Genomic DNA, 55,789 nt, shown 5'->3' on the forward strand with positions numbered 1-55,789 from the left:
CGATCGTCTCGTCCGAAGCCCATGCCGTTGCCCCCGCCCTCGGCCAGGCGGCTGATAGTCTGGCGATCGCGATCGCCCAAATTGCCGCGATGAGCGAGCGGCGGACGGATCGTCTCGTCAATCCCCTGGTCAGCGGCCTGCCGCCGTTCCTTGCGGGCGACGCCGGCAGCCATTCCGGCTTCATGATCGCGCAATACACGGCTGCCGCGCTGAGCAACGACAACCGGCGTCTCGCCGCGCCCGCATCGCTTGACGGCGGACTGACCTCCGGCCTGCAGGAGGATTTTCTGGCCCATCCGACAGCGGCGGCCAACAAGCTGCTCGCGATCCTCGATAACGCGGAATACATCCTGGCGATCGAACTGATGGCGGCGGCCCAGGCGCATGATTTTCTTACCTCGCACGGGACGCGGGCGCCGGGAACCGAGCGTATCTACGCGGCCGCCCGTTCTTGCGTGCCCATCTATGGCGATGACCGTCCGCTGAATGCGGATATGGAAGCCTTGCGGGCCATGATCGCCAAGATCGCGCCACCTGCGGAAGATGAAACTGGAGCATGAAATGACTGCGGAATTCGACATTGCCGTCATTGGCCTCGGCGCAATGGGAAGTGCAGCCTTGTCTTTCGCCGCAGCGCGCGGTGCAAAGGCGATCGGGATCGAGGCACATTTTCCCGCCCATGCGCTCAGCTCCTCGCATGGCGACAGCCGCCTGATCCGCCTCGGCTACTTCGAAGATCCGTCCTATGTTCCGCTGCTGAAGCGTGCCTATCAAAACTGGCGCGCGCTGGAGGCGCGGCTGCGGGCCGAAATCCTGACCGTCACGGGTGTCCTGCAGATTGGCACGCCCGACAGCAAGATCGTCAGCGGCACGCGCGCCTCCTGTGACATGCATGGGTTGCCGTACGAAGTACTCGACCGTGACGCCATGAACCGTCGTTTTCCGGCTTTCGGGCTGGAAGAAGGAGAGATCGGCCTGCTCGACCCACAAGGCGGCTATGTCAGGCCTGAAGCGGCGATCATGGGCTATCTGAAGCTTGCCGCAGAAGATGGTGCCGTTTTGCATTTCGGCGAGCGCGTTGTCGTGATCGAGCCCGACGATACGGGCGTGACGGTCGTTTCCTCGACGGGACGATATCGCGCCCGCAAGGTGATCGTTGCAACAGGTGCATGGATTGCCGAACTCGTGCCGCAGCTGAAGGCGCACGCACAGCCGATCCGCCAGGTGGTGGCCTGGTATCAGCCGAGGGACGGCTTTGTTGCAGAGCCGCAGCGCATGCCATGCTTTCTGCGCGATGAGGGCGCGGAAGGCTCCTATTTCGGCTTCCCGGCGATCGGTATCGATGGCGTGAAAATCGGCCGCCATGCGCATTTCCGCGAGCTGATCGATCCCGCCCTGCCCAACCCGCCGGTCAATGACACCGATACCGATCTGCTCGACAGCTTCGCCCGCAAGCGCTTGCCGAATGCCGCGTCATATCGCGTGCGGGCGACGACCTGCCGCTATACGATGCTGCCGAGCGAAGATTTTCTCATCGATAAAGTGCCTGGACAGCCGAATGTGGTGGTCTCGTCAGCCTGTTCCGGCCACGGCTTCAAGTTTACGAGCGTGGTCGGCGAGATTCTCGCCGATCTGGCGCTCCAAGGCGGCAGCGCGCTGGCGACTGCTCTGTTCTCCTTCGAAAAGCACTTTGGCGGCCAACCCGCTTAGCCGCCAATTTCGCAGATGACCTAGCCGATCGTCATGCGTCGCAGGACATCCGATTTGAAATAGAAGTGTTGAACAAACGCTCCGAATATGTGCAGTACGACAGCGATCCAAAGCAGCGTCTTGATCGGCCCACCATGGACGAAGGCGGCTGTATCGATACCGAAATAGTAGGCTGCCATTCCCGATAGGGGCATTGCGAAGATCAGTGCATAAAGCAGGAAATGCGTGATGTTTGCGATGTAATGCAGAAATGCGGGCTGATTGTCGGGCAATGCTGGGACATCGGACACCAATCTCAGGCAAAGGCGCACGATAGCCAGCAGCAGGATCGCGATACCGGCATAGGCATGGATGTTGGCACTGGCGACATCGGCCGGTGTTGGCACCTGGCCATGCCGCACAAGACGCCGCCACGCGTTCATGCCATCGGGAAACAGGAGATTGAAAAAGATGAGAATGGCCATGAGCCAATGAAGAATGCGTTGCGGAGTAGAGTAGGTCGATCTGGCAGGCATCGGGTCTCCTTAAATTGGAATTGTTCTAAAGGTAGAACATGATTCTAACGAGAACCTGAATGCGAGCCTTCCAGCGTACTTCGTTCGGCATCCTCATATCCTGGCGCATACCTGGCGGTATCCTGAGGGCGCCAGCCTTCGCGTCCGGCTAGGGAGGTGCCCGGAAGGCTGTTAAGCTCTTCCGGGGCTCCGGGCTTCCTCACATCAGCTGAGCACCGCGCGCGGTTCGAGAAATGATTCCAGGCCGAAGGCGCCGAATTCTCGGCCTATGCCCGATTGCTTGAAGCCGCCGAAGGGTGCAGTCGGTTCATGCGGCGCGCCATTGATGACGACGCGGCCCGCTTCGATGCGATCCGCCATCCGCTTTGCCCTGTCGACATCGGCGGAGAAGATGTAGGCCTGCAAGCCATAGACGGTGTCATTGGCGATCTCGAGTGCATGCGTGTCATCGCGATAAGGGATGACACAGAGTACCGGTCCGAAAATCTCTTCGCGAGCGATCCTCATGTCGTTATTGACGCGGGAGAAGATGGTTGGACGAACGAACCAGCCGCGATCGACCCCTTCCGGCCGCCCTTCACCACCCGCGAGCAGCCACGCGCCTTCTTCCTGGCCGAGACGGATATAGGACTGCACGCGATCCCATTGTTTCCGGCTGACCATGGGGCCGATCCTGACGGCGGGATCGCTTGCATCGCCCACCTTGAGTGTCGCAACCGCTTGAGCAAGACGATCGTGGATTTCCGCCAGCCGGCCTTCGGGCGCGAGAATGCGTGTGCCGGCGATGCACGCCTGGCCGCTATTGGCAAATCCGGCTGCCAAGACCTGCGGGATGACAAGATCGAGATCGGCATCGTCGAGAATGATGTTTGGGCTCTTGCCGCCAAGCTCAAGCGTCACGCGCTTAAAGGTCGCCGACGCCGCCTGAAGGATCGCCCGTCCCGTCACCGTCGAGCCGGTGAAGCTGATCTTTGCGATATCGTGGTGGCTGCTGAGAGCGGCGCCTACCACATGGCCGTAGCCGTTGACGATGTTGAAAATCCCATTCGGCAGGCCGGCTGCATGCAGGCACTCGGTGAGGAGCTGCGTCTGGATCGCACTCATCTCGGAGGGCTTGATGACCATGGTCGCGCCTGCCGCGATGGCTGTGGCCAGCTTGTTGCAGATGAAGCCATAATTGCTGTTCCAGGGCGTGATCGCGGCTGCAACGCCGGCCGGGCGCATCTCTATTTCCGCATGGCCGATACGGCGGCGAAATTCATAGGTTTCGAGTGTCTTGGCCATGTTGAGGAATGCCGTGGCGGCATGTGGCACCGAAAAACCGATGAAGGATGCCGGCGCGCCATATTCCTCGCGCATGGCGTCGGTGAGGTCTGAGGCTCTGGCCGCAACCGCGTCGTGCAGGCTGTGCAGCATGGCGACGCGCTCGGCCTTCGAGCTTTGCGACTGGCTCGCAAATGCTGCCTTGGCGGCGCTGACAGCGTTGTCAACATCCTGCTCGTCGCCAAGGCATACGGTGCCGATCCGCTCTTCCGTGGCCGGGTTGAAAAGAGGTGCTTCCTCTTTGCCATGGGGCCGAACGAAGCTGCCATTAATGTAAATCGTGTCTATCGTGCGCATGAGCGTCTCCTTCATCTTCACGACAGAGGTAAGACGCGCTATCTGTTCGCTGTAGTGGGACAAAGTAGTACAGGCTGATAAGGGAAATCGCGCAATGAAGGCCAGTCTGACGGAGCTTGAAGCGATCGCTGCGGTTGCCCGCCATGGCGGTTTTCGCGCGGCCGCCCGCGAACTCGGCATGTCCTCCTCGGCGCTCAGCCATGCGGTTGCCGCGCTGGAAGAACGCCTGTCCGTGCGGATCTTCAACAGGACGACGCGCAGCGTCACGCTATCGGATGCCGGCGAGCGCTTCGTGGCGGAAGTGGCGCCGGCGCTCGTGGCAATCGACAGGGCGATCGAAAATGCAGGCCTGTCTTCCGGTACGATATCAGGCACGCTTCGTCTCAATATGGCGCCCGGCGCAGCGCGCATACTACTGACGCCGCTTATTCTCGAATATGGCCGGCGCTATCCCGATGTCGAAATCGAGATCGTCACCGATAACGCCTTGGTCGATGTCATCGGCAAGGGCTTTGACGCCGGCATCCGGATTGCCGAGGCAGTTCCGACCGATATGGTCGCAATCCCGATTATTCCGACGCTGCGCTCGCTGGTCGTCGGCTCACCTGCCTATTTCAGCAACAGGCCATACCCGCTTGTTCCGGGCGATCTCCTGCGACATCGCTGCATCCGTGCTCGCATGGCGAGCGGCAAGCTTTATCGCTGGGAGTTCGAGCGGCACGGCCAGTCCATCCTTGTCGATGCACCGGGAAGCCTCACCCTCGATGCTTCCGACCTGATGTTAAACGCTGCGCTCGAGGGGGCGGGGCTGGCCTATATCAGCGAAGCCTCCGTTGCTGGGCACATAGCGGCGGGCAATCTGATCGCGGTGCTGGAGGATTGGAGCCCACCCTATCCGGGGCTCAGCCTGTATTTCGCCCAGCGCCGCCAGATGCCGGCCCGATTGCGGGCCTTGATTGATCTGATCCGCGAGCACAATGCGTCCCGCTGAACGTCGGTGAAAGATTAAGTTTCAGACATGAATCTCCATAGCGCTTGAGTGGCGCCATATCGAGATGTAGCCATATCGCCTGAGATATCGTCGAGATGATTGCTTGGAAGGTGAGCGTGTCATGGACCAGAAGATCGAAGCCGTTCTCGAAGCCTATCATGAGCTAATTCGCGAAGAGCACAGCAAGCCGAGGGAAATGCCGCCGGGCGGGCGTGACGGTGGTCAGGATCGTCGGTTGAGGGCGGTCGGACCGGAGACGGGTCGCTTCATCAACATTCTGGCGAAGAGCCTGAAGGCGCCCACCATTCTGGAGCTTGGCACATCCTTCGGCTATTCAGGTATCTGGCTTGCCGAGGCCGCGCGCGCCAGCGGCGGCAAGCTTATTTCCATGGAGTTGCACGCCTACAAGACCGAGTTTGCCAGAGAGATGGCTGAAAAGGCGGGGTTATCGGCGCATATCGATTTCCAGATCGGCGATGCGGTGGAGATGATCAAGGCGCTGTCGTCCGGCGTCGATTTCGTGCTCGTTGACCTGTGGAAGGATCTCTACATCCCATGTCTTGAGGCCTTCTATCCGAAGCTCAATGCCGGCGCCATCATTGTGGCCGACAATATGTTCATGCCCGGGAATGAGGATGTGAAACGCTATGGCGAAGCCGTTCGCGCCAAACCTGGCATTACCTCTGTTCTGTTGCCCGTCGGTTCCGGGATCGAAGTTAGCCGCTACGATCCTGTATAAGGACTGGAGGCAGGCGGCGGTTCATTCCTGAGCCGCCGCCTGCTTGAGTTTACTTGCCGGCGTCCTTGGCTGCCTTTTCGATGACGGCGGCGACCTTTTCCGGCTGCGAGGCGAAGACGGCATGGCTCGCCTTGATTTCGGTCACGTTGCTGCCGGCGCGCTTTGCCATGTCGCGCTCAAGCTCGGGGTTGATGGAGCGGTCGTTGGTTGCGACGACCGCCCAGCTCTTCTTCGCCCTCCAGGCGGGATCGCCGACTTTGGCGGTGAAGGCGGCCTTCGACGCGAAAACCTGTGACTTCGCCAGAAAATTGGCTTCATCCTTCGGCAGGTCGGCGGCAAAGTCAGCAGCGAAAGTCGCCGGATCGAGATAAAGATACTGGCCGTCCTTGGTTTCGCGGATGTTCATGCTACCTGCCGGCTTCGAGCTCGCAAGGCTGATCAGGCTCTCGCCCTTGTCGGGCTGGAACGCCGCGACATAGACGAGACCGGCAACATCAGGGCGATTGCCCGCTTCGGTGATGACCATGCCGCCATAGCTGTGGCCGACGAGCAGGCTCGGCCCGCTCTGAAGGTCGAGCACGCGATTGGTGGCGGCGACATCGTCAGCGAGCGAGGTGATCGGTTCCTGCACGACGGTGACGTTGAAGCCGTCCTTTTCAAGGATTGCGGCGGTCTTGCGCCATCCCGAACCGTCGGCAAGGGCGCCGTGGACGATGACGATATTCTTGATCTCGGCTGCCTGCGCAGCAAAGGCAAAGGTGCTTGCGGCAAGGCCGAGAGCGATGATGGAGAGAAAACGGGTCTTCATGGGTATAACTCCTGTCAGTTGAGCTTCATGCTTGGGGGGTGAAGGGGAATTTCAGCCGAAAGTGAAGGCGTAGGCCTGCACCCCGGGATCGAGGAAACGGATCTCGAAGTTGCGGGCGGTGACGTCGCCGGACTGGCGGACGAGCTGATAGAGCCTGGTGGCCGTCACGGTGCCGTTGCCGTCGGCGTCGATATCGGAGCCATGGTCCATACCCGGCGCCTTTCCGTCCACGGTCACCTGGAAACGGATCGGCTTTCCATCTGCAGAAGGGCCAAGGACGAGGTGCAGGTCGCGGGCGCTGAAGCGGTAACTGATGCCGCCGTCTGCCTTGTTGAGCGTCGCCTGCTCGGACCCGACTGTCCAGGTGCCCGTCAGACCCCATTGATTGAGGCCGGGATTGGCAATGGAATAGTCGGCTGCGGTATCGGCCTTTAGCCCTTCGGGGGACACGAATCCTGTGGTCTGGCTGTAGCCGACATAGGTTTCGCCGGAGCGGATGTGGCCGAGGTCGGGGCTTGCTTCCGCACCCTGCGCGTCCGGAACGACCGGGCCGCTTTGAGCCATGTCGCTGCCGGCTTCGCGCAGGAGGTCCTGGATCGCCTGTTCGGTCTGGCGATAATTGCCTTCGCCGAAATGCTGGTAGCGGATTTGCCCCTTGGCATCGATCAAGTAATGTGCCGGCCAGTAATTGTTCTCAAAGGCGCGCCAGATGCGGTAGTCGTTGTCGATTGCAACGGGGTAGCTGATCTTGAAGTCGGCGACCGCCTTCTTGACGTTGTCGACATTCTTCTCGAAGGCGAATTCCGGAGCATGGACGCCGATGACGACGAGGCCCTGATCCTTATACTTTTCCGCCCAGGCACGGACATAGGGGATGGTGCGGATGCAGTTGATGCAGGAATAGGTCCAGAAATCGACGAGGACGACCTTGCCGCGAAGCTCGGCCGTCGTCAGCGGCTGCGAGTTCAGCCAGGTGACCGCGCCATCGAGCGACGGAGCGGGGCCTTCGACGGGCAGATCGCTGTGGAACGGTCGCACCGCGTCTGTCGCAACCTTGATGGCGCTGTTGCTGGCAACCTCGGTTTCCGGGGCTGAGGTCTTGGGGTGCAGCTTCTCCAGCAAGGTCTGCTCGAAGGAACCGGTGCTGGCGTAGGAGAGGCGGGCGAGCAGACCGGTATCAAGGCCAAGGGCGATCGCAGCAACGCCGGCGAGAACGGCAGCACCGGCAAACTGGCGGATGCGCTCGCTGATACCGAGGGACTGCTTCATGCGGGCAAAGATCTTGCCGCCGGCAAAGAGAGCAACGGCAAGCGAGGTCGCGGCACCGGCACCATAGGCAAGCAGCAGGAAGGTCGTCTGCAGATTGGCGCCCTTCAAAGCAGCACCCGTCAGGACCAGTCCGAGGATCGGGCCGGCGCAAGGTGCCCAAAGCAGGCCGGTTGCGATGCCAAGCACGAATGAGCTTCTGACGCTCGCTGTTGCCCGATTGGCCCCGGCGGCGTTCAGCAGGTTGTTGCCGAGATCGACTGCCGGTCGGGAGAGGGCGCTGGCGATGCGCGGTGAAATCAAGCTCAGGCCAAAGAGGCCGAGCAGAACGATCGCCGCGAGGCGGCCATATTCATTGGCGCGGATCGCCCAGGCACCGCCGACAGCAGCCAGCGTCGCGACGACAGCAAAGGTGAGCGCCATGCCCGCAAGCATGGGAAGCGTGCTGCGGACGAAGGGTTGTCCTGCACGGGCAAAGACGAAGGGGAGGATGGGCAGGATGCACGGACTGAGAATCGTCAGCGCTCCTCCGAGATAAGCTATGATAAGAAGCGTCATCGTTCTTGTTCCTTTAGAAGCGATTGAGCGGCTGCGAACGGCCAGGTGCCGTGTGCAGCAGTGACGCTATCTGCCGGTGGCGACGTATCTCGAATGTGTCTGATTGGACGGCATAATGTACCGAAACGTCGACGTCTCGGGCTGCGATACATTGCGATACAAATTGATTGTCGCGAGCCGATTTGGACAGGGGTCTCGGCGCCTATCGAATGTTTGCGGGTCAGGCGTAGTGGATTGTATCACACTGTATCTGTGCCGCCTGAAGCTACAAAGGCATTCAAAATGCCACTGGCTGCGACACATCGGCGATACATGTGGCTGGCTTTCTTATGCTCACGATCCAATCGACAGGAGATAGAGATGTCCGAGGAAATCAACCACACCCGCCGCCGCTTTTTCGGCATGGCCGCCATCGCCGTCGCCGCCGCCGAATTCGGCCTGCCTGCCATTGCCGGCGCACAAGAAACAAAGGCTTCCGCATCGACCCTGCCGGCGATCAAGGCCGGCACTCACACGTCCTTCGGCGCGCTGAAGCAGATCAATGCCGGCGTGCTCAATGTCGGTTATGCGGAAGCCGGCCCGGCCGATGGCCCGGTCGTCCTGCTGCTGCACGGCTGGCCCTATGACATCTACAGCTTCGTCGATGTCGCGCCGCTCTTGGCCGGTGCCGGCTACCGGGTCATCATCCCCTATCTTCGCGGCTACGGGACCACCCGCTTCCTTTCGCAGGACACGCCGCGCAATGGCCAGCAGACCGCACTTGCCGCTGATATGATCGACCTTCTCGATGCGTTGAAGATCGATAAGGTCGTCGTTGCCGGCTACGACTGGGGTGGCCGCACCGCTGACATCATGGCCGCACTCTGGCCGGAGCGCTGCAAGGCGCTGGTCTCCGTAAGCGGCTATCTCATCGGCAGCCAGGAGGTGAACCGCAAGCCGCTGCCGCCGAAGGCCGAGCTTGCCTGGTGGTACCAGTTCTATTTCGCCACTGAGCGCGGGCGACTTGGTTACCAGGAAAATCGGCACGATTTCGCAAAGCTGATCTGGCACACCGCCTCGCCGCAATGGGCTTTTGACGATGCCACTTTCGATCGCTCGGCCGCAGCATTCGACAACCCCGACCATGTCGATATCGTCATCCATAACTACCGCTGGCGCCTCGGTCTGGTCGAAGGCGAAGCGAAGTTCGATGCCTATGAAAAGAAGCTCGCCGCCGGCCCGGTGATTTCAATCCCGACCATCACCATGGAAGGTGACGCCAACGGCGCGCCGCATCCGGAGCCTGCGGCCTATCGCGGCAAGTTCTCGGGCAAGTACGAGCATCGCACCATCACTGGCGGCATTGGCCACAATCTGCCGCAGGAAGCGCCGCAGGCTTTCGCCCAGGCTGTAATAGATGTTGATCGTTTCTAGTTCAGCGGTAGCGTGCGGGAGGGTGCCGGCGTAAGCTGGCGCCTCCTGTCGTTGGTGCTATGAGGGAATGTTCGTAGCTCGATGCTTACGATGATGAGTGGGAAATCGAAATGGATCATATCGACCATATCCTGATCGTGGATGACGATCGGGAAATCCGCGAACTGGTGTCGAGCTATCTGAAAAAGAACGGTCTGCGGGCGACAACGGCCGCCGATGGCCGGCAGATGCGCAGTTTTCTTGAGGCCAATTCGGTCGATCTGATCGTGCTCGACGTGATGATGCCTGGTGATGACGGCCTGGTGCTGTGTCGCGAGCTTCGCGCCGGAAAGCACAAGGCGACGCCCATTCTTATGCTGACGGCGCGCAGCGACGAGATGGACCGGATCCTCGGCCTGGAAATGGGCGCAGACGATTATCTGGCAAAGCCGTTTGCCGCCCGCGAGCTGCTTGCCCGCATCAAGGCGGTTCTTCGGCGCACCCGCATGCTGCCGCCCAACCTGCAGATCAGCGAAGCCGGTCAATTGTTGGTCTTCGGAGACTGGCGGCTGGATACGGTCGGCCGTCATCTGCTCGATAAGGACGGCACGGAGATCACGCTTAGCGGTGCGGAATACCGCCTGCTGCGCGTCTTTATCGATCATCCGCAGCGGGTGCTCAATCGCGACCAGCTTCTGAACCTCACCCAGGGCCGCGACGCCGATCTCTTCGATCGGTCCATAGACCTCCTCGTCAGCCGTCTTCGCCAGCGGTTGGGGGATGACGCCCGGGAGCCGATGTATATCAAGACGGTGCGCAGCGAAGGCTATGTCTTCTCCGTGCCGGTGGAAATTGCGGAGCTTCGCCCATGACGGTGATCGACCTTCCGGGTCACCGGCCATGGTGGCCGAGTACCCTGCGTGCTCGCATTTCGCTGATCCTGCTGGCTGGCCTCGCAATTGCTTACGGCCTGTCTTTCAGCGTGCTTTATATCGAGCGCTATATGTCGGCAAAGGCGGTCATGCTCGGCACGCTGGAGAACGACGTTGCGACCTCGATCGCGGTTCTTGATCGCCTGCCGGCCGATGAGAGGGCGAATTTCGTCGATTGGCTCAGCCGCGGCAATTACAATTTCGAGCTGGGGACGGGCCTGCCTGGTGTGCCCGATACCTCTGCGCATGGCGCGGAGATCGCCGCCAAGATAGAAGAGGCGGTTGGCCATCGCTTTCCCATTCGCATGGAATCGATACCAGGGCCGATCTCGCGGTTGCAGGCACATCTCAATTTGAGCGATGGCAGTCCGCTGACGATCGATGTTACGCCCAAGGGCGTCATGCCGATCGCGGCCTGGCTGCCCTATGTCTTCGTTGTACAGATGCTGCTGATCGTGCTTTGTACCTGGTTTGCCGTCCGCCAAGCGACACGTCCGCTCGCCGAGCTTGCTGCTGCGGCCGATGCGCTCGATCCGAACAACAAGAGCCCGGCCTTGAGCGATCGGGGGCCGAGCGAAGTCGCGCATGCCGCCAGGGCCTTCAACGCCATGCGGGATCGAATAGCGCATTATCTCGAAGAGCGCGTGCAGATCCTTGCGGCGATATCGCACGATCTGCAGACGCCGATCACCCGCATGCGCCTGCGCGCCGATATCGCCGACGATTCGCCCGAGAAGACCAAGCTGCTGCAGGATCTCGGCGAGATCGAGCGTCTGGTGCAGGACGGGATCGCCTATGCACGCAGCGCCCATGGTAATGGCGAGAAGAGCGCACGCATCGATCTTGCCTCCTTCATCGAAAGCATCAGCTACGATTATCAGGACACCGGAAAATCCGTCGAGATTTTTGGCCTGATCCAGGGCACGGCGACGACGAAGCCGCATGCGCTACGCCGCATCCTCACCAACTTCATCGATAATGCCCTGAAATTTGCCGGTGCGGCGGAAATCGCCGTGGAGCGGCGGGATACGGGCCAGATTGCGATCACTGTTCTGGATCGCGGTCCCGGTATTCCGCAGGACCAGATAGAAGCGGCGATGCAGCCATTCTTCCGGCTGGAGCAGTCACGCAACCGTAATACCGGCGGCACCGGGCTCGGGTTGGCGATTGCCCAGCAGCTAGCCCAGACGCTCGGCGGCTCCGTCAGACTCTATAACCGCGAAGGCGGCGGCCTGGCCGCCGAAGTCGTCATTTCCTGATCGCGCGGAAAGGATTTAGATAAACTGGTCGTCTGTTCGTCCGGATAGCGGTTAAATCCAACCAAAGAGCCACGCTAGTAGTAGGAGCATAATAGCTAGCGCCAACCAAGACAGGAGTCGTTCTCTGGATCGTCGTTTGGCATCCTCTTTGGAAACAACTTTATATGCCTCCATCCGAATCTTCTCTGCGTCCCCGTCCAGATCGCGTGTCTCGAAATGTTGTCTGGTTTCGTTATACCCCAAGCGTGTCTCTGACTTCGCTGTTCCCGTTATCTGGTCCATTTATTATTTTCAGGATCTTTGTAAGCAATTGTATCCGGCCTGTTGGCGCCTACGTTTTGTAACACTTCCGGCGATTTCGGAAACATGCCGGATACGTCGATCCATCAAAAACAACTCCGTCAACTGACGTTGCCCTCACAGCATAGCAGACAGGCAGCGCAACAAAGGAGTGTTCCATGACCAAGATCGACAAGGTTCTCTACACCGGCAAGACCCACACCATCGGTGGCCGCGACGGCTTCGCGCGCAGCGATGACAACCAGCTGGATGTCAAGCTTTCGCCTCCCGGCAGCGCCCATGCCGGCACCAATCCCGAGCAGCTCTTTGCCGCCGGCTGGTCGGCGTGCTTCATCGGAGCCATGGGCCTGGCCGCTGGCAAGCGCAAGATCAAGCTTCCTGCCGATCTCGCCGTCGATGCCGAAGTGGATCTGGGTACCACGGATGGTGCTTACTTCCTGCAGGCGCGCCTGACCATCAGCATGCCCGGCATCGAGCCAGAGCTTGCCCGTACGCTGGTCGAGGAAGCTCACCAGACCTGCCCCTATTCGAAGGCGACTCGCGGCAACATCAATGTCGAGCTGAAGCTCGCCTGAGAATCGCTCAAGCGTCGATATTGCGCGTCGTTCCGGAAGGTGCGGCGCGCCGAATCGTTAATTTTTCTGCATTGACTATCAAGCAGGCCGGCGCCTGCTTTTCCCTCTGGAGGATCTCATGCGACCAATCATTCTTCTCCTTGCAGGAGCTGCGATTTTTGCCGCTCCCTGCGTCTACGACCCCAGCTCCAACGAGCCTTCGGCGCTTGCGAGCCTCGCCGTTTTGTGGGGCGGTTCGGGCCCCAATCGAGCCCCGAATTAACCATTTGTTAACCATATCAACGGTACACAGGATCAACGATTTATTCACATAGATGACCAAAGTGCTAACAGACGCTCGTTCGATCCGTATCAAGGGCCGCTCTTTTCTTGCGGTCATGCTTTCGCCGGATCTTCCGCTGGATCAGTGGTTGACCAGGCTTGACGACCTCGCAGCCCGTTCGGCCGGCTTCTTTCTGGGGCGGCCGGTCGTGCTCGACATCACCGACCTGCCGATCGACAAGGCGCAGCTCAAGGAGCTGATTGCCGAGCTTTCGGCCCGCAATGTCAGCATCATGGGCATCGAGGGCGGTCGCCCGTCGATATCGGGGCCTGGTATGCCGCCGATCCTGAAGGGTGGGCGTCCGGCTGCCGATTTCGAAGTCTCCGAGGCCGAACCGGTCGTGGAGCGCCGCAATAGCGAGCCCAAGGCGCCGCCGCCGGAAGTTCGTGCGGTTACGCAGTCGCTGATCATCCGCGAGCCGGTACGATCCGGCCAATCGGTGATCTTTCCCGAAGGCGATGTCACTGTCATCGGTTCGGTGGCATCGGGCGCGGAAGTCATTGCGGGTGGATCGGTCCATATTTACGGCGCCCTGCGCGGCCGCGCCATGGCGGGCTCGATCGGCAATGCCTCGGCGCGAATCTTCTGCCGCAAGCTCGAGGCCGAGCTGCTGGCGATCGATGGCATCTACAAGATGGCGGAAGACGTATCACCCGGCCTCAAGGGGCAAGCCGTCCAGCTCTGGCTGGATGGTGAAACGATCATGGCCGAAAAACTAATCTGAGCCGAAGCCGGCCAAAACAGGAGAGCAAGATGGGCAAGGTAATCGTCGTCACATCAGGCAAGGGCGGAGTTGGAAAGACGACTTCGACGGCCGCATTGGGGGCGGCTCTGGCACAGAGAAACGAAAAGGTCGTCGTCGTCGATTTCGACGTCGGCCTGCGCAACCTCGACCTGGTCATGGGCGCGGAACGCCGCGTTGTATACGACCTTGTCAACGTCATCCACGGCGATGCCAAGCTGCCGCAGGCGCTGATCCGCGACAAGCGGTTGGAGACGCTCTTCCTCCTGCCGGCTTCGCAGACCCGCGACAAAGATAATCTGACGCCCGAGGGTGTCGAGCGCGTCATCAACGAGCTCAAGAATTATTTCGATTGGGTCATCTGCGATAGCCCGGCCGGTATCGAGCGCGGCGCCACGCTTGCCATGCGCCATGCCGACGTCGCCGTCGTCGTCACCAACCCGGAAGTCTCCTCGGTGCGCGATTCCGACCGGATCATCGGCCTGCTGGACTCCAAGACGCTGAAGGCGGAGCGCGGCGAGCGCATGGAAAAGCACCTGCTGCTGACCCGCTTCGATGCTGGCCGCGCCGAACGCGGCGACATGCTGAAGGTCGACGACGTGCTGGAGATCCTCTCCATCCCGTTGCTCGGCATCATCCCGGAAAGCACTGATGTCCTGCGCGCGTCCAACCTCGGCTCGCCGGTGACGCTTGCCGATGCGCGCTGCGCGCCGTCGCTTGCCTATTTCGACGCCGCACGCCGTCTTGCCGGCGAGCAGGTGCCGATCACTATCCCCGGCGAGAAGCGGGGTATCTTCGGCAAGATCTTCGCAAGGAGGGCCGCATGAGCATTTTCGGACTGTTCCGCAAGCAGAGATCTGCACCTATGGCGCGTGAGCGCCTGCAGATTCTCCTTGCCCACGAGCGTGCCTCGGTGGGCTCGGATCTCGTATCCGTGCTGAGGGAGGAAATCCTCGCCGTCATCGCCAAGCATGTGCAGGTCGATCGCGACAAGGTGCAAGTGAAGATGGATCGCGACAAGGATGTCTCAATGCTGGAGATCGATGTCGAGATCCCGCGCGACGCGGCCTTGCAGGCCGCCTGACGAAAGATCAGCGCTTGTAAAATGTGCGAATTCTGTCACATGGAATTCTCGTGTGACAGAATTGCTAAAATTTTCGCACCCGCCTCTTGCAAAGGGTGCGATTCGCGATTATTTGCAGCCCATCACCTGTATCGATGGCCTGCCGCGCTGACATTTCTGTGTCGAGCCGGTGTTCGCTGTCCGGGTCAATAAGCAAGGGCGCTCCCCAGAAATGGGTAGAGCGCCCTTTGCTTTTGTCGCATTCCTGATGCTTTTCTTGTTCCATGCGATATGCCAGTTTGCAGCGATGAGGCGGGAGGCGGCTGGCTTGAGCGGGTTGAATTATCGATGGAATACGATCTTCAGATGGCTGCTCACCGGCCTCTTGGTTGCGGCCTGCGCCGTCTCTGCTCGCGCGGCCGATAAGACGATCTTTCTGACTTTCGATGACGGCCCTTTGCCTGGAACGAAGAACATTCTTTCCGTGCTAAGTCAGGAAAATGTCCCCGCCGCCATGTTCATGGTCGGCCAGCATGTCGAAACCATTCCAGCCGGGCGCGACCTCCTGGCAGAGGCCAAGGCGATGCCGCTGGTGACCGTCGGCAATCACAGCTACAGCCACGCCAATAATCGCTATAGACGATACTATTCCAACACCCAGGCCGTGGTTGCCGACATGCTGCACGCCAATGAGGTGCTGGGTCTGACGCCGATCGTCAATGCGCGACTGCCGGGCAGGGATGTCTTCCGGCTTCCGACCGTATCGCGGGAGGATCTATCCATCAACGTCGCCCAATGGGAGCGCGAGTGGCTGGACTACGAACTTGTCGCCGAAGCGGGGTTCTATCTCTTCGGCTGGGATTTCGAATGGGTGCATAGCGACGACGGCAAGCCGGTCCAATCGGTGGACCATCTCGTCAACGAGATCGACCACCTTTTCCAATATGGCCGTTTCACGCAGCGTGGAAAGATGATCCTGCTCATGCATGACGAGATGTTTCAGGACCAGTTCAATGGTCGCGAAAACCTGCAGTCGCTGATCCGCAAGCTTAGGGATCGCGGCTACGCTTTCGGCGACATCAGGAATTATGCGCCCTCGAGACCTTGAACACTTCTGTGTCTTCAGGTTCGGGTCTGTGATCTCTCGGACATAGCGCGAAATCACCGCGCATGTTTGCGCGGCAGGGCGAAGGCTCGGGACAGAAGCGATCGTCGTTTTCGAATATGCTCGCCTTATGTATTCGCGCGGGCGTCATAGTTTTCCTGCGCCTCTTCGATGTGCCGCAGATGGTTGATCGCCCATTCGTAGACCGCGCCGAACGGCACTTGAAGCGTCCGGCCAAGATCGGTGATCGAATATTCCACCGCGACCGGTGAGGTTGCCAGCACTCTGCGCGAAATCAGCCCGTTTCTTTCAAGCCGTCGCAGTGCCTGGGTCAGCGCCTTGTGAGTAATTCCTTCCAACCTGCGCATGAACTCATTGAAGCGGGTGGGCTTTTCCTCAAGCACGGTCAGTATCATGACGGACCATTTGTTCGCGACCTGATCGAAGAACGAGCGCGCCGCACAGTCCGCGAAGAAGACGTTGTCCACCTTTCCGGGCATCTGGATATCCTCCGGTATATCTACGCACTTTAAGGTGCGTAATTGATCGTAGATTGACAATGTATATCTACGAGTCACCGAGCAATCAACGCCGGGCCGCCGAGCGGGAAGCTGGCGGACATGCCAGAGATTTCAAAGGAGACTATCAGTGGCAGAGAGCAATTTCGACCTATCGCGGCGCGGTCTGATGACCATCCTTGGAATGACGGTTGCGGCTGCTGCTGCAGGCCCCGGTTCTGCCCTTGCCGCGCCGCCGCGCACCGCCAAGCTTTTCTATACGGTCTCCGGAAAGGGCCGGAACGTAATGCTGCTGCATGGCTGGACGTGTGATTCCCATGACTGGAGTTGGCAATTGCCCGCCCTTGAAAGCCGCTATCGGGTCGTTGCCGTCGATCTGCGCGGCCATGGCTGGTCCGAGATCATGCCATCAGGCAGCTACATGCCTGGCGACTATGTTCGTGACATCGAAGCTCTGATCGAAAGGAAATTCGAGGGTGAGAGATTTATATTGATAGGACATTCCATGGGTGGGCAGGTCGCCGCGCGCCTTGCGGCAAAGCGGCCGGATCTTGTCGATGCGGTTGTATCAGTCGATGGTTCTCTCGGCTTTGCGGACAGCCTTGGGCCGATCTTCAAGAAAACCGTCGACGGCCTCCAGACGCAGAGTCCCGGCGTGGTCGGTCCGGCCCTGTTCGAAAGCGTCTACGACCCTTCAACCGATCCGGCAATCAAGCGCTGGCATGCAAGACGACTTCAGGGAATGCCGGAGCATCCCGTTCGAGAATCCTTCGGACCGCTATTCTTCGGATCTGATCAGGTCGGCCTTGGCAGCAATAGCGAAACCTTCTGCAAGACGATCACAGTCCCTTTCTATCATCTCTGCCGTGACGAGAGCCAGGCGGCGCGGATGCGCAGATGGTTCTCGAACGAGAAGTCCAAGGTCGACGTCTGGAAGAACGCCGGGCACTGGATCATGCAGGACCGCAAGGACGATGTGAACTCGGCGATCGTGTCTTGGGTGGAGTTGCTATGAGCGACGGGGGGCTGAGTGCTCCCTTAATGAACTTCCAAGCTGATACAAGGAGTTGACGAGGATATCGAGGCAGTCAGGAAACCGTTCGTTGAAGCGGCGGTCTGAACGGCACCATACGACGGAGCGCGTTTCCCTTACAACGGATGTTAGCCTTGCCTCGCCGCAGCTCCTGCTGCGACCGTCCGGATGAAATCGTCGAGCTCCTGTTCCAGGCTTTCGATCGGCAAGCCGACGAAACGCCCTTCGAGGCTGATGCTGACGACGCCATGCACGGCGCCGAAGAGCGTTCTCGCCCGGATTGCACGTGCCGTTTCCGACATGTTCGGCTGCAACTCCGCGAGCGGCTCGGCAATGACGCCCATCAGGAACATATGCTCTTCCAGATGCCATTCGGGGCTCGGGCGGTCATCCGGCGGGCGGTGATCGAAAAGCGCCTTCCACAGATTGCGATGGGTGACCGCAAAGCGCAGATAGCCGCGCGCGAGATTGCGCAGCCGGTCCGTCGGTGTGTGATCCTTGACTTCGGCCAGTGCCAGCGATGCTTCCAGCGCCTTCAGGGTTGCCGAATTGACGTGAATGACCAGATCGTCAAGGTCAGCAAAGACAGTGTAAAGACCTCCGAGAGCACAGCCGACATCCTGTGTGACGTCGCGCGCCCTCAGGTTGGAAATCCCATTGGCTGCAATGCGATTGCGTGCTGCCTCGATCAACCTGAGCTTCAGGTCCTCGCGCTTTTCCAGAGTTTTTCTCGCCATTGATAATTCCAATCTGATTTTTTTGAACATCGTTCAAAATTTTTCTTGAACGATGTTCATGATTCTGGCATACATCGTTTCGTGAACATCGTTCATAAACGGGAGACGACAAATGTTCAATTCAATTCTGACGCTCATTCGCGGTCGGGCCTACGATGCCGAACAGGCATTCATCGATCGCAACGCGGTGCCGCTGCTGGCCCAGCAGATCCGCGAGGCGGCCAGCGCGATTCAGTCGGCGCGGCGGGCCGTGGCGATTGCCATCGCGCAGAATGAGCAAGAAAAGAACCGGCACGCAGCGATCATCGGCCGCATTGCGGACTTGGAAACACGCGCCGTCGCCGCCCTGCAGAAGGGAAGCGAAGAACTCGCGCGGGAAGCGGCCGAGGCGATCGCCCAGCTCGAAGCCGAGCGCGACGCATCCGAGAAGGCACAGGCGCAATTCACTCAGACGATCGGCAAACTCAAGGCAACCGTTCGCACATCGGAAGCGCGGCTGCAGGAATTGCAGCGGGGCGAACGCCTGGCGCGCGCCACCGAGCAGACACAGAAGCTCAATGCCGCCTGCGACGACAATTCCGGCCTGGCCACACTCGATGACGCCGAGGAGACGCTTGCCCGTCTTCAGGCCTATCAGAGCCGCTGCGAGATCGCAGCCTCGGCCATGAAGGAGATGGATGCCGCGAGCCGGCAGGCACATATCATCGAAAAACTCGCCAATGCCGGCTGCGGCGCACCGCTCGATCCTTCGGCCGACGACGTGCTTACCCGCCTGCGTGAGCGCATGAATTCAGCAGCCTGAAACCGAACACAACGAACACATTTGAGAGGATACGATCATGAATGACAGCTTTCAGAAACATTCCCAGGCTTGGGTCAGCTTTTCCTACATCTCTTTTGCCGCTGCCGCATTTATGCTCCTCATCGGCCTTTACATGATGCCGATCGATCTCTGGGGTAAAGGCTATCTCGCTATGGGCATCCTGATGCTGGTGCAGACGGCGGTCAACGTCACCAAGACAATCCGAGACAATAGCGAGGCTGACAAACTGATCCGGAAGGTGGAGGATGCCCGTACGGAAAAGCTTCTGGTTAAGTTCAATCGTGACGGTCAGGACTAGTTTTTATTAACGGTGCCATAGGGTTGTATCCGCGCTCAATCTTTGCGTAACAACTCTATGGCGTCCTGTTGGCCGAATGAGGGATACGCCATGCAAACGCACCTGATGAGATCGAGGAAGTTCGCGCCGCTGTTCTGGACGCAATTTCTGACCGCCTTCAATGATAATTTCTTAAAGCAGACCCTGGTTTTCGTCATTCTCGCGCAGATGGCGACCGAGGGTGCGGCGCTGGTCACACTTGCCGGCGGCATCTTCATCGTGCCGTTCCTGCTCCTGTCGGCGATCGCCGGCGAGCTTGCCGACAAATACGACAAGGCCAAGATGGCAGAGCTTCTGAAGCGCTGCGAGCTCGGTGTCGCGGCGATCTCCGTTGTCGGCATCGCCTTCTCCTCCATCTGGATCCTGATGCTTGCCCTCTTCGGCTTCGGCGTCATTTCCTCGCTCTTTGGGCCGATCAAATACGGCATCCTGCCGGATCATCTGCAAAGCCGGGATCTTCCAAAGGCGAATGCCTGGATCGAGGGCGGTACTTTCATTGCCATCTTGACCGGCACGATGGTTGCGGCGGTCGCCTTCCGCGAGGGCGAAAATGTCTGGATCTTCGGGCCGATGATGATGGGGCTTTCCATCCTCTGCTGGTTCGCCGCCCGTCTGATTCCTGCGACCGGTTCCAAGGCACCTGATCTCATCGTCGACACCAATGTCGTGCGCTCGAGCTACCGGCTGGTCAACGAGCTTCGCGCTGACAGCCGCATTTGGCGCGCTTCGCTCATGAACTGCTGGTTCTGGTTCGTCGGCGCCTTCATCATGTCGATGCTGCCGGTCATGGTCACCGATATTCTCGGCGGCTCGGAAATCGTCGTTCCCGCCTATCTGGCGATCTTCGCCATATCGGTTGCCATCGGCTCAGCCATTGCCGGATGGATGGCGGCCGGCCGCATCGTGCTCTTGCCGGCGCCGATCGGCATGCTCATCGTCGCGCTCTTTGGCCTCGATCTCGGCTGGAACCTCTGGGGTCTGCAGTCGACCTCTCATGCCGAAACCATTCTCGCCTTCTTCGAGGGACCAAAGACCATCCGCGTTGCCATCGACCTCGCCGGCATGGCGATTGGCGGTGCCTTCCTGGCGGTTCCAACCTTCTCGGCCATGCAGAGCTGGGCGCATGAGGATCGCCGCGCCCGCGTCATCGGCGCCTCGAATGTGCTTTCCGCTCTCTTCATTGCCGTGGGTTTGGCGCTTGTGGCGGTGCTTCAGGCCGTAGGCCTGTCGATCCCGATGATCATTCTTAGCATCTCCGTGCTCAACGCGGCGATCGCCTGGCTCATGCTGAAAATGCTGCCAACCAATGCCTTCCGTGATCTCATCTCCATCATCTTCCGCGCCTTCATGCGGCTAGAGGTCGAGGGCCTTGAGAACATCCGCAAGGCCGGCCCCGCACCGATCATCGCGCTCAACCATGTAAGCCTGCTCGACGGTGCTCTCGCGCTCGCCATCACCGAGGAAGAGCCCGTCTTCGCCATCGACTATGCCTTCGCGAGGAAATGGTGGGTGCGGCCGCTTTTGAAGATGTGCAAGTTCCTGCCGCTCGACCCTACCAAGCCGATGGCGACGCGCTCGCTGATCAAGGTCATCCAGGACGGCAGCCCTGTCGGCATCTTCCCCGAGGGACGCCTGACCGTCACCGGCACGCTGATGAAGGTCTATGACGGTGCCGCCATGGTGGCCGACAAGACCGGCGCCATGATCGTGCCCGTTCGCATCGATGGTTTGGAAAAGAGCTATGCCTCCTATCTGACCTCGAGCCATGTTCGCCGTCGCCTCTTCCCCAAGGTCAAGGTGACGATCCTAGAGCCGGTCAAGCTCGACGTATCCGCAGAACTCAAGGGCAGGAAGCGCCGTGTCGCCGCAGGTGCCGCTCTCTACCAGATCATGTCGACGCTGATGTTCCGCACCGCCGACACCAATAATACCGTCCTTGGACGCGTCATCGACAGCGCCCATGAATATGGCGGCAAGAAACTCGCTGTCGAAGACCCGATCGCCGGCAAGCTCTCCTATGCCAAGCTGCTGACAGGGGCTGCGGTATTGGGTGCGAAGTTCAGGAAGATGTTCCCGAACGAGAAGACGCTCGGCGTGATGCTGCCGAATGCCAATGGCACCGCCGCGACCGTGCTCGGCGTTATGTCGGCGGGCAAGGTTCCGGCCATGCTGAACTTCACGGCTGGTGCGGCCAACATCCTATCCGCCTGCCGGACCGCGGAGGTCAAGCATGTGCTCTGCTCTCGCGCCTTCATCACACAGGCCAAACTCGGCCCGGTGGTCGAGGAGCTCGAAAAGCAGGTGGCCTTCGTCTGGTTGGATCATCTGCGCACTGAGGTCACTTTCCTCAACAAAATCGTCGGCCTCATGCGCAAGTATCGGCCACTGGTCAAACGCAGCGCGGATGATCCGGCGGTCATCCTCTTCACCTCCGGTTCGGAAGGGGCGCCGAAGGGCGTGGTGCTGACGCACCGTAACATCCTCTCGAACGCCGCCCAGGCCGCTTCGCGCATCGACTTCCACCCTGGCGACAAGGTATTCAACGTCCTGCCGATGTTCCACTCCTTCGGCCTGACGGCAGGCACGATCCTGCCACTGGTCTCGGGCGTGCCGGTGTTCTTCTATCCGTCGCCACTGCACTACCGCATCGTGCCGGAGCTGATCTATGTGTCGAACGCCACGATCGTCTTCGGCACGGATACGTTCCTGAACGGCTATGCCCGCACAGCTCATCCTTACGATTTGCGGTCGATCCGCTACATCTTCTCGGGTGCCGAGCCTGTGAAGGCATCGACCCGCGAGGTCTACATAGAGAAGTTTGGCCTGCGCATCTTGGAAGGTTATGGCGTCACCGAAGCCGCGCCGGTCATATCGCTGAATACCCCGATGTATAACCGCACCGGAACGGTCGGCAAGATCATGCCGGGGATAGAATGGAAGCTCGAGCCGGTACCCGGCATCGACGAGGGCGGCCGCCTTCTGATTCGCGGCGCCAACGTCATGGCCGGCTACCTGCGCGCCGACAATCCCGGCGTCCTCGAGCCGCTGCCTGAGGGTTGGCACGATACCGGCGACATCGTTACGATCGATGAGGACGGCTTCGTCAAGATCCGCGGCCGCGCCAAGCGCTTCGCCAAGATCGGCGGCGAAATGATCTCGCTTGCCGCGGTGGAAACGCTTGCCGCACAGCTCTGGCCGGGTGCTCTCAGCGTCGTCTCGGCGGTGCCCGACGTCAAGAAGGGCGAGCGTCTCGTGCTCCTGACCGATGCGCCGGGTGCGACGCGAAGCGATTTCCTAGCATTCGCCAAATCGAAGGGGGCCACGGAAATGATGGTCCCCGCCGAAGTGACCGTCGGCAAGGTGCCGGTTCTCGGCTCCGGCAAGGTCGATTTCGTGACGGCGCGTGCCATGGCTTTGGAAGCTCAAGCGCAGTCACAGGCGGCGTAAGCTCCGGATCCTGAAGCAGCGGAGCGGTCGATGGTTTCTGCCATCGGCCGCTTTTTGCTGCCAGTTCATGGCGGAGTGCATCACTTTCGTTTCAGGCGGCAATTGGCAGGATGATCTGAAACGTCGTGCCATCCTTGCCGCTATCCAACAACTCGACGCTACCGCCATGCGAGGCGAGCATCGCTCTCACGATGCCGAGGCCCATGCCCGTGCCGCCATCGTCCCGCCGCGTCGAGAAGAAGGGCTCGAAGACGCGATCCCGATTGCCATCGGCAATGCCACGACCATTATCGCGCACCTGGATCGTCATTCTCCGCCCTTCGTCGCTTGCCTTGATTGTAAGGCTTGTGGCGCCGTTCTGAGAGGCATTTTCCGCCAGATTGGCGAAGACAATACCGGCGGCCTCGACTGGCAGCGGCAGCATCTTGACGACGCTGCCTTCGTCGCTAATGGCCAATTGGCGAAATTGCATCTTTAGCTCGGTTATAACGTCGCGAAGGCTGCTTGAACCTTGCTCGGACGGGAGCTCGGCTTTCGCCAGCTCTCGCAGGCGGGACAATAGCCTGTCCAGCCGCTCGGTGTCGGCAATGATATTTCCGAGAAAGCGGTTGCGCTGCTCCGGGCTCATCGGATTGCTGTCGTCATCGTCGCGCAGCAGTTCCGCCGCTCCCTTGATCGAGGTGAGGGGCGATTTCAGTTCGTGCGAAACATGGGTGGCAAAGGAGCGCACATAATCGGAATGATCGACCAGCTTGCCGGCGAGATCGAGAAAGCTCTGCGAAAGGGTTGCGACCTCGCGCGTGCCGTAGATGTCGAGCGGCCGGATTGCGGATCGTCCGCCGCGGGCGATCTCTTCGGTGCGGGCGATCAGGGCATTGATCGGCGTAGTCAGCGTGCGCGTGAGCACATAGGCGACGATGAGGGTGAGGATCAGAACGGCAGCGAGGGTGGCGATCTCCGCCGGTGCCATGGCTCCCGAGGCGGCGCGTACGGCGCGAAACCAGATGACAGTCAGCAGCGGCAGCATCATCACGGTCAGAAGCACGGCATAGACGATGAGGGCAAGCGGCGGCCGCCACTTCGGCTTTACCCTTGGCGCGTGCATCAGACGCTTCCTTCCGTTGGTGATGTCAGCTTGAAGCCGATGCCGTGCACCGTGGCGATGATGCCCTTGCCGCCGGCGGCCGAAAGCTTGGCGCGGAGATTGCGGATATGGCTGTCTATGGTGCGGTCTGCGACCTGCATGTCAGCGCCATAGGCCGCTTCCATCAGTTGATCGCGGCTGAAGACGATCTCGGGGCGCGACAGCAGCGTATCGAGGATCGAGAATTCAAGTGCGGTCAAGGTGAGCGGTACATCGGCGAAACTGGCGGTGCGGCCACCGCGATTGAGCCGCAGAGATCCCACGGATACGGAGCCATTGATTGCCTCCGGCTCAGAGCCATGGCCGGTTCGCTTCAGGATAGTCTTCACCCGGGCAACCAGTTCGCGCGGGCTGAAAGGTTTGGTGACATAATCGTCGCCGCCGATTTCCAGGCCGAGGATCCTGTCGATTTCTTCGTCGCGCGCCGACAGGAAGAGGATCGGAAGGTTCGATGTCTTGCGAATGCGGCGGCAGACTTCCAGCCCATCCATATCGGGCATGCCGACATCAAGGACGATGAGGTCGAGACCGCCTTTGTGAAAGGCCATCATGGCCTCAGTGCCATTGCGCGCGGTCGTCGTCTTCATGCCGGCGCGGTCGAGCGCGAAGCAGATCACGTCGCGAATATTCGGTTCGTCGTCGGCGACGAGGATGCGCTGGGCCATGCTGTAAGGATCCTGGTTCACCCATTCGTTTTCTTCGTTTCCGCCTGATCTTGCAAGAGTTGCGTCCGCTTGAGGTAGCCGTCGAGGCGGGCTCCACGATATGTCCAGCTTCGCCAATCGTGCGAGCGTCCGAGATGCTGCCATAGTAGTGTTTCGCGCACCCTGCGAGCATCCGCGTCGGCGGGCAGCGATGCCAGATAGGTGTCGAGCGCCGGAATGGCCGCTGGGCCGAGTGTCAAGAGATAATCAAGATCGAGCACGATGCCTTCACCCGATATCTCACGGCTATGGGCAACGTTGAAGCGGGCGATGAAGGCGGGAATATCCGTGAGCGCGGCGGCATAGAGCGTAAGAACCAGCATCGCGGCACTCAACGCGATCAGCCACTCGTTGGAGCGATCCAACAGGATGCGCAGAAGGATGAGGCAGAGACCGACCGCGACCAGCCCCATCCAGATGCCGGCCGCAACGCGCAGCTCCGTCAGCGAATAGACTTCGACATAGAGGTCGAGCCGCAGAATGGAGGAAAGGCAAAGCAGGATGTTCTGCGCGATCCAGAGATGCACCAGGCCGCGAAGCATGGGGCTTCTATCGCCTGGCCCGCCGCGCCGCATGGCAGCAAGCACGAAGATGGCAGCGAGGATTGCGGTGAGCATCAGCGGATAGGCGCCGCGATGGGCGTATTCGGCATGGCTCATGCCATCTGGCAGGTTGGCGCCACCCCAGAGATAGGTGAGATCGAGCAGCGTCTGCACGGCAAACAGCACATTGAAGACCAGCAGCGAACGCAGCAGGGCACCATGGCTGAATAGCGCATCTTCAGCTCCGGTTGCGATATCGGGAACATCCCGTCGGCGAAGGCGCCGCCGCATGAGGCGTGGGCGAAGCAGCAGGCGCAGAAAGGCTGCAACGGCAAGCCAGAAGCCGATCCGCCATATGCTCAACAGTTGGAGCAGGAAGGTAAGGTCGATGCTGCGCAGCGTCTTGTCGATCAGCGGATTGGCGGCTGCGAAGAGGGCAAGAAAGCCTGCGGCAAAAACCAGCGGCATGATCCAGTTGCGAAGATGATGCCGCGCGCCGTGCGGTGACGGTTTTTGCAGGTGCTGCAGCCAGCGATAGCTCGCGCGGCGAAAAGGCCGCGCCGGTACGTCTAGAAGGAAACGCAGCAGCACAAGCGGCAGGCGAGTCCATTGCGAGGGGATCAATCCGCCGATGCCGAGCGAGATCAAGCAAAGGCTGAGAAGGCTGATTGCGATGCCCATCCAGGAGGTGGCTTCGGCAAGCGGAATGGACCCGACGAGGCCGAGGGCGACAAGCGCCGCGATTTTTTGAGCGGATGGTCTTTTTCGGGAGGAGTTGAGCAGACCGGCGGCAACGGCATTGGTGAAGATAAAAAGATTGAGGCCGGGCTGTCTGTCGAAAAGGAGAAGGTCTGCCAGGGCGACAAGGGCAATGAATGTGAGGAGTTTGCGACGGGATTTATTTGTGGAGTTTAAGGGAAGGGTCGCTGCATCGGATAGGCTCATCGGTATCGGCTCCGTGCGAGATGTTCGGCGAAGGGTATGATCTCGGCCTCTTGAGCGGGCGGATCGGCTTGAGGATGACGATCGTCCCTGAGCCACCAGCCTTCTTTGAGAAGGCTGCGTGGCAAGCGGGCGGGCGGAGCGGTGACTGTCTCGGGCGTGTTGTTCATGGCGCGACGATGGCGCCCGTCTTTGCAGAATCTGTGCAGAAGCCCAGGAGCTATTCAGGAAAATGGGTTAGGTTGGAAAGTTCAAATCATCGCACTTGTCTGAGATTTGAACAACAATTGCCGTGCGCAAGGCCAATCTGGGCAGGATAAATTTTAGCATTACGTGAAAGATGTCTCAAAATGGGGCAGTCACTTGTGGAACTTAAGCATATATTTCCCAGCTTCCAGTCGGCCTATGGATTGCCGGTCTGAAAATCGATTTGTTGACGCGGCTGTCGTACTCACCCCTGACGACAGCCGGGAATCTCGGAAGCGGCCGCTCGGCCGCAACCGAGGTTCTCGTCAGAAGATCGCGACGCCCACAGCTCTCCGCGCCGCGCGATGCAGACGAGGGTTGGTGCCTGTGCGCCGGAAATAAGCTTTCCACGCTGCATATTCTCGCTTGATCCCGCAGCTGCTTTTCATAATAGAGGGCTCGGCACGGCGTGTACTTTAGGAGTGCCTGAAGAAGGCATAGAGGACGGCAGATGAGAATTACCACAATTACGAATTGGGCCTACGGTATCACCGTGGTCCTGACCGTGCTGTCGGCTGTGGCATTCATCCTCTCGGCCCGAAGTGCTGTGCAGGAGCGGCAGGCCGTGGAGCAGCATCTGCTGCTGAACAGCATGGGCGAGGAGCTTGCGCTCGGCGCGGAGGAAACGACGGACGAAGCTCGCCTCTATGTCGTGCGCGGCGAGGAGAGACATCTGAATGCCTTCACCGTCGACGAAGGTGAAGAGCGTCGTCGGGATGCGGCCATCAATGCTCTGCGCGGCCCCGGCATTCCGGATGCCGAGCGTCAGGTCATCGAGGAGGTGGCGGTCAATGCGCAGGCGCTTGATAAAGTGGAGGCGGCGGCGGTCGCCGCCTATACCGGCGGCGATCAGACCGGTGCGCGCGATACGCTGTTCGGCCCTGAACATGAGCGCATCCAGACGGCACTGCTCAACAGCGTCAATCAGTTTCGCGCCCTAGCGACGGCGCGCACCGAGGCGGCTTTCCGTTCCGCGCAGGCACGCAGCGATCTCTGGGCCAACATTGCCAAGGTGATGCTAGCCTTGACTGCGGTGATATTCCTCGGCGTGCTCTATTTCATCCTGCGGCGCCGGGTGGCGCTGCCGCTGGTGCGCATGACCGGGATCGTCAACCGGCTGGCAAGACAGGATTATGCCGTCGAGGTGCCGACCGACCGCCGCCGTGACGAGATCGGCGAAATGAACGATGCCATACAGATCTTCCGCGAGAACGGTCTGGAGCGAAACCGTCTCGACGCCGAGCGCAAGCGCGATCTGGAAACCAAGGATCTCATTCTGCAGATGATGCATCGCCTCCAGGCCTGCTACGCCCAGAAAGAACTTGCCGAAGTCGTTGCGCTCTTCGTGCCGCAGATCTTCCCCGGCGTCGCAGGGTGCCTCTACACGATGAATGAAAGCAGGACGGCGCTGAGCGAAGTCAGCCGGTGGCTGGAGCCTGAACATACCGAGCCTTTCTTTGCCGCTTCCGCCTGCTGGGGCCTGCGCCGTGGCCGTCCGCATGTCAGCCACGTGGCGGATACCGATATTCCCTGTCAGCATCTGGATCACTCCGGCGTGCCGGGTCTTTGCGTCCCCCTGACCGCGCTCGGCGAGGCGATCGGCCTGCTTTACTTCGAGGACCGCACGAAGGATGCGACGGCCGCCGATGCGCCGCGGCTCTATCTGGAGCTGATCGCCGAGAATATCGGCCTTGCGATCGCCAATCTGCAGCTGCGCGACCGGTTGATCAATCTCGCCGTGCGCGACGCGCTGACAGGCCTGCTCAACAGGCGCTCCCTGGACGAGGCGCTCAACAACCTTCACAGGGATCAATCCGCCCGCACGGTCATCTGCATGATGATCGACATCGATCACTTCAAGCGTTTCAACGACGAGTTCGGCCATGATGCCGGTGACGAGGTGCTGCGACATGTCGGGCAGATCGTTGCCGATACGGTTGGCGAGGCCGGTACAGTCTACCGCTTCGGCGGGGAGGAGTTGACGGTCATTGCCACGGATATGACCGACGAGGAAGGTTTTGCGCTTGCCGAGAAGCTGCGTACGAGTGTGTTCGGCACGCCTTTTTCTTATCGCGCGCGGATTGTTGGGCCGCTTTCCGTCTCCGTCGGCATCGCCTCTTCCCCGGTGTCGGGACCGACCACGACCCTGATCAACCGCGCGGACGGCGCTTTGCTGAAGGCAAAGCTGAACGGCCGCAATCGGACAGTGGCGGCGTTCGTCGTGGAGGCGGGCGGTGAATTGCGGGTGGAACGGAGCTGATTTCGACGGACGACAGCGGCGGCGAAATGCGGTGTGGTCACCTTGCCGAACACATGCTTGGATTGTAGCCTGAGCTGAAGGTCGCATAGCGGAGGAAGGTGATTTCATGGCCGTGACGCAGAGCAATTCATCCTTGTCACCTGATCGCGAGACCTTGCAGGCCATGGGCTTTGATCCCGAGCTCGGACGCAAATTTGAAGCCGGCATCGAATCCGGCCTGCTGCGCGATCTGCATGTCGTGCTTGCCGCCCGTTCCGGGCGCGTATGCCTGGAATATTACGCCGTTGGTTCCGACGAAAATTGGGGAGATCCGCTTGGGGATGTCGCCTTCGACGCCGATACGCTGCACGATCTTCGTTCGGTCACCAAGAGCATTGCCGGCCTTCTTTATGGCATCGCGCTCGACAGGGGATTGGTACCGCCACTGGATGCATCGCTCTACGAGCAGTTCCCGGAATACGGCGATCTCGCCCGAGATCCTGCGCGCGCCAAGATCACTGTCGGCCATGCCCTGACGATGACGCTGGGGATGGAGTGGGACGAGGATCGCCCCTATACGGACCCGCTGAACAGCGAAATTGCGATGGAGAATGCGCCGGACCGATATCGTTTTGTTCTGGAACGTCCGGTGATTGCCGAGCCGGGGACGCGCTGGATTTATTCCGGCGGCAGCGTCGCGCTGGTGGGGGCGGTCATCGAGCGCGGCACGGGCAAGCAATTGCCCGATTTTGCGCGAGAAGTTCTCTTCGAACCGCTGGGGATTGCAAAATTCCACTGGAACGCCGGGCGTGACGGCGTGGCGTCGCCCGCATCCGGATTACGCCTGACCGCTCCCGATTTGCTGAAGATCGGGATGCTTTTCCTTCAGAAGGGCGTGTGGAACGGCAAAAGGATCGTCTCGGAAGAGTGGATCGCGCAATCTCTCGCGCCGGCGATTTCGACCGGGGACGGTCTGAGCTATGGCAGACTGTGGTTCTCGGGCGACGCGCCGGTGCCGGCGTTTGATGGGCCGCGTCCATGGTATGCCGGCTTCGGCAATGGTGGGCAGAGGCTCTGGCTGATGCCCGATGCGGATATCGCCGCTGTCATCTACTCCGGCAAGTATAATTCCTGGGACGCGTGGATCACGCCCGCCCGCGTCTGGCGCGAAATCATCCTTGCCAATCTGCTGAAAGCGTGACGATGGCGCCTTCAAAAGCCGAGTTCCCCACCCTTGTCACCGAGCGGCTGCGGCTTCGCGAAGCGAGTATGGACGATCGCGACGACTTCCATGCGCTGATTTCGATTCCGGAGGTCACGCGGTTCTCGAATTGGGTTGATGCGCCCAAAATGGCGCAGATTGAACGTTCCCTGCGATGGATGATCAAAATCTTCCCCAAGGGAGCAGGTTGTTCATGGATCATCGAGGATCGGCTTTCAGGCCACTTGCTCGGCGCGATCCGCTTCAATAGCATCGATCGGCGTGCCAAATGCGCCGAACTTGGATATGAGCTGCACCCTTCGGCCTGGGGCAAGGGGCTGATGAGTGAGGCGGCGAGGGCTATCGTCCGGTGCGGCTTCGACGATTTTTCGCTCAATCGCATCGAAGCCTGGACGTTGCCGGGAAACACAGCTTCCGATCGGGTTCTGGAAAAAGCGGGCTTCCAATATGAGGGCACACTGCGGCAGAAGGCGCGGTTCAAAGAGGCCTTCCATGATTTCCGCATGTTCGGCTGCCTGGCCAGCGACCGACAGAACTAGCCTCTAGTCAGTCCCCTGGCTGATTTCGCCGGCCAGCGCTGCGGATTGAAAATAGTCTCGGGGCGAGCGCCCGAGCGCCCGCCGGAACATGGCCGAGAAGGCGCTCGGGCTCTCATAGCCACAGTCCAGCGCGACATCGAGAACACTTCGACCCTCCGCGAGCAAGGTGAGCGCCTTCAGCATGCGTGCCTGTTGTCGCCACCGGCCGAAACTCAGTCCCGTTTCGCGCTGAAATAGCCGCATGAGGGTTGCCCGGCTCATATGCAGCCCATTGGCCGCCTCTTCGATCGAGATTGTGCTCGCAAGATCGCCGAGCAAGGTTTCGCAGAACGCCGCAAGCCCCGGATGTTTCGGTAGAGGGAGCTTCAGCGGCTGTGCCGGCAAGAAGGTAAGTTCGAGAAGCAGCAGGTGAATGACTGCCTCCACAACCTCTTTCTGATCGGGTTTGTCGACAAGACCGGCGAGCCGCAGGATGAGTTCGCGCAGCAGCGAGGTGACTTCCACCACCGTGCACTCATTCGGCAACGCATCTCTGCCATTGGGATCGATCAATAATGAGCGAAACTGCACGCTCGTATGGCTTGCCGTCACGTGTTCGAGCTGCGGCGGCAGCCAGACCGCTCGGCTCGGCGGTACGACCCAGGTGCCGCTATCCGTGGTCAAAGAGATCACGCCGCTGACGGCGTAGAGCAGTTGCGCCTGCCTATGGCTGTGGCGAGAACTGGTGAAGCGATGATCGTCATGTGCGATGACGGCGACACCTTCAGCGACATCCGTGCCGTGCTGAAGATAGTATTGATCCTTTTGCGATGATGAATGATCCATACGCGCGAGAATAACAAAGATGTCGACAGTAACCTAGAGTTCCTTTCCAGCAGGATATCTACTTTCGTGTCTGCCGCATCCCACAATCTGCATCGATCGGATCGGCCGCATGGCGCTGCCGTCGCATCGCTGCGCGTGCGGATGGATGCCGACGCCTCGTCCTGCATACCCGTTTCTCTTCAGTTTTCCGTTGCACTGCGACTTAGCCGCGGTCGTCGGGCCTGACGGCATCCCGGCGGCCGTATTCTGCTGTCCGCTTTCTCCCCAATTGACCGACATGCAACGGAACGGATCATGCTGAAGAATCCTGAAACCAAATATCGTCCTTTCATCTCGCCCATCGAATTGCCGGATCGGCGATGGCCGAACAGGCGCCTCGCCAAGGCACCCCGCTGGCTGTCAACGGATCTGCGCGACGGAAACCAGGCGCTCGCCAACCCCATGGATGTCGAGCGCAAGCTGCGCTTCTACGACATGCTGCTCGCCTCAGGCTTCAAGGAGATCGAGGTCGCCTTTCCGTCGGCCTCGCAGATCGAGTTCGATTTCGTCCGTGCGCTCATCGAGGAACACCGCATCCCCGAGGATGTGACGATCCAGGTGTTGACCCAATCGCGCGCCGATCTCATCGCGCGCACGTTCGAATCCCTCATCGGCGCCCGCAAAGCCATCGTCCATCTCTACAATGCGACCGCACCACTCTTCCGCCGCGTCGTCTTCGGCATGGAGCGACACGAGATTGTCGACCTTGCCATCAGCGGTGTTACCGCAATGCTGGAGGAAAGCCTGAAGCAGCCGGAGACCGACTGGACCTTCGAATATTCGCCGGAAACCTTCTGCTTCACCGAGCCGGATTTCGCGCTCGAAATCTGCGAGCGCGTGCTCGATGTCTGGCAGCCGACTGCGGAACGCCCAGCCATCCTCAACCTGCCGGCAACGGTGGAAGTGGCGATGCCGAATGTCTATGCAGACCAGATCGAATGGTTCTGCCGCCATATTTCGCGCCGCGATGCCGTCATCATCAGCGTTCATCCGCATAATGATCGCGGTACGGCGGTGGCCTCGGCCGAGCAGGCGCTGCTGGCAGGCGCCGATCGGGTCGAAGGTTGCCTGTTCGGCAATGGCGAGCGTACCGGCAATGTTGATCTGGTGACGCTAGCGCTAAACCTCTACACGCAGGGCATCGATCCCGGCCTGACCTTTCCGTCGATCCGTGAGGTGGTGAAGACGGTGGAATATTGCAACGGTCTGCCCATCCATCCGCGCCACCCTTATGCGGGCGAACTCGTGCACACGGCCTTCTCCGGCTCGCATCAGGATGCGATCCGCAAGGGATTTGCCGCGCATGAGCGGCGCAATGACGGCGTCTGGGAAATGCCCTACCTGCCGGTTGATCCCGCCGATATCGGCGAGAGCTACGAGGCCGTCATCCGCGTCAACAGCCAGTCGGGCAAGGGCGGGGTCGCCTGGGTGATCGAGCAGGACAAGGGCTTGAAGCTGCCGCGCGCCATGCAGGTCGATTTCAGCAGGCGGGTGCAGCTCCTCGCCGATGAGACGAAGCGCGAATTGACGGCCGAAGATATCTGGAAGGCGTTCGTCCACGCCTATCATGTTGACGATTTCGAGCGCTTCGAACTCGTCGATTACGAAGGTGGTTTTCGCAGGGGAGCCGGCGCCGAGCGCATCTTCACTGGCCGGATTCGCCATGGCAATCAGGATGTCGTCGTCAGCGGTCGCGGCAACGGCCTCGTTTCAGCGGTACTTGCCGCGATTGCCGAGGCCTTCGCAGTGGAACTGAGCGTCATGGACTATCAGGAGCATGCCCTGCGTCGCGGCAGCGATGCGCAAGCGGCCGCTTATCTGCAATGCGTCCGGCCGGACGGATCGCAGGTCTTCGGCGTCGGTATCGATGCCGATGTTGCGACCGCAACCGTCAAGGCGGTCCTCAGCGCCGCCAGTGCGGCCGGTTGACGATCGTCTGTTCCGCTTGCGCTATCGGCTGCAAATCGGCCGATAGCCAGGCGGCGCTAAGACGCCGGATTGGATCATTCGATTGGCTGCAGCCAGCCCCGATAATGAACGACGGGGCCGATGAGAGGGAGGGCAATCGGTACGTCGAAGTGGAAGCGATCGTCCTCCGCCCATTCACGAGCGATGCTTTGGGGCGCCAGAAGGCGCGGCAGCGGAATGCACAGGAACGACCAGTGTCGCATCTCCATGCTGAGCCCGTTGCCCCCAATGGGAAGATCGAATGCAAAGCGGAAGGGGCCGAAGCGTTCGACGAGGTGGCCATTCTCTTCGCTCAAATGGCTTTGGAAGCGCTGGCCGGAAAAATCCCGCGTCCATTCTTCTATGCCGTTGGTTTCCTCGAAGGACACATGCAGTGCGTGCTTTCCTGCCGCGGGAAAGCCAAATATTTTCGCGACCAGCCGTGCAAGCGGTGAGCGCCCACGGGTGACGACCGCCTCGCCTCTGGCGCCGCCGTCGCCGAAGACCTCGTGCATGGCACGGACCGGTTCGGATAGATGAGCAAATGCAGGCCCCATGACACGCTGATAGAGCGGCATATAGGGTGCTTCCTTTGTTTCCTCGGCAACCGCCAGATCGCGAAACAAGCCCCGGAAATCCTCAAGCGACAGGAGCCTGCCGGCGTGACGGGCGCCGGGCGAAAGACGGCAGTCGCGCAAGGCCCGCGCCAGCAATTGCGCCGGAAGCGTGGGAATTTCCACGCCGTCTCCATTTTCCGCAATCAGGGTCCAGCGACGAGCCTTCATGGTGCCTTGCTCTATGCCCTTGATTTCGATCGCCACGGCCGAGCGCGCCGTCCCAAGCCTTGCCGTCAGGCGTTGCAGCGGCAGCAGGAAGCGGCTGATCTTTCTGAGCGACGTCAGCCATCCCCAAGTGACCGGCCAGGACAACAGCCAGAGCGCCAAAGTCTGAAAGGCGAATTCCGGCCCCGCCCGGAAAATGACGCTGGGCCGTCCGGCAAAACTATCGACCAGAAGATCGTGATCCGGCACGTCGGCAAGCGCCACCAGCCGGCGCAGAGCGCGGTGGCCGGAAACCGCATAGGTTTCGCGCTTCAGCATGTGCCAGCCCGTCGCGTCCTGCCAGTGCCGGCCGCGCCAGAGCCGCACCGGCTTGCCGACATAACTCAGGATCGCCGCTGCGACCGAGGCGCCGGCGGTCGCGCGATTGGAGGCGCTGATCGACATTTCTATCGAGCGAACCTCCTCCATGTTCTTGGCGAGGGCGGCTACGACGGCGCCGGAGAGCGCCGGGACGCTCGACGCGCCCGAGATGATGGTAACGCCAGCGGCCTTAGCCTCTTCGTCAAGCGAGCCGATCGCGCCGACGAAATCGCGCGCGTCGGCAAGATCGATATAGTGGATACCGGCCTCTAAGCAGGCGCGCGGGACTCTCTGGTCACTATCTTGGAAAGGGCCTGCCGCATCGATCAACAGAAAGGGTCTGTGCTCCCCGAGGATCGCAGTGATATCGCCATTTCGATCGGCTTGCAGGGCAATTGCATGCGGCAATCGAGCGGCGAGTGCCTTTGCCGATTCGAGATTGCGTCCGGCGACCAGAACCTCGAAACCGTCTTCGGCAAGGCGCCGCGACAGCCGCGCGCCGAACCCGCCATAGCCGCCGAGAACGAGGATTCTTTTCAAAGTATGCGGCTCGCCTGCTCGGGTGTCGGCAGCCAGCATGTCTCCCGTTTGCCGAAGATGCGATAGCGATTGCGGGCAAGCCAAAGGTAGATCGGGTCGCGCAGCATGCGCGGTACGATGCGCAGTACGGAAATGGCCTTCCAGGGCCAGCCGAGACCGGCATAAATGGCCAGCACCGCGTCACTATCGCGCAGCACCTTCGCGCCGTCGACGATGATGAGGCTATCCGGATCGGTGGGGTCCATGCCGCAGCGGCGATAGAGGGCGATGCCGGTTTCATTCTGCATGGAGGCAAGACGAAAACGGCCGAGGCGATCATGACGCAGCACGAACTGGGCGTTGGCGGTACACAGGACGCACATGGCGTCAAAGACGATGATCGGCCCTTGATAGTCGCTGATGGTGCTTTTGCTCATGTTGGCGGCATTGTTTTCCGTAGACCCGTCTGGTCACAGCTTTGACCGGTTGCATTGTCGCCGTCAATTGCACGTTTCCGTGGGCTGCCATGTCAAACCGGCAAACGACCGCGAGCTTTGCATCGCAGCGCTGGGCAGCGGAAGGATCGAGAGAAGCAAGCCGTTCGATCGCCGGTCGGCATGCGGCCCGATCTGCAAGATCGGGCCGCGCGCATCGCGGAAGAGTAGCTTAGCGATAACGCCAGCCACCATGCCACCACTCGCGATGCACCCAATAGCGATGCCCATCCCAGTAGCCGCGGCCGGGATAGTAGATGCCATAGGCCGGAACCGCCGGCACGACGACCACAGGCCGTCCATCCGGACGGCAGTAGCCATAGGGATTGCGATGCCAGCCGATGCCGCAGCCATCGCGGGCTTCGGCTGGAGAGATGGCCGCAAAGCAGGCGGTCGCGGCGAAAGCCAGCAAAATGATCTTTTTCATGATGTCCTCATTCGTCCTTGAAGAGCTTCAAGCTGTTATCCCTTCAGCGCTTGAACGGGGACGAGCGGCAAATCCGTCGCTGCATAGCGATGATTTTGCATTCGGACGGGAAAGGCTGGCATACGCGGTGCGTAAGCCGGCGAGCGATGCAGGAGAACTGTACTTGCCGCGGGATCAGGCCGCAGGATCAGGATCGAATTTCAAGGGCTCGGGATGCGAGGCGAGATTGAGCCGGGCACGATTTTGCTGCAGGCACCGTTTTCCTGCCGATGAGCGGCATGCGCCGGATCAACGCGCGCAGAACGGCGAGAATTGCCTTGTATTGTTCCCCAGGACACAAGCGGCCGCTGGAATCATAGGCAAACAGGAGACGGCGTCGCGCGAATGCATGCGCGAGCCACAGGGCAAAAGCTACGCCGACGCCCCAGCCCATCAGCGTGTCGCTTGCCCAATGGGCGCCGACCCATTGGCGCGACAGGCAGATCAGGACGCCGACAGGCATGAAGACGGGGCGAAGGCGGGGAAAGACCAGCGCCAGCGACATCGCCATGGCGCCGGCCGTTGCCGAGTGTCCGGAAGGAAAGGAGGCGAAGTCGGCATGGAAAGCAAAGGGTCGGAAAGAGAAGGCGCCGTTCGTATCCAGGAGTTCCGGCCTGGCGCGACCGATGATGTTCTTTGCGAGCGAATCGACAATGCCGCCGCCGGCCACCGCCAGGAAGACGAAAGCAGCCGCAGTCGCGATGAGATCTGCCCCCGTTCGCATGGATTTCCGCAGCTTATGCGCGGGCGCGAGGATCGCAAATATCAGCAGCGCTCCGCTGAATGAGAGCACCAGAAGCCCGGTGCCGAGGCTGCTGATCCATTTCGCCGTCCCACGCAATTGCGCGGGAAACGATTTCATCCAGATGCCCAAGGGATAATCGGCCGCCCACATGACGAGCAATGATAAGGCGAGGAAGATGGCGATGATAACGATCGGGCGCTCCAGAAATGCGCGATTCGCAGGCGGCTTAATGGTCGGGGTGTTGAAGAAGCAGTGAAGGCCGCCAGCCATGCGTCTGCGACCGGTGTCGGCGGAACGTCCCAGCATTTCTTTTATGGCCTCTCGGCCCCGCTGCCATGCCTGCATAAAGCCGACTTCCATCAATGTCGAAACAGCCGCTCGTGGAGCTGGGCTCACCAATCGCCTTCCGCTCCGTTTCCCTAGGAAGAAGCTGCTACAGCAACACGCTGACAGCGGCCTGAAAGGTCGCGATTGGCGGGTCAGATCTCGGTTGTGTAGGCGGCAAAACCAAAACGCACGGCATCTGCCAGACAGCTTCGATGGTCGGACTGTGCAGTCATGGGCTGAAGAAACAACGGTGCCGAAAAAGACTGTGCCATCAACAAGGTAGCCGCCGAATTTCGCGGCCCCGGGCGAAAGTCGCCACGAGGATTGCTTCGATGGCCTTTTTTAGCGACAATTGGGCTAGCGTTCGGTGGGAGGAGCCAAATGCAGCACTATTCCGCACATGCGGATCAGGTTTACGCGTCGGCGCAATCGGCGGCGGCGAGTTCTTCGGTTGTTGCCTCCTGGCGACGGTGCATGGTCATGCATCGTCTGGCGCCGGAAGAGAAGCGTCTGCCGATGCGCTTGACCAGCCAGGAATTTCAAACAGCGTTGGAGCGATCGGAACGGCTGGTTGCCGAAGCGGCCAGTGAACTGGATCGTCTTTTTCTCGCGGTCGGCAAAGCCGGCTGCTGCCTGCTTCTGACGGATCGGGATGGCATCGCACTCGAACGCCGGGGCGCTGCCGGCGACGACAAGGACTTCCACGATCTCGGTCTATGGACCGGATCCGTCTGGACGGAAGCGAGCATCGGCACCAACGGCATCGGTACGGCGCTTGCCGACGAGCGGGCCGTTGCGATCTTCCGTGACCAGCATTTCTTCTGCTCAAACATCAATCTCAGCTGCACCACAGCGCCGATCCGCGATCATCGCGGCCAGCTTGCCGGCGCGCTCGATATTTCCACCTGCCGCGATGACGTGAACGACGCGACACTGGCGATCCTGTCGCAGACGGTGCGCGATGCGGCTGTGCGCATCGAACTCAATCTTTTCCGCAGCGCCTTTGCAGGTGCCCGCTTCGTCATGGTGCCGACGGATACGGCTTCCACCTCAGCACTGCTGGCTGTCGATCGCAACGACCTCGTGCTTGGCGCGACCCGCGCAGCCCGGGTGGCATTGAAGCTCGACGATCATCGCATTGCCGTAGGCATTCCTGCCTCCGATGTTCTTCGCGAGCAGCAGGGAGCCGTCGGCGAGGATCTGGCCGAGGCTGAACGCGCGGCCCTGCTCAGGGCTCTTTCGCGCGCCAACGGCAATGTCTCCCAGGCGGCCGCAGCGCTCGGCATGAGCCGCTCGACGCTGCATCGGAAGATGAACCGCCTCAATCTCCACTGAAGCGCCATCAACGCGCATTCGATCTGGCAGCTGTCGCAGAGTTGCGACACTGTGCGCTGCAGCACGGCAAGCCGCCTCTATCGCCCGCCGCGATATGCCCTCAGACTTCTCCCATCGGTTCGCTTATTGAACCTGCCGACCAAGGGAGGATGGCATGCTGCATCAGAAGATCGTGGAATCTCCGTTCAAACTCAAATATGGCAACTATATTGGCGGCGAGTGGCGCGAGCCGATCGCGGGCAAGTATTTCGACAACCTCACGCCGATAACAGGCGGCAAGATCTGCGAGATACCGCGCTCCGACGAAAAGGACATCAACGCTGCGCTTGATGCCGCCCATGCAGCCAAGGACAAGTGGGGGCGGACGTCTACCACCGAGCGCTCCAATATCCTGATGAAGATCGCCCAGCGCATGGAAGACAAGCTGGAAGTGCTGGCGCAGGCTGAAAGCTGGGACAACGGCAAGCCGATCCGCGAAACCATGGCGGCCGATATCCCGCTCGCCATCGATCACTTCCGCTATTTCGCCTCCTGCATCCGTGCCCAGGAAGGCTCGATCGGCGAGATCGACCACGATACCGTCGCCTACCACTTTCATGAGCCGCTCGGCGTCGTCGGCCAGATCATTCCCTGGAACTTCCCGATCCTCATGGCCGCCTGGAAGCTTGCGCCGGCACTGGCCGCCGGCAATTGCGTCGTCATCAAGCCGGCCGAGCAGACGCCCGCCTCGCTATTGGTCTGGGCCGAACTGGTCGGCGATCTCCTGCCGCCTGGCGTACTCAATATCGTCAATGGTTTCGGCCTCGAAGCCGGCAAGCCACTCGCCACCAGCCCGCGCATTGCCAAGATCGCCTTTACCGGCGAGACGACGACGGGCCGGCTGATCATGCAATATGCCAGCCAGAACCTCATCCCCGTCACGCTCGAACTCGGCGGCAAGTCGCCGAACATCTTCTTTGCCGATGTTGCGGCCGAAGACGACGATTTCTTCGACAAGGCGCTCGAAGGCTTTGCGATGTTCGCGCTTAACCAGGGCGAGGTCTGCACATGCCCGAGCCGAGCGCTGATTCAGGAATCGGTCTACGACCGCTTCATGGAGCGTGCCGTCAAGCGCGTGGAAGCCATCAAGCAGGGCAATCCGCTTGATGCCGCAACCATGATCGGCGCCCAGGCATCGAGCGAGCAGATGGAGAAGATTCTCTCCTATCTCGATATCGGCCGGCAGGAAGGCGCCGAAGTCCTGACGGGCGGCGCGCGCGCCGATCTCGGCGGCGAGCTGTCGAGCGGCTACTACATCAAGCCGACCATCTTCAAGGGCCACAACAAGATGCGCGTGTTCCAGGAGGAAATCTTCGGTCCGGTCGTATCGGTCACGACGTTCAAGGATGAGAGGGAAGCGCTTGAGATCGCGAACGATACGCTCTACGGCCTCGGTGCCGGCGTATGGACCCGCGACGGCAATCGCGCCTATCGCTTTGGTCGCGAGATCCAGGCCGGCCGCGTCTGGACGAATTGCTATCACGCCTATCCGGCCCACGCCGCTTTCGGCGGCTACAAGCAATCGGGCATCGGACGTGAGACGCACAAGATGATGCTCGATCACTATCAGCAGACCAAGAATATGCTGGTGAGCTACAGCCCGAAGGCTCTGGGCTTCTTCTGAGACCTCCCAACAAAGCTAGGAAGGCTCCCGGCTGCGGCCGGGAGCCTTCGAGTATTCGCACATTGGGGATGGAGGATCATCATGGACGATAATGGGTCGGAACCGCGGGTGCTTGCGACCGAGAAGGCACTTGAGCTTATCCGCGAGATACAGAAGGACCATCCCGATATCCTGTTTCATCAGTCGGGCGGGTGCTGCGACGGCTCTTCGCCGATGTGCTATCCGGCCAACGAATTCATGATTGGCGACAATGACGTCAAGCTCGGCGAGATCGGCGGTGTGCCCGTCTATATCAGCGGCAGTCAGTTCGAGGCGTGGAAACACACGCAGCTCGTCATCGATGTCGTACCGGGACGCGGCGGCATGTTCTCGCTCGACAATGGGCGGGAGAAACGATTTCTCACACGCTCGCGCCTCTTCGGCGGTGGCGAAGCCTGCGTAATCCCGGACATCAACCGTGCGCCGCTGCAATAGGCGGGGCCATAAACGGCGTGTAGTATTCGCCTAATACCTGCGACCGCAGACACTTTGCTAAAGTGCCGTCCGTTGGTTTTCAGGGAGGAAGACGATGCCAGCAGCAAAGATCCTGATGATTACAGGTGATTTCACCGAAGACTACGAGACCATGGTGCCGTTCCAGACGCTGCTTGCCTGCGGCTACACGGTCCATGCCGTCTGCCCTGGCAAGAATGCCGGCGAGACGGTGGCAACGGCCATTCATGATTTCGAAGGCGATCAGACCTATTCGGAGAAGCGCGGTCATAATTTTGCATTGAATGCGACATTCGCCAGCATCCGCGCCGAAGATTACGATGCGCTCGTCATTCCGGGCGGCCGTGCGCCGGAATATCTGCGCCTGAATCCAGACGTCATCAAGGCTGTTCAGCACTTCTTCGAGGCGGGCAAGCCGGTTGCCGCCATCTGCCACGGCGCGCAGCTGTTAGCCGCGGCCGGTGTCCTCAAGGGACGCACCTGCTCGGCCTATCCCGCGTGCCGGCCCGAGGTGGAGCTTGCCGGCGGCATTTATGCCGACATCGCCATCAATGATGCGGTTGCCGACGGCAATCTCGTGACTGCACCGGCATGGCCGGCGCATCCGTCATGGCTGCGTCAATTCATGGCCGTGCTGGATGCCAACGCCTTGTCGTCAGCAAACGCTGCCTGAACTTGAGGGGGACGCACATGTGCGAATTGTTCATCAAGGCCGATGCCAAGCTCTGGGAAAGCACGACGCGCTCCCTGCGCATCGATGGCATGGTGACCAGTATCCGGCTGGAAAATTTCTTCTGGTCGAAGCTGGAGGAAATCGCGCGACGTGACGGAATGAATGTGGTGCAGCTGATCACCAAGCTGCACCATGAATCCATCGACGCCGGCCACGATCTCGGCAATTTTACCTCGTTCCTGCGGGTGTGCTGCGCCCGCTATCTCGACCTGCAGCTGGCCGGCGACATTTCCAGCGATCTTTCCCAGCCGATCGCTGGTGTGGACGCGCCCGCCATCCTCGGTCGCGAGCGCCTGAAGTATCATTGAGCGTATTGCTATGCGGCGCCAGAGAGCCGGTTCTCGGGCGCCTTTGCATCCGACAATCGTTCGGCAATTAGCCGTGCCGCCGCATCAGCCGCGGTTTCCATGTAGCTCGGATCGCGATGGAGCAAGACCACCGCAAATGAACCGTCGAGGAGCAGCATGATCTGGCGCGCGAGCGGCAGGGCATTGCTGCCTGCACCCGCCTCCACGAAGACCGATCCCAGCCACTCCTCAACACTCTTCTTGTGAGTGCGCGCCGCAACCAGCGCGGGATGGCCGGGAAGGTTGATGAGTTCCACCGAAGTCCGCAAAAAACCACAGCCCTTCCATTTGGCGCTGCGCGCCGATTGCGCCAGCTGGCGGAAAATGCCGGCAACCTTTTCTGAAATGTCGCCTTCGGTTTCTTCGAACCAGCGTTTGAAGAAGGCAAGGTTCGGCTCGTCGCGCGCCTGCAGATGGGCGGCGATCAGGTCGTCCTTGCTGCGGAAATGATAATAGAGGGTGCGCTTGGTGACGCCTGCCTTCTCGGCGATGGCGTCGACACTGATCGCGCGGATGCCGTCGCTGTGGAAGAGTTTTGCGGCGGCCTGAAGAATACGCTCGCGTGTCGGCAGGGAACTGTCTCTCATGGCTCAATGTATACCGGGTAGTGAATATACACAACGCGGCGATCGTCCCATCTTGACGCCCATGAGCCAGCAACCTCGACCATCCTTGAATGAAGACAGTCTTTCGATTTCCATCCCCTGTCGGGATGACGTCGTTCTCGGTGGCCGCCTTTGGCTGGCGGAGACGAAAAGGCCGGAAGGCAGCGTCATCATCAACCCGGCCACCGGAGTTCTCGCACGCTATTATCACCGCTATGCGCAATTCCTGGTGCGGCATGGGTTCGATGTCCTGACCTTCGATTATCGCGGCATCGGCCAGTCGCGCCCGCACCGGCTGCGGGGGTCCCGTTATCGCTGGCGCGATTGGGGCGAGCGGGATTTCGATGCCGCGCTTCGGCTGATGTCCGATCACCGCCGCAACGGTCCGCTTTTGGTGGTGGGTCATAGCGTCGGCGGATTCCTGCCGGGATTGGCTGAGAATGCTCCGGAGATAGACAGGATGCTGACGGTCGGAGCTCAATATGCCTGGTGGGGCGATTACATGCCGAGCAGGCGGGCCGCTCTGTTCCTCAAATGGCATGTGGCTATGCCTGCGATGACTGCGCTCTGCGGCTATTTCCCGGGCCGGCGGCTTGGCTGGCTGGAGGATCTGCCGAAAGGTGTGGCAAACGAGTGGAGCTTTCGTGGCCCCCGGTTCGAGCGCAGCCATCCTGTGGGCGAGAGGCGGGAGGTACTACGGCGAATGAGCGCCGTCAAAGCATCGATCCTGGCCGTTGCGGTTTCGGACGACGAACTTGGCACCGTACCGGCAATTCGCCGCACACTGAATTACTATACCGGCGCGCAACGTCAGTCGGTGCTGCTCCGTCCGGCTGATTTCGGTCGGGACGCAATCGGCCATTTCGGCCTCTTTCACGATAGCCATGCTGCCGGTTTCTGGGTCGATACGCTGTCGTGGCTTCGGGAGGGCCGTAATCCCTGGCCGGCATCCGAGCTGAAATAGCAAAGCCGAGTATCCGCATCGGCGCACCACTTCGCGCTTGTTGCATCGGCTGATTGTCTCGGGTAGATGCCATTCACAGATCGTGAATGAGATGAAAGCTAGGCATTTGCCGGCTTTGGAATACTCAAGAAACTTGCAGAATGGAGTTTGGCATGACCAGCCAAAATGACGAATATGTCTATGACGAAGTGACCGGCGAGTGGCGACCTGCCGCGGAGATGGCAGCGGCTGCCGTCGCTACGGAGCTTGTCGTTCACGATGCAAGCGGCAACGTCCTCGCCGATGGCGACTCCGTCACCCTCATCAAGGATTTGAAAGTGAAGGGCGCCAATCAGACTTTGAAGCAGGGTACCGTTATCAAGTCGATTCGACTGACCGACAATCCTGAAGAAGTCGATTGCCGTTACGACGGGATCAAGGGTTTGGTTCTTCGCACCGAGTTCATACGCAAGCGCTAGAACTGTTCCTCCCTCTTCGCATTGCAAAATTGAACGATATCGGGCCGATTATCCGGATTCCCGAATTGTAAAATTGGAAATTGGTGCTTATCTCCTTTGCTGGATGCTTTTACATAACCTGCACGGGTATGTAACGGTTGCAGGCCGGCTGGGGGATTATGCATGCATCTTGAAGACTATGCCGCACTCGGCCGCTCGGAGTTGCGCGTCAGTCCGCTTGCGCTCGGAACCATGACTTTCGATAAGGGGTTCATCCGGCATTCGCATGAAAATCAACCTGCGGCGATCCTGACGCGCTATCTCGAACTCGGTGGCAATTATCTCGATACCGGCAACGGAGCGATGAAAGCGGGCGGCCAGACGGTCGTCGGCAGCTATGTCGCACAAAACTCGATCCGGCGCGATCGTCTTGTCATCGCCGCCAAATTCGATGTCGCGCGACATGGCGAAAGGCTTGGCCGCAAAGCCGTGATCGACGGCTTCGAGGAGACCCTTCGTCGGCTGCGCACCGACTATCTCGACCTCTATTGGCTGAACAATTGGGACATACAGGCGCCTTTGGAAGAAATGCTGGAGGCGCTCCACGATCTCGTTCAGTCGGGAAAGCTGCGTTATTTCGGCATTTCAGATACGCCGGCCTGGAAGGTAGCGCATGCCCATCTCCTGTCGCAGTCCAACGGCTGGGCTCCATTCATCGGTTTGCAGATCGAATATTCGCTTGCCGCACGGCTGTTTGAAATCGAGCTCATTCCCTTGGCGCGCGGGTTGGGGCTTGGCGTCGTCTCGCATTCGCCATTGAGCGGCGGCCTCATCAGCGGCCGATATACGCGTGCCAACAATGCGGGCGCAAGAACAGGACATGCAGCGCAATTGATGCAACGGCCCGACGAGCAGGATTTTGAAATCGTCGACGCCCTGTTCCGCGTTGCCGATGAACTCGGTACGACGACCGCACGCGTCGCCCTTGCCTGGGCAATGGCGCGCCTTGGCGTATCTTCGACGATTATCGGCGTCCATACGCTGAAGCAACTCAATGAGGATATCGGTGCGCTCGAAGTCCGGCTCTCGCCCGAACAGACAGCGACGCTGGATGCGCTTACCATTCCCAATCACACCATCGCCCTGCCGTTGCCGTTGCAGAATGCCGCGCCTCTGTGCTGTGTAGATTGAACCGAAAGCCTCGGCTTGCGGGCGGTTGTCGACGCCCGCATCTCTGCTGACGATCGCAATGGCTTCCCTTATCGATTGGCCGGCCTATCTAATCTACTTCATTGTTCATGGTTTCGGCGGGACGCCGATACCTCCTCTTTTGAAAAGCTCAAGGAGATCAGAAATGGACAAGAACCGTGTCAAAGGCGCAGTCAAGGAAGCAACAGGCTCAATCAAGGAGGCCGCAGGAAAGCTGACGGGAAACAATCGGCTCAAGATGGAGGGTGCCGTCGAGAAGGTCGAAGGCAGGATTCAGGCGAAAGTCGGTAAGGCCAAAGACGCCATCAAGAACGCGCTTCGCTGACGCCAAGCGCGTGCGAAATTTTGCCACCGCGCTTTATCGAGGCTTCCAATGCTTTTCCTGGCCAGGTCTCCATCGCTGACGACATCCTCGGATCGTTACGCAACCTGTGCGGCGATCCGCTATCTGATCGCCTATGCCGAGGGGCTTGAGGATTGTCGTATCGATGTTGCCGCCATTGAAGACACAATCGTTCTTTCCGGAGTGGCATCGAACGATGAGGCGCGGCAGCGGGCCATTGCAATAGCTGCCGAATATGCCAGGACCCGCATCGTCAGCAACATCACCCTCGGGGCTGATCGCGACCCTTCCAGCCATCCGCAGATCGAGATGTCGAATTCCCCCGCGCCGTCCGGGCAGACCGCGGCGCTCAAAACGCCGAAGGAGACCTCATGAAAAAAGTCATTGTAACGGCCGCGGTAATTGCAGTCGCCCTTGGTTCTGTGGCTTCCGCCGCCAGCACCCATTCCAAAAAACAATCGACACAGGTGGTGTCCGAGCCGAAGCAAAGGCTCGGAACGTTGTCCTGCGACGTCGCCGGCGGCGTCGGTATGATCATCGGGTCGAACAAGGCGATCGATTGCACCTTCAAGCAGCGGACGGGCAAGGTCGAACGCTATATGGGTTCGATCGGCAAGCTCGGCATCGATATCGGGGTCACGCGTAAGACCTATCTGAGCTGGGTCGTCGTCAACACCGTGCCCACACGTGTTGGCGATGGTGCTCTGGCAGGCACCTATGTCGGTGCGTCGGCAGGTGCTTCCCTCGGTCTTGGCCTCGGAGCCAACGTTCTCGTTGGCGGCAATTCCAAGAATTTTGCCCTGCAGCCGTTGAGCGCGGAAGCGGGAACCGGCCTGAACGTTGCAGCCGGCGTCTCGCGCCTGCAATTGCAGTCTGCGCGCTGAAGTCCGGAGTCCGTTTAGAGATCATGCCACACCCGGACGCGACCCGAGTAGGGTCGCGTCCGGGTGTGTTATTCAGTTACTTCAAGCGATGTCGAAGCGGTCGGCGTTCATCACCTTGGTCCATGCCGCAACGAAGTCCTGAACGAACTTCGTCTCGGCATCGGACTGGCCGTAGACTTCGGCGATCGCGCGCAGCTGCGAGTTGGAGCCGAAAACGAGATCGACGCGCGTGGCGGTCCACTTCACGTCGCCCGTCGCGCGGTCCCGTCCCTCGAAGACGTCTTTGGCATCCGAAACCGCCTTCCACTCCGTGCCCATGTCGAGCAGGTTCACGAAGAAGTCGTTGGTCAGCGTTTCCGGACGCTTGGTGAAGACGCCGTGCTGGCTCTGACCAACATTGGCGTTCAGCACACGCAGGCCGCCGATGAGGGCGGTCATTTCCGGCGCCGTCAGCGTCAGCAGCTGTGCCTTGTCGATCAGCAGTTCTTCGGAAGAGACGGTGTAGGCCTGCCGCTGGTAGTTGCGGAAGCCATCGACGATCGGTTCGAGAACGGCGAAGGCCTCGACGTCGGTCTGTTCCTGCGTCGCATCGGTACGGCCGGGAGCGAAGGGGACGACCAGGTCATGACCGGCCTTCTTCGCAGCCTGTTCGATAGCGACCGAGCCGCCGAGAACGATCAGATCGGCAAGCGATACCGTCTTTCCACCGGTCTGAGCATCGTTGAACTTCTTCTGGATGCCTTCGAGCGTCGCCAGCACGGAAGCGAGCTGGGCCGGCTGGTTGGCTTCCCAGTCCTTCTGCGGAGCAAGACGGATGCGAGCGCCGTTTGCGCCGCCGCGCTTGTCCGAGCCGCGGAACGTCGAAGCTGAAGCCCAGGCTGTCGAAACCAGCTGCGGAATGGTGAGACCCGATGCAGCAATCTCGGCCTTGAGGACAGCGACATCGTTGGCATCGATCGATGCGGGACCGGCAGCCGGGATTGGGTCCTGCCAGATGAGCTCTTCGCTCGGCACTTCCGGACCGAGATAACGAACACGCGGCCCCATGTCGCGATGAGTCAGCTTGAACCATGCGCGGGCGAAGGCATCGGCGAACTCATCCGGATTTTCGAAGAAGCGGCGAGAAATCTTCTCATAGGCCGGATCGAAGCGCAGGGCGAGGTCGGTCGTCAGCATCGACGGCGCATGACGCTTGGACTTGTCGTGCGCGTCGGGGATCGAGCCGGCGCCGGCGCCGTGCTTCGGCACCCACTGATGCGCGCCAGCAGGGCTCTTCGTCAGTTCCCATTCATAGCCGAACAGGTTCCAGAAGAAGTTGTTGCTCCACTTGGTAGGCGTCGAGGTCCAGGTGACTTCGAGACCGCTGCCGATCGTGTCGCCGCCCTTGCCAGTGCCGAAGCTGTTCTTCCAGCCGAGGCCCTGTTCTTCGATGCCGGCTGCTTCCGGCTCGGGGCCGACATGGGCGGCATCGCCTGCGCCATGGGTCTTGCCGAAGGTGTGGCCGCCGGCGATGAGGGCAACGGTTTCTTCGTCGTTCATTGCCATGCGCGCGAAGGTTTCGCGGATGTCGCGTGCGGCTGCAAGCGGGTCCGGGTTGCCGTTCGGTCCCTCAGGATTGACGTAGATGAGACCCATCTGCACGGCTGCGAGCGGGTTTTCCAGATTGCGGTCGCCGCTGTAGCGCTTGTCACCGAGCCAGGTATCTTCCGCGCCCCAATAGATGTCTTCTTCCGGCTCCCAGACATCTTCGCGACCGCCGCCGAAACCGAAGGTCTTGAAGCCCATGGATTCCAGCGCGACGTTACCCGTCAGGATCATGAGATCGGCCCAGGAGATGCTGTTACCGTATTTCTGCTTGATCGGCCAAAGGAGACGGCGGGCCTTGTCGAGGTTAACGTTATCCGGCCAGCTGTTGAGCGGAGCGAAACGCTGCGTGCCGGAGGAGGCGCCACCGCGGCCGTCGCCCGTACGGTAGGTGCCGGCGCTATGCCAGGCCATGCGGATGAAGAGCGGGCCGTAGTGACCGAAGTCGGCCGGCCACCACTCCTGCGAATCCGTCATCAGGGCGGTAAGGTCCTTCTTCAGGGCGTCCAGGTCGAGCTTCTTGAACTCTTCGGCATAGTTGAACGCCTTGCCCATGGGGCTGGAAAGCGCGGAATTCTGGTGGAGGATCCGAAGGTTCAGCTGATTCGGCCACCAGTCCCGGTTCGAACGCGCGGAAACGCTCGTGTTTCCATGCGGAAACGGACATTTGCCGGCGGTTTCGACTTTTGTATCCATGATACTCTCCCTTACGATGATTTGATTTGTGACGACCGGAGAAGGAGCTTTGCCCGCCCGCCGGGAAATGACCCGGTTCTAAAACGGGTATGGCAGCGACATGACAGGCGCATGAATCTCTCGTTGTTCTGGCCTCGCGTGAAACGGAGACGTGGAAGCAGGCAAAGCTTGGGTCCCCTGCCTTCCGATCGGCCCGTGCATCGATGAATTGAACGCCCTTAATGCCCTTAATATGAGTTTCGTATGACAGGCGGCCGCATCTCACCTCAGCCGCGGCACTATAGCCAAGGCTTTCCATTAATTTAAGTTGGATTTCCTGATTGGCGCGATAAGATGCGCTTATGGCAAACTTCACGCTCAAACAGCTCCGCTATTTCGAAGCGCTGGCTCGGCTCGGCCACTTCGGACGCGCCGCCGATCTATGCGCGATCTCTCAGCCCGCCTTGTCGATGCAGATCAAGGAGCTGGAGGAGCAGCTTGGCACGAACCTCTTCGAAAGAGGCGCAAGACAGGTCCGGCTGACCAATTTCGGGGAAGCTTTCGCGCTCCGCGTCCGTGACATCCTGCGCTCCGTTGACGAGCTGGGAGATCTTGCCCGCGCATCGCATAATCAGCCTGTGGGCCGGTTGCGCATCGGCATCATCCCCACGGTTGCACCCTATCTGCTGCCGAGCATCATCGGCAATCTCACCCGTATCTATGACGGGCTTGATATCCATGTGCGCGAGACCTTGACGTCGAAGCTGGTCGAGGAGCTGGAGGAGGGGAGGCTGGATACGGCGATTGTCGCTCTGCCCGTCTCCGAGACATCTCTGACGGAGGTGCCGCTGTTTGCGGAAAACTTCGTGTTGGTGCGGCCAAGCGAGGATGAGGGCAAACCGGTTCCCAACCGGGAAGCGCTTCGCGAAATGCGGCTACTGCTGTTGGAAGAGGGACACTGCTTTCGCGACCAGGCTCTCTCCTTCTGCAACATCCATTCAGCCTTGCCGCGGGAACTGATGGACGGCAGCTCACTGTCGACACTGGTGCAGATGGTCAGCGCCGGGATTGGCGTCACCCTGATACCGGAGATGGCGGTCGCGGTGGAAACCCGTTCCGCCTCGGTGTCGACGGTGCGCTTCCAAAGCCCGCAACCGTCGCGAACGATTGGCATGATCTGGCGCAGGACGAGCCCTCTCGCCAAACAGCTCATGCAGATTTCCGAAGTAGTGCGCGAGGCGGCCGATGCCATGCGCGAACAACATGATTCGATCGGACGCGCGCGCGATCTGGAGTTTGATTGGCAAGAGCGGGCAACCCATAGGGGAATAGCGTAGCCCCTTGGCATGGGGTTGTGTGCGCGGATGGAAGCTGACGCGATCCCTCATATCGGGACGGATAGATCCCGTTAACCGTGTTTCCTTACGAAGATTTATGGATAACAAGTCATGTTTCAGGAGATCCGACTTCTTCTTGAAAGGCATGTGCAATGTTGCATTCCGAAACTTCCGGCTTCTCTTTTCGTAAAACTTGCCTGCGCCTGACATTGCTTGCGCCCGTCGCCGCTATGGCGATGCTGCCCGTCGCCAGCCATGCCCAGGAACAGTCACTGCTTAACGGCCAGAATATTGGTACAGTGGGCGGCGCTGTCGCCGGAGGTCTCGTCGGCAACAAGCTCGGCGGTAAGAAGCACAAGACGCTCGGGACGATCGCCGGTGTCGTCGGCGGGGCGGTTGCTGGCAGAATGGTCGGCAACATGGTCGACAACCGAAATTCGCAGTATGGTCAACCGATGCGACAGGCAATGCCGATACAAGCTGATCAAGGGATTGATCCGCAAGCTACGGGCAGCATCGCTAACGACGGCGCTCCTGGCTTGTTAACGGGTCGGAACATCGGCGCCGTCGGCGGTGCCATTGCAGGCGGTATCGCCGGCAACAAGCTTTCGGGCAAGAAACACAAGACCTCCGGGACGATTGCTGGCGCAGTGGGCGGCGGCCTGCTCGGTGGGGTCGTTGGCAACATGGTCGGCGGTCAGTAAAACATCATCGTAACGCGTGCGGTTAAGGGCCTGGATTTTCTCCTCCGAATACAACTTCGGTTGCAATTTCGGCAATGTGAGCTTCATCGCGTTTGTGTTGCAGGTCGGCGGGACGAGGGCCGAGTTCCTCGTCCCGCCCAACATCGCGTGATTTTGCAATTCTGACCGATGTGCGCCTCAACCCGCATCGCCATCTGTCTCCTATCTTTCCACAGGCGGGGATATTTCAAACGATTGAAAATAATTTAATCGTTTAAATAGTTTAATACCTTGATTTACAAAGAAACTCCTCCATGTCATGCCAGTAACGCATGACAATGGAGGTCGTGATGCAAGAGCTTGAAAGCGTAAGAAATGAAATTCCTACGTATGTGATTGATCGCCTCGAGAATGAGTGGCGGGTAATGCAGACTCAGCATGTGCAGCTGGAAACCGGGCCCGAGAGTGAAACATCCGGAAATACCGGGCCTGCAACGAGCGATAGTCTCGGATCCCTCGATAAGTAGTATTTATGGAGGCAGGAATCGCACCGCACTCGCGGGTCTAGCGGCGCTATTGAAAGCATCGCATTTCGCCTTTTTTCATGACATCCAGAAAGCGGATCAGCCCCGGCTTCTTGCCAGGGCTGTCGTTTATCGTAGCGTCGCTGAATCCCAGTGCGATCGAGATAAGAGCTAGTTCAGGCGTCGAGATAACGCTCGGTCAGACGCGCCCACATGGCAGCGCCGACGGTGAGGCTTTCATCGGCGAAATCATATTTGGCGCTGTGGAGGATGGCCGAGGTCACGCCGTTGCCGAGGCGTAGGAAGCTGCCGGGCTTATGCTCCAGGTAATGCGAGAAATCCTCGCTGCCGGGGATCAGGCCGCAGGTGGTGACCTTGTCGGCGCCGACAAGTTCCTCGGCGACCGTCCGTGCGAATTCCGTTTCCTTCTCCGAGTTGACGACAACCGGATGACCGTGGACGTAGTCGATCTCGGCGCTCGCGCCATAGCCGTCTGCGATGGAGGCCGTCAGCTTGCGGATGCGCGACTCAAGCAGCTCGCGCACCTTCGGATCGAAGGAACGGACGGTGAGCAGCATCTTCGCACTTTCCGGAATGACGTTCGAAGCCTCGCCGGCGTGGATGGCGCCGACGGTCACGACCGCTGTCTGTGTCGGATCGACGCTGCGGGCAACGATCGTCTGCAGACTGACGACGAGGTTGCAGGCGACAACGACGGGATCGATGGTCAGATGCGGGCGCGAAGCATGGCCGCCCTTGCCTGTGATTGTAATCTCGACTGTATCGGCGGCGGCCATCAGCGGGCCGGAGCGCAACAGCCAGGTGCCTTCCGGTGCACCCGGGTGATTGTGCAGGCCGTAAATGACGTCGAAGGGAAAGCGTTCGAACAGGCCATCCTTGATCATCGCGGGAGCGCCGCTCACCGCACCGGCCTCTTCGGCCGGCTGGAAGATTAGGTTCACGGTGCCGTTGAAGCGGCGGGTACGGGCGAGATATTCTGCAGCCCCTAGCAATATGGTGGTATGGCCGTCGTGGCCGCAGGCATGCATCTTGCCGGGCGTCTTGCTGGCATAGGCGGCGCCGGTCTGCTCGATGATCGGCAGGGCGTCCATATCGGCGCGGATTGCAATGCTCTTCTTGCCGGCTCCAACAGTCATGCGCGCGACGACGCCATGACCGCCGATATTGCGGGTTACCTCATAGCCCCAGGCTTCCAGCTTCTCGGCGACGAAACGTGCGGTTTCCGCCTCTTCGAAGGAGAGCTCGGGATTGGCGTGCAGGTGCCGGCGGATGCCGGTCAGTTCGGCCTTCATCGGCTCGAAATCCGAGAGGCGGGCGAAATCGTTGTCGAGGGTCATGGCTATTCCAATGGTTCGCTGGAGCCGCAATAAAGCGTGCCGGCTGCCGTGGTGGATCAAGCTGTCGCGCTAGATGAAGCGCGACAGGAAACTTCTGGTGCGCGGATGCTGCGGATTGCCGATCACATCCTCTGGCTTGCCCTGTTCGACGATCTTGCCGCCATCCATGAAGACGACGCGGTCGGCCGCTTCGCGGGCAAAACCGATCTCGTGGGTCACGACGATCATCGTCAGGCCCTGTTTGGCAAGATCACGCATGGTGGCGAGCACTTCGCCGACCAGTTCCGGATCGAGCGCAGACGTCGGCTCGTCGAAGAGCATCAGTTTCGGCTTGATCGCCAGCGCTCGGGCGATTGCAACGCGCTGCTGCTGGCCGCCGGAAAGCTGGCGCGGATAATTGTTGGCCTTGGCCGAAAGCCCGACGCGATCAAGCAATGCCAGCGCATTCTCGGTTGCCTGCTTGCGGCTTTCACCATGGATGCCGATCGGCGCTTCGATGACATTCTGCAGCGCCGTCATATGCGGATAGAGATTGAACTGCTGGAACACCATGCCGATCTTGCGCCTCTGCAGCGCGATCGCATGGTTTGACAGTTTGACCAGCCGGCCCTTGTTCAGCCGGTAGCCGATCTGCTCGCCATCGACTTCGATCGAACCGCGATTGATCGATTCCAGATGGTTGATGCACCGTAGGAAGGTCGATTTTCCGGAGCCGGACGGCCCGAGAATGACGACCACTTCACCCGGTGTCACATCGAGGTCGATGCCTTTCAGGACTTCGAGATGTTCGAAGGATTTGTGGACGTTGCGCGCCTGTACCAGGGGGCTGACGTTGACGGCTGAGTTCATCGGAGCGTTCATTGGCCCGCCTCCTGTGCCGGCACGAGCGCCAGCGGGCTCTCCGTTGCCGCCTTCGTCCTGGCGGTGCGGCGATCTGCGCGGCTATAGTATCGCTCGATATAGCTCTGGCCGATATTCAGCACCGAGGTGATCAGCAGATACCAGATGACGGCGACCAGCAGCATCGGGATGACTTCGAAGGTACGGTTGTAGATCGACTGCACGGAATAGAGCAGATCAGCCATGGCGATAACGCTGACGAGCGAGGTCGCCTTGATCATGCTGATCAACTGATTGCCGGTTGGCGGCACGATGGAGCGCATGGCTTGCGGGATGATGATGCGGCGCAGAGCCCGGCTCCGCGTCATGCCGAAGGCTTCAGCGGTCTCGAACTGGCCCCTGTCGACCGAAAGCAGGCCGCCGCGGATGATCTCGGCCATATAGGCGGCTTCGTTGAGGGCCAAGCCGGCAATCGCAGCCGTCATCGGGCTTATGACGGAATTCGTGTCCCAGCTGACGAAGGTCGGGCCGACGGGAATGCCGATCGACAGCGTCGGGAAGAGCGTCGACAGATTGTACCAGAAGATCAGCTGCACGAGCAGCGGCGTGCCGCGGAAGAACCAGATGAACAGCGAGGCGAGCGTGCTTGCCAGCCTATCCTTCGACATGCGGGCAATCGCCAGCAGCAAGCCGAAGACGATGCCGAGCGCCATGGCGACGACGGTCAGCCCGAGCGAGACATAGAGGCCGCTGATCACGACAGGGTCGAAGAAATACTGGGCGACGACATGCCAGCCGAAGTTTTCATTGTGGGCGACCGACCAGGCCCAATAAGCCGCGATCGCAAGGGTAACGATCCAGGCCGCCACGCGACCCTTCGGAAACGGAGTGTGGGCATTCGCCACGTCCCGTTCCGCCGCATCGCCTGAAGGCGATGCGATGTTTCCGGCGTTCCTACTCATTTCGGCAACGTCCCGCCAAGATTGATACCGGGTTCCTTGATCATATTGTTCTCAAGGCCCCATTTCTTCATGATGGCGGCATAGGTGCCATTGTCCATGAGAAGTTTGACGGCGTCCTTCAAAATTGGGCCGAGCGGCGAGTCTTTCGGCACGACGGCGCCCTGATAGAGATCTTCGAAACCGTTCTTCTGACCGACGCCGGTCAGTTCCAGCTGGCCGTTCGCCTGCGAGACGAAATAGGTGAGTGGCGCCTGCGAGGAGAAGAAGGCGTCGGAGCGCTTGGAGCGGACGGCGAGGATCGAGCTCGGCTGATCGGTGAAGGACTGGACCTCGATCGCACCCTTGCCATCCGTCTTGCACTTCTCGGCTTGTACCTGGATCACCTTTTCGGCCGATCCGCCAGCCATGACTGCGATGCGCTGACCGCAGGCGCTGTCGAGCGAGGTGATACCCTTCGGATTGCCCTTCTGAACGGCGAAGACAACGAATTCCTGCACCCAGTCGACGAAATCATTGGCTTCCTCGCGGCTCTTGAAATCGCCGATTGGGCCGAAGGCGAACTGATAGCGGCCGGAGTTGATGCCCGCGAGAATGGCGGGCAGGCCGCTGACGCTCTCATGCTCGATCTTGACGCCAAGTACCTCGCCGATCGCATCGGTCAGATCGGCACTGGCGCCGGTCAGCTTGGTGCCGGTGACGATTTCATAGGGAGGGAAAGACCCATTGTTGACGGAAATCATCTTGCCCGATGTACGGATCGCTTCCGGCAGTTTGGCCTGCAGATCCTTGTTGACCGAGAGTTTCGGCAGGCTGGCATCCTCGGCAAAGGCAGCGCCCGACATCATCAGGCTTGCCAGGGCGACGTAGGTCATTTTCTTCAGCGACATGTTCATTCCCCTTTTTGCTTTGTGTCTCTGATTTTTCAGTCGGTGGTCAGGCAGCGCTCGTCCGGCTGCCGTCGACATCGAACGGAAACAGCTCCTCCGGCGTCATCAGCCGCGGCAGGATACCCTGCACATGCAGCTCCCCGGCGAAATCCGCGATCATCTTGCGGTTGGCGGCAAAGCCGCTCGCATCCCACCCTTCGGGCAGCTCGGTTGCCGATTTCAAGAGTTCGTCGAGCATGAAGGGCGTGGTGTCGGCATATTTGCGCCGCTTGCTGAGCCAGACGCGTTGCGATTCATCGATGAGAGCGCTCAGTTCGCCGATGACCCACGGATGTTCTGCGACGAACTCCGCCTTGAAACCAATCAGGTGCATACCCGGTACATAGCCCACATCGGCAAAATAGCGATGCTCGGCAGAGCGGAAATCCGGCAGCAGCTGGCGGAAGCCGGAGTTGCCGGCGAAATAGCCATCCGGCATGAAGGGCGTGAAGATCGCGTCCATCTTGCCTTCCTTCAGCAGATCCACCATCGGCCTTTCGCCGGGTGCCGCCTCGATGCGGCCGGGACGGCCGAAGCCGTCGAGGCGATCGGTGATCGGATGGGCTTCGGTCAGGCGGCCGGCATACCACATGGCATCTTCCACGCCGACACCTTCGCGACGCAGTGCGGCCCGCGTCCAGGTATTGCCGGAGTCACGCCAGCCGGTGACGCCGATGCGCTTGCCAGCCAGTTGGGCGAAGCTCGTGATCGGGCTGTCCTTGGTGGTGACGACGCAGCGGTGGCGGAAGCCGCGCATGATGAAATTCGGAATGCCGACAACGCTCTCGTCACCGTCGATGCGCATCTGCGTGTAGCGGCTGAAGGACGTTTCCGCTGCGTCATAGGCCTCACTCTTGCCGACATGCGAGACCAGCGTGCCGACCCGATCTACCCTAATGTCGAGCTTGGGGGAGGAGACATCACCCAGGACCAGAGGCGTCATGTAGTCCCAATCACGAAGGGCAAGGCGGAGAGTAAGAGGCATGAAATTCACTCGCGGGAAAACTTGTTTTC

General features: G+C 60.2%; 54 protein-coding genes (1 of these 54 only partly in view). 33 read left to right on the top strand and 21 right to left on the bottom strand.

Annotated features, from left to right (window positions below):
- Together GDN47_RS10000 and solA are read left to right on the top strand one after the other, a co-directional pair.
- Nucleotides 1-560: the 3' portion of an HAL/PAL/TAL family ammonia-lyase gene (locus GDN47_RS10000; RefSeq protein ID WP_113329656.1), read on the top strand. 946 nt of this gene lie to the left of the window's left edge; the window shows 560 of its 1,506 coding nt (coding positions 947-1,506); the start codon falls outside the window, past its left edge; the stop codon is at nt 558-560.
- A 1-nt stretch (nt 561) separates the two neighbouring features.
- Entirely contained in the window at nt 562-1,710 is a 1,149-nt protein-coding gene (solA, locus tag GDN47_RS10005; protein WP_152093197.1) for an N-methyl-L-tryptophan oxidase, read from the top strand.
- 20 nt (nt 1,711-1,730) lie between these two features.
- On the opposite strand, the gene GDN47_RS10010 is transcribed toward solA, so the two are convergent.
- Nucleotides 1,731-2,225 carry a cytochrome b gene (locus GDN47_RS10010; protein ID WP_152093198.1) on the bottom strand — a complete coding sequence of 165 codons (495 nt, stop codon included), beginning with the start codon at nt 2,223-2,225 and terminating at the stop codon, nt 1,731-1,733.
- Between the two features lie 204 nt (nt 2,226-2,429).
- A complete protein-coding gene (locus GDN47_RS10015; RefSeq protein ID WP_152093199.1) occupies nt 2,430-3,845 on the bottom strand; it encodes an aldehyde dehydrogenase family protein in 1,416 nt (471 codons plus the stop codon).
- A 94-nt stretch (nt 3,846-3,939) separates the two neighbouring features.
- On the opposite strand from GDN47_RS10015, the gene GDN47_RS10020 reads away from it, so the two are divergent.
- Together GDN47_RS10020 and GDN47_RS10025 are read left to right on the top strand one after the other, a co-directional pair.
- Nucleotides 3,940-4,836, top strand: a complete 897-nt coding sequence (locus tag GDN47_RS10020; protein WP_152093200.1) for a LysR family transcriptional regulator — start codon at nt 3,940-3,942, stop codon at nt 4,834-4,836.
- Between the two features lie 121 nt (nt 4,837-4,957).
- Nucleotides 4,958-5,575, top strand: a complete 618-nt coding sequence (locus GDN47_RS10025; protein ID WP_113329659.1) for an O-methyltransferase — start codon at nt 4,958-4,960, stop codon at nt 5,573-5,575.
- Between the two features lie 49 nt (nt 5,576-5,624).
- On the opposite strand, the gene GDN47_RS10030 is transcribed toward GDN47_RS10025, so the two are convergent.
- A complete protein-coding gene (locus GDN47_RS10030; protein WP_113350586.1) occupies nt 5,625-6,383 on the bottom strand; it encodes an alpha/beta fold hydrolase in 759 nt (252 codons plus the stop codon).
- Between the two features lie 51 nt (nt 6,384-6,434).
- Nucleotides 6,435-8,207, bottom strand: a complete 1,773-nt coding sequence (locus tag GDN47_RS10035) for a cytochrome c biogenesis protein DipZ (protein WP_152093201.1) — start codon at nt 8,205-8,207, stop codon at nt 6,435-6,437.
- Nucleotides 8,208-8,567: 360 nt separating this feature from the next.
- On the opposite strand from GDN47_RS10035, the gene GDN47_RS10040 reads away from it, so the two are divergent.
- The 8 genes from GDN47_RS10040 (at nt 8,568) to GDN47_RS10075 (ending at nt 15,900) form a co-directional block, all read left to right on the top strand.
- A complete protein-coding gene (locus GDN47_RS10040) occupies nt 8,568-9,620 on the top strand; it encodes an alpha/beta fold hydrolase (protein ID WP_113329662.1) in 1,053 nt (350 codons plus the stop codon).
- A 110-nt stretch (nt 9,621-9,730) separates the two neighbouring features.
- The gene (locus tag GDN47_RS10045; RefSeq protein ID WP_113329663.1) at nt 9,731-10,471 is read left to right on the top strand and encodes a response regulator; all 741 of its coding nucleotides are present in this window, start codon (nt 9,731-9,733) and stop codon (nt 10,469-10,471) included.
- Nucleotides 10,468-11,790, top strand: a complete 1,323-nt coding sequence (locus tag GDN47_RS10050; RefSeq protein WP_152093202.1) for an ATP-binding protein — start codon at nt 10,468-10,470, stop codon at nt 11,788-11,790. The genes GDN47_RS10045 and GDN47_RS10050 overlap by 4 nt, the downstream gene beginning before the upstream one ends.
- A gap of 458 nt (nt 11,791-12,248) precedes the next feature.
- Nucleotides 12,249-12,665: an organic hydroperoxide resistance protein gene (locus GDN47_RS10055; RefSeq protein ID WP_113329666.1), complete on the top strand. Its 417-nt coding sequence runs from the start codon at nt 12,249-12,251 to the stop codon at nt 12,663-12,665.
- Between the two features lie 314 nt (nt 12,666-12,979).
- Nucleotides 12,980-13,711 carry a septum site-determining protein MinC gene (minC, locus tag GDN47_RS10060; protein ID WP_152093203.1) on the top strand — a complete coding sequence of 244 codons (732 nt, stop codon included), beginning with the start codon at nt 12,980-12,982 and terminating at the stop codon, nt 13,709-13,711.
- A gap of 29 nt (nt 13,712-13,740) precedes the next feature.
- On the top strand, nt 13,741-14,556 hold the full coding sequence (minD, locus tag GDN47_RS10065; RefSeq protein ID WP_095437032.1) for a septum site-determining protein MinD: 816 nt from the start codon (nt 13,741-13,743) through the stop codon (nt 14,554-14,556).
- Nucleotides 14,553-14,813, top strand: a complete 261-nt coding sequence (gene minE / locus GDN47_RS10070; protein WP_075856156.1) for a cell division topological specificity factor MinE — start codon at nt 14,553-14,555, stop codon at nt 14,811-14,813. Before minD ends, minE begins: the two co-directional genes overlap by 4 nt.
- A 307-nt stretch (nt 14,814-15,120) precedes the next feature.
- Complete coding sequence (locus tag GDN47_RS10075) at nt 15,121-15,900, top strand: polysaccharide deacetylase family protein (protein ID WP_152093204.1); 780 nt, start codon at nt 15,121-15,123, stop codon at nt 15,898-15,900.
- A gap of 125 nt (nt 15,901-16,025) precedes the next feature.
- On the opposite strand, the gene GDN47_RS10080 is transcribed toward GDN47_RS10075, so the two are convergent.
- Nucleotides 16,026-16,397, bottom strand: a complete 372-nt coding sequence (locus GDN47_RS10080) for a winged helix-turn-helix transcriptional regulator (RefSeq protein WP_069610365.1) — start codon at nt 16,395-16,397, stop codon at nt 16,026-16,028.
- Nucleotides 16,398-16,545: 148 nt separating this feature from the next.
- On the opposite strand from GDN47_RS10080, the gene GDN47_RS10085 reads away from it, so the two are divergent.
- Nucleotides 16,546-17,430 carry an alpha/beta fold hydrolase gene (locus tag GDN47_RS10085; RefSeq protein WP_233789839.1) on the top strand — a complete coding sequence of 295 codons (885 nt, stop codon included), beginning with the start codon at nt 16,546-16,548 and terminating at the stop codon, nt 17,428-17,430.
- Between the two features lie 146 nt (nt 17,431-17,576).
- Here GDN47_RS10085 and GDN47_RS10090 read toward each other — a convergent pair whose 3' ends face one another.
- On the bottom strand, nt 17,577-18,185 hold the full coding sequence (locus tag GDN47_RS10090) for a TetR/AcrR family transcriptional regulator (protein WP_152093205.1): 609 nt from the start codon (nt 18,183-18,185) through the stop codon (nt 17,577-17,579).
- A 112-nt stretch (nt 18,186-18,297) separates the two neighbouring features.
- On the opposite strand from GDN47_RS10090, the gene GDN47_RS10095 reads away from it, so the two are divergent.
- The 3 genes from GDN47_RS10095 to GDN47_RS10105 all read left to right on the top strand — a co-directional run bounded on the left by GDN47_RS10095 (nt 18,298) and on the right by GDN47_RS10105 (nt 22,792).
- Entirely contained in the window at nt 18,298-18,987 is a 690-nt protein-coding gene (locus tag GDN47_RS10095; RefSeq protein WP_152093206.1) for a PspA/IM30 family protein, read from the top strand.
- 37 nt (nt 18,988-19,024) lie between these two features.
- Nucleotides 19,025-19,306, top strand: a complete 282-nt coding sequence (locus tag GDN47_RS10100) for a YiaA/YiaB family inner membrane protein (RefSeq protein ID WP_069610368.1) — start codon at nt 19,025-19,027, stop codon at nt 19,304-19,306.
- Between the two features lie 90 nt (nt 19,307-19,396).
- On the top strand, nt 19,397-22,792 hold the full coding sequence (locus tag GDN47_RS10105) for an acyl-[ACP]--phospholipid O-acyltransferase (RefSeq protein ID WP_152093207.1): 3,396 nt from the start codon (nt 19,397-19,399) through the stop codon (nt 22,790-22,792).
- A gap of 91 nt (nt 22,793-22,883) precedes the next feature.
- On the opposite strand, the gene GDN47_RS10110 is transcribed toward GDN47_RS10105, so the two are convergent.
- The 3 genes from GDN47_RS10110 to GDN47_RS10120 are packed head-to-tail and all read right to left on the bottom strand — an operon-like array spanning nt 22,884 to nt 26,127.
- Entirely contained in the window at nt 22,884-23,897 is a 1,014-nt protein-coding gene (locus tag GDN47_RS10110) for a sensor histidine kinase (protein WP_152093208.1), read from the bottom strand.
- Nucleotides 23,897-24,601: a response regulator gene (locus GDN47_RS10115; protein ID WP_152093209.1), complete on the bottom strand. Its 705-nt coding sequence runs from the start codon at nt 24,599-24,601 to the stop codon at nt 23,897-23,899. The genes GDN47_RS10110 and GDN47_RS10115 overlap by 1 nt, the downstream gene beginning before the upstream one ends.
- 17 nt (nt 24,602-24,618) lie before the next feature.
- The gene (locus GDN47_RS10120) at nt 24,619-26,127 is read right to left on the bottom strand and encodes a DUF4153 domain-containing protein (protein WP_152093210.1); all 1,509 of its coding nucleotides are present in this window, start codon (nt 26,125-26,127) and stop codon (nt 24,619-24,621) included.
- 694 nt (nt 26,128-26,821) lie between these two features.
- Here GDN47_RS10120 and GDN47_RS10125 point away from each other — a divergent pair.
- From GDN47_RS10125 to GDN47_RS10135, 3 genes are all read left to right on the top strand, one after another.
- Nucleotides 26,822-28,630 carry a diguanylate cyclase gene (locus GDN47_RS10125; RefSeq protein WP_152093211.1) on the top strand — a complete coding sequence of 603 codons (1,809 nt, stop codon included), beginning with the start codon at nt 26,822-26,824 and terminating at the stop codon, nt 28,628-28,630.
- 106 nt (nt 28,631-28,736) lie between these two features.
- On the top strand, nt 28,737-29,810 hold the full coding sequence (locus tag GDN47_RS10130; protein WP_152093212.1) for a serine hydrolase domain-containing protein: 1,074 nt from the start codon (nt 28,737-28,739) through the stop codon (nt 29,808-29,810).
- Between the two features lie 2 nt (nt 29,811-29,812).
- Complete coding sequence (locus GDN47_RS10135; protein ID WP_112723403.1) at nt 29,813-30,370, top strand: GNAT family N-acetyltransferase; 558 nt, start codon at nt 29,813-29,815, stop codon at nt 30,368-30,370.
- A gap of 3 nt (nt 30,371-30,373) precedes the next feature.
- On the opposite strand, the gene GDN47_RS10140 is transcribed toward GDN47_RS10135, so the two are convergent.
- Nucleotides 30,374-31,195 carry an AraC family transcriptional regulator gene (locus GDN47_RS10140; protein ID WP_113389364.1) on the bottom strand — a complete coding sequence of 274 codons (822 nt, stop codon included), beginning with the start codon at nt 31,193-31,195 and terminating at the stop codon, nt 30,374-30,376.
- A 294-nt stretch (nt 31,196-31,489) separates the two neighbouring features.
- On the opposite strand from GDN47_RS10140, the gene leuA reads away from it, so the two are divergent.
- Nucleotides 31,490-33,163 carry a 2-isopropylmalate synthase gene (leuA, locus tag GDN47_RS10145; protein ID WP_152093213.1) on the top strand — a complete coding sequence of 558 codons (1,674 nt, stop codon included), beginning with the start codon at nt 31,490-31,492 and terminating at the stop codon, nt 33,161-33,163.
- A 74-nt stretch (nt 33,164-33,237) separates the two neighbouring features.
- Here leuA and GDN47_RS10150 read toward each other — a convergent pair whose 3' ends face one another.
- The 4 genes from GDN47_RS10150 to GDN47_RS10165 form a co-directional block, all read right to left on the bottom strand.
- Nucleotides 33,238-34,863 carry a saccharopine dehydrogenase family protein gene (locus GDN47_RS10150; protein ID WP_233789841.1) on the bottom strand — a complete coding sequence of 542 codons (1,626 nt, stop codon included), beginning with the start codon at nt 34,861-34,863 and terminating at the stop codon, nt 33,238-33,240.
- A complete protein-coding gene (locus tag GDN47_RS10155; protein ID WP_113350569.1) occupies nt 34,860-35,279 on the bottom strand; it encodes a thiol-disulfide oxidoreductase DCC family protein in 420 nt (139 codons plus the stop codon). The genes GDN47_RS10150 and GDN47_RS10155 overlap by 4 nt, the downstream gene beginning before the upstream one ends.
- A 229-nt stretch (nt 35,280-35,508) precedes the next feature.
- Complete coding sequence (locus GDN47_RS10160) at nt 35,509-35,763, bottom strand: GCG_CRPN prefix-to-repeats domain-containing protein (RefSeq protein WP_113329682.1); 255 nt, start codon at nt 35,761-35,763, stop codon at nt 35,509-35,511.
- Nucleotides 35,764-35,950: 187 nt separating this feature from the next.
- Nucleotides 35,951-36,853 carry a phosphatase PAP2 family protein gene (locus GDN47_RS10165; RefSeq protein ID WP_233789843.1) on the bottom strand — a complete coding sequence of 301 codons (903 nt, stop codon included), beginning with the start codon at nt 36,851-36,853 and terminating at the stop codon, nt 35,951-35,953.
- Nucleotides 36,854-37,255: 402 nt separating this feature from the next.
- Between GDN47_RS10165 and GDN47_RS10170 the strand changes: the two genes are divergently transcribed.
- The 5 genes from GDN47_RS10170 to GDN47_RS10190 all read left to right on the top strand — a co-directional run bounded on the left by GDN47_RS10170 (nt 37,256) and on the right by GDN47_RS10190 (nt 41,405).
- Nucleotides 37,256-38,209 carry a helix-turn-helix domain-containing protein gene (locus GDN47_RS10170; RefSeq protein WP_152093215.1) on the top strand — a complete coding sequence of 318 codons (954 nt, stop codon included), beginning with the start codon at nt 37,256-37,258 and terminating at the stop codon, nt 38,207-38,209.
- Between the two features lie 154 nt (nt 38,210-38,363).
- Nucleotides 38,364-39,872 (top strand): aldehyde dehydrogenase, encoded by a 1,509-nt coding sequence (adh, locus tag GDN47_RS10175; RefSeq protein ID WP_145318717.1) that lies wholly within the window; start codon nt 38,364-38,366, stop codon nt 39,870-39,872.
- A gap of 81 nt (nt 39,873-39,953) precedes the next feature.
- The gene (locus GDN47_RS10180; protein ID WP_113329686.1) at nt 39,954-40,346 is read left to right on the top strand and encodes a DUF779 domain-containing protein; all 393 of its coding nucleotides are present in this window, start codon (nt 39,954-39,956) and stop codon (nt 40,344-40,346) included.
- 94 nt (nt 40,347-40,440) lie between these two features.
- A complete protein-coding gene (locus tag GDN47_RS10185; RefSeq protein ID WP_113329687.1) occupies nt 40,441-41,037 on the top strand; it encodes a DJ-1/PfpI family protein in 597 nt (198 codons plus the stop codon).
- A gap of 17 nt (nt 41,038-41,054) precedes the next feature.
- Nucleotides 41,055-41,405 carry a ribbon-helix-helix domain-containing protein gene (locus GDN47_RS10190; RefSeq protein ID WP_152093216.1) on the top strand — a complete coding sequence of 117 codons (351 nt, stop codon included), beginning with the start codon at nt 41,055-41,057 and terminating at the stop codon, nt 41,403-41,405.
- Between the two features lie 8 nt (nt 41,406-41,413).
- Here the strand turns inward: GDN47_RS10190 and GDN47_RS10195 are convergent, their stop codons facing one another.
- Nucleotides 41,414-42,031 (bottom strand): TetR/AcrR family transcriptional regulator, encoded by a 618-nt coding sequence (locus GDN47_RS10195; protein ID WP_113329689.1) that lies wholly within the window; start codon nt 42,029-42,031, stop codon nt 41,414-41,416.
- A gap of 61 nt (nt 42,032-42,092) precedes the next feature.
- Between GDN47_RS10195 and GDN47_RS10200 the strand changes: the two genes are divergently transcribed.
- The 6 genes from GDN47_RS10200 to GDN47_RS10225 all read left to right on the top strand — a co-directional run bounded on the left by GDN47_RS10200 (nt 42,093) and on the right by GDN47_RS10225 (nt 45,886).
- Complete coding sequence (locus GDN47_RS10200; protein ID WP_233788577.1) at nt 42,093-43,013, top strand: alpha/beta hydrolase family protein; 921 nt, start codon at nt 42,093-42,095, stop codon at nt 43,011-43,013.
- A 140-nt stretch (nt 43,014-43,153) separates the two neighbouring features.
- A complete protein-coding gene (locus GDN47_RS10205; protein ID WP_113350562.1) occupies nt 43,154-43,471 on the top strand; it encodes a zinc ribbon domain-containing protein YjdM in 318 nt (105 codons plus the stop codon).
- 162 nt (nt 43,472-43,633) lie between these two features.
- Nucleotides 43,634-44,641: an aldo/keto reductase gene (locus GDN47_RS10210; RefSeq protein ID WP_152093218.1), complete on the top strand. Its 1,008-nt coding sequence runs from the start codon at nt 43,634-43,636 to the stop codon at nt 44,639-44,641.
- 163 nt (nt 44,642-44,804) lie between these two features.
- Complete coding sequence (locus GDN47_RS10215) at nt 44,805-44,984, top strand: CsbD family protein (RefSeq protein ID WP_152093219.1); 180 nt, start codon at nt 44,805-44,807, stop codon at nt 44,982-44,984.
- A gap of 48 nt (nt 44,985-45,032) precedes the next feature.
- The gene (locus GDN47_RS10220) at nt 45,033-45,377 is read left to right on the top strand and encodes a BON domain-containing protein (protein ID WP_233789845.1); all 345 of its coding nucleotides are present in this window, start codon (nt 45,033-45,035) and stop codon (nt 45,375-45,377) included.
- The gene (locus GDN47_RS10225) at nt 45,374-45,886 is read left to right on the top strand and encodes a DUF992 domain-containing protein (RefSeq protein ID WP_152093220.1); all 513 of its coding nucleotides are present in this window, start codon (nt 45,374-45,376) and stop codon (nt 45,884-45,886) included. The genes GDN47_RS10220 and GDN47_RS10225 overlap by 4 nt, the downstream gene beginning before the upstream one ends.
- Before the next feature lie 81 nt (nt 45,887-45,967).
- Here GDN47_RS10225 and katG read toward each other — a convergent pair whose 3' ends face one another.
- A complete protein-coding gene (katG, locus tag GDN47_RS10230; protein WP_152093221.1) occupies nt 45,968-48,166 on the bottom strand; it encodes a catalase/peroxidase HPI in 2,199 nt (732 codons plus the stop codon).
- A 341-nt stretch (nt 48,167-48,507) separates the two neighbouring features.
- Here katG and GDN47_RS10235 point away from each other — a divergent pair, with 341 nt between their 5' ends.
- Nucleotides 48,508-49,482: a LysR substrate-binding domain-containing protein gene (locus GDN47_RS10235; RefSeq protein WP_152093222.1), complete on the top strand. Its 975-nt coding sequence runs from the start codon at nt 48,508-48,510 to the stop codon at nt 49,480-49,482.
- Nucleotides 49,483-49,634: 152 nt separating this feature from the next.
- On the top strand, nt 49,635-50,186 hold the full coding sequence (locus tag GDN47_RS10240; RefSeq protein ID WP_152093223.1) for a glycine zipper 2TM domain-containing protein: 552 nt from the start codon (nt 49,635-49,637) through the stop codon (nt 50,184-50,186).
- Nucleotides 50,187-50,865: 679 nt separating this feature from the next.
- Here GDN47_RS10240 and GDN47_RS10245 read toward each other — a convergent pair.
- From GDN47_RS10245 to GDN47_RS10265, 5 genes are all read right to left on the bottom strand, one after another.
- A complete protein-coding gene (locus GDN47_RS10245) occupies nt 50,866-52,047 on the bottom strand; it encodes a M20 aminoacylase family protein (RefSeq protein WP_152093224.1) in 1,182 nt (393 codons plus the stop codon).
- Nucleotides 52,048-52,116: 69 nt separating this feature from the next.
- Nucleotides 52,117-52,908, bottom strand: coding sequence for an amino acid ABC transporter ATP-binding protein (locus GDN47_RS10250; protein ID WP_371865493.1), 792 nt, complete (start codon nt 52,906-52,908; stop codon nt 52,117-52,119).
- Complete coding sequence (locus GDN47_RS10255; protein ID WP_152093225.1) at nt 52,905-53,849, bottom strand: amino acid ABC transporter permease; 945 nt, start codon at nt 53,847-53,849, stop codon at nt 52,905-52,907. The genes GDN47_RS10250 and GDN47_RS10255 overlap by 4 nt, the downstream gene beginning before the upstream one ends.
- Nucleotides 53,846-54,736 carry an ABC transporter substrate-binding protein gene (locus tag GDN47_RS10260; protein WP_152093226.1) on the bottom strand — a complete coding sequence of 297 codons (891 nt, stop codon included), beginning with the start codon at nt 54,734-54,736 and terminating at the stop codon, nt 53,846-53,848. The genes GDN47_RS10255 and GDN47_RS10260 overlap by 4 nt, the downstream gene beginning before the upstream one ends.
- A gap of 46 nt (nt 54,737-54,782) precedes the next feature.
- Nucleotides 54,783-55,760, bottom strand: coding sequence for an ABC transporter substrate-binding protein (locus tag GDN47_RS10265; protein ID WP_152093227.1), 978 nt, complete (start codon nt 55,758-55,760; stop codon nt 54,783-54,785).
- Nucleotides 55,761-55,789: the final 29 nt, after the last annotated feature.

Source organism: Martinezella dioscoreae, from assembly GCF_009176305.1.
In the GTDB taxonomy this organism is placed as follows: Bacteria; Pseudomonadota; Alphaproteobacteria; order Rhizobiales; family Rhizobiaceae; genus Rhizobium; species Rhizobium dioscoreae.

Excerpts from the sequence above, each read along its gene's own strand:
- solA (WP_152093197.1), top strand. The coding sequence starts at position 562 with ATGACTGCGGAATTCGACATTGCCGTCATTGGCCTCGGCGCAATGGGA.
- GDN47_RS10010 (WP_152093198.1), bottom strand. The coding sequence starts at position 2,225 with ATGCCTGCCAGATCGACCTACTCTACTCCGCAACGCATTCTTCATTGG.
- GDN47_RS10015 (WP_152093199.1), bottom strand. The coding sequence starts at position 3,845 with ATGCGCACGATAGACACGATTTACATTAATGGCAGCTTCGTTCGGCCC.
- GDN47_RS10020 (WP_152093200.1), top strand. The coding sequence starts at position 3,940 with ATGAAGGCCAGTCTGACGGAGCTTGAAGCGATCGCTGCGGTTGCCCGC.
- GDN47_RS10025 (WP_113329659.1), top strand. The coding sequence starts at position 4,958 with ATGGACCAGAAGATCGAAGCCGTTCTCGAAGCCTATCATGAGCTAATT.
- GDN47_RS10030 (WP_113350586.1), bottom strand. The coding sequence starts at position 6,383 with ATGAAGACCCGTTTTCTCTCCATCATCGCTCTCGGCCTTGCCGCAAGC.
- GDN47_RS10035 (WP_152093201.1), bottom strand. The coding sequence starts at position 8,207 with ATGACGCTTCTTATCATAGCTTATCTCGGAGGAGCGCTGACGATTCTC.
- GDN47_RS10040 (WP_113329662.1), top strand. The coding sequence starts at position 8,568 with ATGTCCGAGGAAATCAACCACACCCGCCGCCGCTTTTTCGGCATGGCC.
- GDN47_RS10045 (WP_113329663.1), top strand. The coding sequence starts at position 9,731 with ATGGATCATATCGACCATATCCTGATCGTGGATGACGATCGGGAAATC.
- GDN47_RS10050 (WP_152093202.1), top strand. The coding sequence starts at position 10,468 with ATGACGGTGATCGACCTTCCGGGTCACCGGCCATGGTGGCCGAGTACC.
- GDN47_RS10055 (WP_113329666.1), top strand. The coding sequence starts at position 12,249 with ATGACCAAGATCGACAAGGTTCTCTACACCGGCAAGACCCACACCATC.
- minC (WP_152093203.1), top strand. The coding sequence starts at position 12,980 with ATGACCAAAGTGCTAACAGACGCTCGTTCGATCCGTATCAAGGGCCGC.
- minD (WP_095437032.1), top strand. The coding sequence starts at position 13,741 with ATGGGCAAGGTAATCGTCGTCACATCAGGCAAGGGCGGAGTTGGAAAG.
- minE (WP_075856156.1), top strand. The coding sequence starts at position 14,553 with ATGAGCATTTTCGGACTGTTCCGCAAGCAGAGATCTGCACCTATGGCG.
- GDN47_RS10080 (WP_069610365.1), bottom strand. The coding sequence starts at position 16,397 with ATGCCCGGAAAGGTGGACAACGTCTTCTTCGCGGACTGTGCGGCGCGC.
- GDN47_RS10090 (WP_152093205.1), bottom strand. The coding sequence starts at position 18,185 with ATGGCGAGAAAAACTCTGGAAAAGCGCGAGGACCTGAAGCTCAGGTTG.
- GDN47_RS10095 (WP_152093206.1), top strand. The coding sequence starts at position 18,298 with ATGTTCAATTCAATTCTGACGCTCATTCGCGGTCGGGCCTACGATGCC.
- GDN47_RS10100 (WP_069610368.1), top strand. The coding sequence starts at position 19,025 with ATGAATGACAGCTTTCAGAAACATTCCCAGGCTTGGGTCAGCTTTTCC.
- GDN47_RS10105 (WP_152093207.1), top strand. The coding sequence starts at position 19,397 with ATGCAAACGCACCTGATGAGATCGAGGAAGTTCGCGCCGCTGTTCTGG.
- GDN47_RS10110 (WP_152093208.1), bottom strand. The coding sequence starts at position 23,897 with ATGCACGCGCCAAGGGTAAAGCCGAAGTGGCGGCCGCCGCTTGCCCTC.
- GDN47_RS10115 (WP_152093209.1), bottom strand. The coding sequence starts at position 24,601 with ATGGCCCAGCGCATCCTCGTCGCCGACGACGAACCGAATATTCGCGAC.
- GDN47_RS10120 (WP_152093210.1), bottom strand. The coding sequence starts at position 26,127 with ATGAGCCTATCCGATGCAGCGACCCTTCCCTTAAACTCCACAAATAAA.
- GDN47_RS10125 (WP_152093211.1), top strand. The coding sequence starts at position 26,822 with ATGAGAATTACCACAATTACGAATTGGGCCTACGGTATCACCGTGGTC.
- GDN47_RS10130 (WP_152093212.1), top strand. The coding sequence starts at position 28,737 with ATGGCCGTGACGCAGAGCAATTCATCCTTGTCACCTGATCGCGAGACC.
- GDN47_RS10135 (WP_112723403.1), top strand. The coding sequence starts at position 29,813 with ATGGCGCCTTCAAAAGCCGAGTTCCCCACCCTTGTCACCGAGCGGCTG.
- GDN47_RS10140 (WP_113389364.1), bottom strand. The coding sequence starts at position 31,195 with ATGGATCATTCATCATCGCAAAAGGATCAATACTATCTTCAGCACGGC.
- leuA (WP_152093213.1), top strand. The coding sequence starts at position 31,490 with ATGCTGAAGAATCCTGAAACCAAATATCGTCCTTTCATCTCGCCCATC.
- GDN47_RS10155 (WP_113350569.1), bottom strand. The coding sequence starts at position 35,279 with ATGAGCAAAAGCACCATCAGCGACTATCAAGGGCCGATCATCGTCTTT.
- GDN47_RS10160 (WP_113329682.1), bottom strand. The coding sequence starts at position 35,763 with ATGAAAAAGATCATTTTGCTGGCTTTCGCCGCGACCGCCTGCTTTGCG.
- GDN47_RS10165 (WP_233789843.1), bottom strand. The coding sequence starts at position 36,853 with ATGCTGGGACGTTCCGCCGACACCGGTCGCAGACGCATGGCTGGCGGC.
- GDN47_RS10170 (WP_152093215.1), top strand. The coding sequence starts at position 37,256 with ATGCAGCACTATTCCGCACATGCGGATCAGGTTTACGCGTCGGCGCAA.
- adh (WP_145318717.1), top strand. The coding sequence starts at position 38,364 with ATGCTGCATCAGAAGATCGTGGAATCTCCGTTCAAACTCAAATATGGC.
- GDN47_RS10180 (WP_113329686.1), top strand. The coding sequence starts at position 39,954 with ATGGACGATAATGGGTCGGAACCGCGGGTGCTTGCGACCGAGAAGGCA.
- GDN47_RS10185 (WP_113329687.1), top strand. The coding sequence starts at position 40,441 with ATGCCAGCAGCAAAGATCCTGATGATTACAGGTGATTTCACCGAAGAC.
- GDN47_RS10190 (WP_152093216.1), top strand. The coding sequence starts at position 41,055 with ATGTGCGAATTGTTCATCAAGGCCGATGCCAAGCTCTGGGAAAGCACG.
- GDN47_RS10195 (WP_113329689.1), bottom strand. The coding sequence starts at position 42,031 with ATGAGAGACAGTTCCCTGCCGACACGCGAGCGTATTCTTCAGGCCGCC.
- GDN47_RS10200 (WP_233788577.1), top strand. The coding sequence starts at position 42,093 with ATGAGCCAGCAACCTCGACCATCCTTGAATGAAGACAGTCTTTCGATT.
- GDN47_RS10205 (WP_113350562.1), top strand. The coding sequence starts at position 43,154 with ATGGAGTTTGGCATGACCAGCCAAAATGACGAATATGTCTATGACGAA.
- GDN47_RS10210 (WP_152093218.1), top strand. The coding sequence starts at position 43,634 with ATGCATCTTGAAGACTATGCCGCACTCGGCCGCTCGGAGTTGCGCGTC.
- GDN47_RS10215 (WP_152093219.1), top strand. The coding sequence starts at position 44,805 with ATGGACAAGAACCGTGTCAAAGGCGCAGTCAAGGAAGCAACAGGCTCA.
- GDN47_RS10220 (WP_233789845.1), top strand. The coding sequence starts at position 45,033 with ATGCTTTTCCTGGCCAGGTCTCCATCGCTGACGACATCCTCGGATCGT.
- GDN47_RS10225 (WP_152093220.1), top strand. The coding sequence starts at position 45,374 with ATGAAAAAAGTCATTGTAACGGCCGCGGTAATTGCAGTCGCCCTTGGT.
- katG (WP_152093221.1), bottom strand. The coding sequence starts at position 48,166 with ATGGATACAAAAGTCGAAACCGCCGGCAAATGTCCGTTTCCGCATGGA.
- GDN47_RS10235 (WP_152093222.1), top strand. The coding sequence starts at position 48,508 with ATGGCAAACTTCACGCTCAAACAGCTCCGCTATTTCGAAGCGCTGGCT.
- GDN47_RS10240 (WP_152093223.1), top strand. The coding sequence starts at position 49,635 with ATGTTGCATTCCGAAACTTCCGGCTTCTCTTTTCGTAAAACTTGCCTG.
- GDN47_RS10245 (WP_152093224.1), bottom strand. The coding sequence starts at position 52,047 with ATGACCCTCGACAACGATTTCGCCCGCCTCTCGGATTTCGAGCCGATG.
- GDN47_RS10250 (WP_371865493.1), bottom strand. The coding sequence starts at position 52,908 with ATGAACGCTCCGATGAACTCAGCCGTCAACGTCAGCCCCCTGGTACAG.
- GDN47_RS10255 (WP_152093225.1), bottom strand. The coding sequence starts at position 53,849 with ATGAGTAGGAACGCCGGAAACATCGCATCGCCTTCAGGCGATGCGGCG.
- GDN47_RS10260 (WP_152093226.1), bottom strand. The coding sequence starts at position 54,736 with ATGTCGCTGAAGAAAATGACCTACGTCGCCCTGGCAAGCCTGATGATG.
- GDN47_RS10265 (WP_152093227.1), bottom strand. The coding sequence starts at position 55,760 with ATGCCTCTTACTCTCCGCCTTGCCCTTCGTGATTGGGACTACATGACG.